Source organism: Halomonas sp. AOP22-C1-8, from assembly GCF_052378905.1.
Lineage (GTDB): Bacteria > Pseudomonadota > Gammaproteobacteria > Pseudomonadales > Halomonadaceae > Vreelandella > Vreelandella citrativorans.
The window spans coordinates 55,656-113,326 of record NZ_JBQSYD010000007.1; the positions used below are offsets into that span (position 1 = coordinate 55,656).

Consider the following 57,671-nt stretch of genomic DNA (forward strand, 5'->3'; position numbering starts at 1 on the left):
CATGCGTCACTTCTGTCGAGAAGCGGAAGTTGAATACTGCTTCTACTTCGCCGGGGATGACGTTAGTCGCCCCAGTGCCCGCTCGCAGGTTGGAAATCTGAAAGCTGGTGGCCGGGAAAAAATCATTGCCTGCGTCCCAGTGCTCATTGACGAGCGCATCCAGCGCGGGCATCGCCTGATGAATGGGATTGCGCGCCAGGTGAGGGTAGGCCACGTGCCCCTGAATCCCCTGAATACGTAAAACGCCGCCCAGCGAGCCGCGGCGGCCATTCTTGATCACGTCGCCAAGGTGTTCGGTAGAGGAGGGTTCACCGACGATACAGTAATCAAGCCGCTCATTGCGTTCGCGCAGCTGCTCGACCACGGCGCGAGTGCCATCCACCGCAGGGCCTTCCTCATCGGAGGTGATTAAAAACGCAATACGCCCATCGTGGTCGGGGTAGCGAGCCACGAAACGCTCCACAGCGGTTAGCATAGCGGCCAGACTGCCCTTCATATCGGCGGCGCCACGGGCACAAAGCATGCCGTGATCGTCAATACAGGGAGCAAACGGCGGGAATTCCCAGCCATTTGGTGGCCCGCTGGGCACGACATCGGTATGACCCGCAAGGGCAATTACTGGGCCGTGGTGGCCCCGCACTGCCCAGAAGTTCTGTACATCGCCAAACGGCATGCGCTCAATATGAAAACCGAGCGCCGTTAAGCGCTCGATCATTACGTCCTGGCAGCCTTCATCATCCGGCGTCACTGACGGGCGGCTGAGCAGCTCAAAGGCAAGCTGTAGCGTGGGCGACAGCGTGTCAGGCTCAGTTATGGGCATGCAGCGCCTCATTTAGCGCGATGGCGCTTTTATTGGTCAGGCACTCGACGCGGCCATTTTTAGAGTTGCGGCGTAGCAGCAGGTCGTTTTGGCCCGCCAGTTCACGCGCCGCCAGGGTTTTCACTTCGTTGCCCTGGTCGTCCAGCAAGGCCACTTTGGTGCCTGCGGTGATATACAAACCGGACTCCACCGTGCAGCGGTCGCCCAGCGGAATGCCGATACCGGCATTGGCGCCGATCAAGCAGCCTTCGCCCACCTTGATAACAATATTGCCACCGCCTGACAGCGTGCCCATGGTGGAGCAACCACCGCCCAGGTCAGACCCTTTGCCGACCATCACGCCGGCTGAAATACGGCCTTCAATCATGCCGGGGCCTTCGGTGCCGGCATTGAAGTTAACAAAACCTTCATGCATTACCGTGGTGCCTTCACCCAAATGAGCGCCCAGGCGTACCCGAGCCGTGTCGGCAATGCGTACACCGGCCGGCACAACGTAATCGGTCATTTTGGGGAATTTATCGACACAGTCGACAGACAGCGCACGACCGGCGAGACGGGCTTTCAGGCGACGCGCTGGCAGCTCTTCGATATCGATGGCGCCTTCGTTGGTCCAGGCAATATTGCGCAGCAGGCCAAACATGCCGGTCAGATCAAGACCATGCGGCTTGACCAGGCGATGCGATAGCAGGTGCAGCTTAAGATAGACCTCTGGCGCCGTTTGCGGAGCCTGATCCGTTTCCAGGAACATGGCCACTAATGGGCGCTGGCTGGTGGCCAGCGCCTCAGCAAGCTCAGCCTGTTCAGGATGCCCGGCTGCCTCAAGCGCCTTGGCTAAGCGGGTGCAGTCTTCTGGCAAAAAGCTAACGGCGACATTGCCCTGCGGCGCATCAAGCGCTTGTTTGGCCGCATTTATCAGGCTTTCCTGCGGGCTAAAGAGCGGTGCCGGGTAGTAAATTTCCAGCCAATCGCCTTGAGTGTTTTGCGTGCCAATTCCAAGCGCAAAGCTCAGCATAAAAGTTCATCCTGTTGTTGATAACGTTGTTAACCGGGTCATTAGCTAACGTAAAAGCGTCGGTATAACAAAGTGTTGATTCAAAAATAAGCAAAATAGTGGCGTTGGATCAGCCACTGATTTTATCGTAATCGCCGTCGCGATAGCCTACTTTTAAGGCGTCACTGCCGGTATCCAGCAGTGGTCGTTTAAGCAGTGTTGGGTGTTGGAGCAACAGTTGGCGCGCAGAGTTGGCATCCAGGCTGTCTTTGTCTTCCTGGGGAAGGTCGCGCCATGTCTTGCTGCGCTTATTGACGACTTCCAACAGCGGTGCCCGCTCTAAAAGATGCTCAAGCAGGCTCGCCGAAAGACCATCTTTACGCAAATCATGGGTTTTAAAAGGCACGCCGTTCGCTTCCAGCGCTTTGCGCGCCTTACGACACGTATCACAGGTATCAATGACATAGAGTGTAAACATGGTATCTCCTTTCGAGCTGTTGGTGCCGTAAAAGGTGAATTAACCGCGCTCAATAAGCTGGCGGATACGCTGCGCTGCTTCCAGGGTGGGCGCAAGCTCCGCCACCAGGGCTAGGCGCAGCCGCCCCGTGCCTGGGTTAATGCCCTGAGCATCAGGGCGGCCCATCAAGCTGCCGGGCAGCACGCTCACGTGTTGCTCGGTGTAAAGCCGCTGGGTGAAGCCAATGTCATCCCCCCCTGGTACTGCGGGCCACAGGTAAAAGCTTGCCTCTGGCGTTGGGAAGTCCATCACTGGGGCCAGCACCTCCACCACGGCGCTGAATTTTTCACGGTACGCATCGCGATTGGCGCGTACGTGCGCTTCATCCTGCCAGGCTGCTATTGAAGCATGTTGAACCGGCAGCGACATGGCGCAGCCATGATAGGTACGGTAGCGCTTGAACGGCGTAAGAATGTCCGCATCGCCTGCCACAAAGCCTGAGCGCAAGCCCGGCAGATTGGAGCGCTTGGAGAGCGAGTGGAAGACGACGCAGCGCCGGTAATCGTTACGGCCCAGCTCAGCGCAAGCCTGTAATAGCCCCGGCGGTGGCGCGTTTTCATCCAGGTAAAGCTCGGAATAGCACTCATCAGAAGCAATGATGAAATCGTGCTCGTCAGCTAGCGCAATCAGCTGTTTAAACTCATCCATTGACGTAACCGCGCCGGTCGGGTTGCCTGGTGAGCAGATAAATACGATTTGCACATCACGCCAGGTCTCGGGGCTGACACTGGCAAAATCTGGCCGAAAGCCGTTCTCGGCCGTGCCGTTTAAATACACCGGTTGACCGCCAGCCAACAGCGTCGCACCTTCATAAATCTGGTAAAACGGGTTGGGCACTATCACCCTGGCTGGCCGAGTACGATCCAGTGCGGCCTGTACAAACGCAAAAATGGCTTCACGCGTGCCATTAACCGGCAGTACCTGGCGTTCGGCATCAAGACCGGCAAGCTTAAAACGCTTGGTCGCCCACTCAGCGAGTGCTTCACGCAAGCTTGGCAGGCCGTTGGTGGCCGGATAACGTGCCATATCAAGCTGATGCTTTACCAGTGCATCAAGCGCTGCTGGGTAGGGCGCGTGCTGCGGCTCGCCGATGGTTAAGGGAATATGCGCCAAATGGGCAGGCGGCGTAAGGTCAGCTTTGAGGCCGGCCAGTTTCTCAAACGGATAAGGGTGTAGGGCGGCGAGATCAGAATTCATGGCGTATCCGTTGAGAGCGTTCTATTGAGAGCATGCCCTGCAGGCGTATTAAACGGCAGGCTAAGCGCCGATTATAAGCAAGCCTCGGGGTTGGGCTCAAATTTAACCACGGGGCACGGCGTCTTTACGTGTTTACACGCCCAGCACCTCAATTAATCGCTCGCGCAACTCTTGCTGGCGTACCGGGTCGGTTAAGGGTTCGCCTGCTTTCGTAGTGATAAAGAAAACGTCCTCAACACGCTCGCCCAGCGTGGCGATTTTGGCCGCCGAGAGGGCGATGCCCTGCTCCATAAAAATACGCCCTACGCGGGCCAGCAGCCCTGGTCGGTCAGGGGCCGTTAGCTCAAGGAGTGTGCGCTCGTTAGCCGGGTCCTGCTCAATCAGCACTTCGGTGGGTACCTTGAAGTGTTTTAACTGACGCGGCGTATGGCGGGTCACAATTTCTGGGTAGTCGTCTGGGTCATCCAGCTCTTCGATTAAGTGTTGGCGCATCTCTTCAATACGCGCCGTGTCGCGAATCGGTTGGCCGTGGCTATCCAGCACAATAAAGGTGTTTAGCGTCCAGTTATTGCGCGAGGTAGCAATGCGGGCATCATGAATGGAAAGCCCGAGCTGCTCCATGGCGGCGGCGGTGGCGGCAAACAGGTCATCCACCGAGCGTGTGTGGATAAACACTTTAGTGCCGCCCTCTGCCATATCAAGCGTCGGTGCGCTGATTAATACCAGCGGCAAGGGAGAGGCGTTATGCGCCAGGATGCCTTGGGTTTGCCAGACAATTTCGCTGGGCGCGTACTGGAGGAAATAGTCCTCCCCAAGCGGTTCCCATAGTGCATCAATCTGCGTGCGCCCAAGCCCCATGATTTGAAGTAGCGAACGCGCTTCAGAGCGCGTTTCCCGCACCCAGTCATCACGGTCCGGTGGATTTTTTAACCCGCGGCGTAAGGCGCGCTTGGTTTCAGCATATAGTTGGCGCAAAAGCGATGCCCGCCAGCCGTTCCAAAGCGTGGGGTTGGTGGCGTTAATATCGGCCACGGTGAGTACGTACAGATAATCCAGACGCATTTCGTTACGCACGATCAGTGCAAAGTCGCGGATCACGTCAGGGTCGCTAATGTCGCGCTTCTGAGCGGTCATCGACATGAGTAAATGGTGCTCGACCAGCCAACTGGCAAGCTTTGTATCGTGGGCTGAAACATGGTGATGCTGGCAAAAATGCGTAACGTCTTTGGCGCCGATTTCCGAGTGGTCGCCCCCGCGACCCTTGCCGATATCGTGAAACAGGCCCGCTATCCACAAAATGTCCAGCCTGGGAAGCTGGTGGATGAGCGCAGCCGCCACGGGAAAGTCGTCTTTGGCATCGGGTTTGCGAAAGCCGTGTAAAAACTTCAGCAGGCGCAGCGTATGCGCATCCACGGTGTAGATATGGAACAGATCATGCTGCATCAATCCTACGGCTCGGCCAAATTCGGGCAGGTACTTGCCCAGTATGCCGTAGCGGTTCATGCGCCGTAGCTGGCGCGGCACGTTGCCGGGGGCGCGCAGTATTTCCATAAACAGCCGCTGATGGTGAGGATCATCGCGGTAGTGATCATCAATCTGATGGCGGTGGTCGCGAATCAAGCGAATGGTGTCCGCCCGTACGCCTTCGATTTCCGGGTGCCTGGCCATGAGCAGAAATAGCTCCAGCATGGCTTCAGGCTGCTCGCGAAACAGCGTGCGTGAGCGTGCTTGAATATAGCCGCCCTTGGTTTCAAAGCGCTCGTTGAGCTGGATGGTTTCCAGCGCCTCTTTGCCGCGCAAAATCACTTCGTCGAAGTGCTGAAGCAGCATGTCGTTAAGCCCGGCCAGTGCCGTTACGTGGCGATAGTAGCGCTTCATGAACTGCTCAACGGCTAACCGCTCGGGCGTATCTTTAAAGCCAAACAGCTCAGCAATCGTGCGTTGATGATCAAACAGCAGGCGGTCTTCGGCGCGGCCGGTCAACATATGCAGCGCATAACGCACCTGCCACAAAAATGCCTGGCCTTGGCTTAAGATACGCAATTCGGCATCGTTCATAAAACCGTTGGCGACAATGTCGGTGTACTGTTCCGTACCGAAGTGGCGCTTAGCGACCCAGCCAATCATCTGAATATCGCGTAGGCCGCCAGGTGAGCTCTTCAGGTTCGGCTCAAGGTGGTATTCGGAATTGTTGTAACGGTAGTGGCGAGCAATCTGCTCTTGCCATTTGGCTTCAAAAAAACGGTCGGCCGGCCAAATGTGCTCGGCGCTTAAGCGCTCGCGCATTTTTTCGCGCAGTGGTGCAGGGCCTGCAATCAGGCGGGACTCAAGCAGGTTGGTGATGACGGTGACATCCGCCTTGGCTTCACGCTCGCAGTCGTTTAATGAGCGTACGCTGTGGCCAATTTCCAGGCCGATATCCCATAAAAAAGTGATAAAGGCAGTGAGCGGTTCGCGGTAAGCGGTGTCGTCGTCATCTTCAAGCAGCAGCAGAAGGTCGATATCCGAATGGGGGTGTAGCTCCCCTCGGCCATAGCCGCCAACAGCAATCAGTGCGACGCCGTCATCTGGCCAGGCGTGCTGCGCCCAGGCAATGGCGAGCAGTTGATCCAAGTACCAGGCCCGCCCCCGCACCAGGTCGCGTATATCGGCGCCCGCACGAAACCGGTCATCCAGCTTGGCCTGGAGCTCACGAAGCGCCGTTTTAAACGGCGCTATGGGTGAGCGCGAGCCGGATAGCTCTGTACGAAAAGCCTCAAGGTCGTAAAGCGACGTATCCGGCTCGAACCGGTGGTGGTGGAGGAGCATTAGTTATCTAAAAAACTAAAGTCTTCATCGCTACGCGCGGTCAGTACTTCAACCCCGGTCTCGGTGACCAGCAAGGTGTGCTCCCATTGCGCTGAAAGGCTCTTGTCCTTGGTAACGGCGGTCCAGCCATCGCGCAAGACTTTGGTTTTGTAGCCACCCACGTTGATCATGGGTTCGATGGTAAAGCACATGCCAGCCTCTAAGGCGATATCAGCGTCTGGTGCGTAACCATCGTAATGCAGGAACTGGGGGTCTTCATGGAAGCCTGCCCCAATACCGTGGCCGCAGAAATCGCGAACGACCGAGTAGCCATGGCCTTCGGCGTGCTTTTGAATTACTCGCGCAAGCTCTGAAAGGCGTACGCCTGGTTTTACCAGCGCGATGCTTTTATACAAGCACTCCTGGGTAATCCGGCACAAGCGCTCGCCCTGTATGGTTTCGCCGATGATAAACATGGCACTGGAGTCACCGTGATAGCCATCAGGGGTTTTAACGGTAATGTCCAGGTTCAGAATGTCACCTTTCTTGAGCTTTTTATTAAAATCCGGAAAGCCATGACACACCACATGGTTGAGCGAGATGCACGTGGCGTGGGTATACCCGTGATAGTTGAGCGGAGCGGGAACCGAGCCCAATTCGTTAACAATATAGTCGTGACAACGCTTATCAATATCGCCGGTGCTTACGCCTTCTTGTATGTAAGGAGTAATCATTTCCAGCACGCTGGCGGCTTGGCGCCCGGCTTCGCGCATTTTCTCGATTTCTGAAGGTGTCTTGATAGGAACGTTCATGAATTCTCGATATGGGTTCAGGCTGAGGTAGTAAGTAACAGCATTAAATGACAGCGTTAAAGCGACAGTATTAAGTGACAAATAAACATCGTAACACGGGCTGTGACTTCATCTTGGTAATGATCTATGGTATAAAGCCGCGCGCTTTCCTGCAATCGCTCGCTCGCTTCTTTGTGGTGAGTCGGCGATCATGGCAAGGCGAACAACCCGCAGCGGGTTCACTTTGAAGACGCTGCTTAAATAGCAAGCCTTGAAAACACACATGCACCGACACATGGTCCCGGGTGCCGCTGATAACGTTTTATACGTGGTCAATGGTCGGATCCATGGGGTGCGTGGAGGCCTAACCCGAGTTTCAGGAGTTTTACCATGTCTCACGTTAATATGCGTGACCTGCTCAAAGCAGGTGCTCACTTCGGTCACCAGACTAAGTACTGGAATCCGAAGATGAACAAATTCATCTTCGGCGCACGCAACAAGATTCACATCATCAACCTTGAGCACACTCTTCCGGCGCTGAACGAAGCCGTTGATGTGGTTGAGAAGATGTCGGCATCCAACAACAAAATTTTGTTTGTTGGCACCAAGCGTAGCGCTAGCAAGATCATCAAAGAAGAAGCGAATCGCGTTAGTCAGCCGTTCGTCAACCATCGCTGGTTGGGCGGTATGCTGACTAACTTCAAGACTATTCGTCAGTCTATCAAGCGTCTGCGCGAACTTGAAACCATGCGCGAAGACGGCACGTTCGACAAGCTGACCAAGAAAGAAGTCCTGATGGCAACGCGTGAGCAAGATAAGCTTGAGCGTTCTATCGGTGGTATCAAGAACATGGGCGGCCTGCCGGACGCACTGTTCGTTATCGACGTTGACCACGAGCGCATCGCGATCAACGAAGCCAACAAGCTGGGTATCCCGGTTATTGGCGTGGTTGATACCAACTCTAACCCTGATGGCGTTGATTACGTTATCCCGGGTAACGATGACTCCATTCGCGCTATTCAGATCTACGTGAAAGCGATTGCTGACGCGTGTGGTCGTGCGAAAGAAGGTCGTCCGGACGAGTTCGTTGAAGTGACCGAAGAAGCGGCTTCAACCGACACTGACGCTGCTGCTGAGTAAAATAGTAGCGGTTGCGGCGGGTAGTTAAGCCGCATCGTGTTGAAGAGGGGGCCTATGCCCCCTTTTTCCCGCTTTGGATGGACATCCGGGTGGGCCGATTACGCCGGACACCAAGCGCCGGCAAGCGACCTTCAAAGTGATATATGATAGTCATTTATCGTGGCTACACTCTGTAGGGCGTTTAACTCTCATAGAACCATTTCCGAGGTGAATTCTCATGGCAGCTATCAGCGCCTCTCAGGTCAAGGAACTGCGCGAACGTACTGGTCTCGGCATGATGGAGTGTAAAAAAGCACTCACCGAAACCGACGGTGATATTGAAGTCGCGATCGAAAACCTGCGTAAAAATTCAGGCTTAAAAGCCGCGAAGAAAGCCGATCGTATTGCTGCAGAGGGTGTTGTTGTTACCCGTGTAGCAGAAGACGGTAGCTACGGCGTAATGGTTGAAATTAACTCCGAGACTGACTTTGTTGCGCGTGATGACAACTTCATTGCGTTCGCTGACAAAATCGCCTCCGCTTTCTTTGCCGCGAAAAGCGAAGATGTTGCTGCCGTTATGGCGGGCGACCTTGAAGCTGCCCGCGAGCAGCTGGTTCAGAAAATCGGTGAGAACATCGGCGTACGTCGCGCGGTAGTTGTCAACGCCGTTGACGGTGGTCTGGTGGGCGAATACGTTCACGGTGGCCGCATTGGCGTTCTGACCGTACTTAATGGCGGTACTGCAGAAGCAGCGAAAGACGTTGCTATGCACGTGGCAGCTATTAACCCAGCCGTTGCTCACCCGGCCGATATGCCGCAAGAGCAGCTGGATCAAGAGAAAGCCATCATCCTGGGTCAGCCGGACATGGCAGGCAAGCCTGAGCAGATTGCTGAGAAAATGGTTCAAGGCCGTCTGAAGAAATACCTGGCAGAGAACAGCCTGACCGAGCAGCCGTTTGTTAAAGATCCGAACCAATCCGTTGCTGAGTTTGTTAAATCAGCCGGTGGCGAAGTGGTTAGCTTCACGCGCTTTGAAGTGGGTGAAGGTATCGAGAAAGAAGAAGTCGACTTCGCTAAAGAAGTTATGGAACAGGCTGGCCGTCGTTAAGGTCAGACGTTCTAGTCAGAAGATGGCGTGCGCGTAAGCGCACGCCTTCGTGTATCCGGCCCCTGCTAAATAGGGGGTTGCTTCGCCCACCTGTGTCCAAGTCTGCTTCAGGAGAGATGCCATGTCACGAGATGTTCAAGAGCCTACCCCGCTTGTTGTGCCCCATAAACTTGAAAAGTCGAAGTCAAAATACAAGCGTATTTTGCTGAAACTTTCAGGCGAGGCGCTAATGGGAGAGCACGATTTTGGTATTGACCCTAAAGTGTTAGACCGTATGGCGCTGGAAATCGGCCAGCTGGTGGGTATTGGTGTGCAGGTCGGGATCGTGATTGGAGGCGGCAACCTGTTTCGAGGTGCGGCGCTCAGCGAAGCCGGAATGGATCGGGTCACAGGCGACCACATGGGAATGCTGGCAACGGTCATGAACGCGTTGGCCATGCGCGATGCACTGGAGCGTTCAAATATTCGTTCGCGGGTAATGTCGGCGATTCCCATGAGTGGTGTGGTAGAGCATTATGACCGCCGCACTGCCATCCGTTATTTAACGTCAGGAGACGTGGTACTGTTTTCGGCAGGAACCGGTAATCCATTTTTCACAACCGACTCGGCCGCTTGTTTGCGCGGTATTGAAGTGGATGTGGATGTGGTCATTAAAGCGACCAAAGTGGACGGGGTGTATAACAAGGACCCCCTAAAACATGCTGATGCCGTAAAATATGATCAGCTCTCCTACGATGACGCTCTGGATCAAAAGCTAGGCGTTATGGATTTGACCGCTATCTGCCTGGTACGTGACCATGATATGCCGGTGCGGGTATTTGATATGAATAAGCCTGGTGCCCTGCTGAATTTGGTAGTAGGGGGCAAGGAAGGCACGCTGATAGATAGAGGGTAATAACGTGATCAACGATATTAAGAAAGACGCAGAGTCTCGTATGAAAAAAAGTGTTGATGCGCTGCATAGCAACTTCAACAAAATCCGTACCGGGCGTGCACACCCCAGTATTCTGGATGCCGTTACCGTTGATTATTACGGCAGCCAAGTGCCGCTTAACCAGGTAGCCTCGGTTAACGTTGAAGATGCGCGTACGCTGGCGGTATCTCCCTGGGAGCAGGGTATGGCGCCTAAGGTTGAAAAGGCCATCATGACCGCTGATCTGGGTCTGAACCCGTCAAGTGCAGGCAACGTTATCCGTGTGCCGATGCCGATGTTGACCGAAGAGACGCGTAAGGGCTATATCAAACAGGCACGTAGCGAAGCTGAAAATGCTCGCGTGGCTGTGCGTAACGTGCGTCGCGATGCCAACGGTGATTTCAAATCCTTGCTAAAGGACAAAGAGATTACCGAAGACGATCAGCGTCAGGGTGAAGATGAAATCCAAAAGCTGACCGACAAATATATTGCCGAAATCGATAAAGCGCTTGCCGCGAAAGAGCAGGACTTGATGCAGGTATAAGCACCTGCCTTTTATTTAGCTGCGGGTAGCCAGGCTGCCCGCTAGGCCTATGGCTTTACTATGACTGAGCTTTTGTGCGAGACCTCATGACGTCACCGCAGTTTCCTCAAGAACCGCCGGACGACGCAAGCACGCCACCCAAGTGCCTGGGTGAAGCACTGCCGTCGCATGTCGCGATCATAATGGACGGCAATAATCGCTGGGCAAAGGCCCGCGGCCTCTCTGGCGTACGTGGTCATCGTGCAGGCGTCGAAGCCGTCAGAGCGGTCATTCAGCGCGCAGCCGAGCGCCAGGTAAATACGCTGAGCCTGTTTGCCTTTTCAAGCGAGAACTGGAAACGTCCAGCGGCTGAAGTGAATGCGTTGATGGAGCTCTTTTTGATGGCGCTCAAGCGCGAAGTTAAAAAGCTTAATGAGCGCAATATTCGGCTAACGATTATTGGTGAGCGGCGTGGCTTCTCTCACGCCATTCAGAAGTATATACAGCGTGCAGAAGCGCTGACCGCGGATAATACCGGCATGCACCTGGTGATCGCTGCCAATTACGGCGGGCAGTGGGACATCGCACGTGCAGCGCGACATTTGGCTGAACAGGTGTCCACCGGTGAGTTACAGCCTGGCGATATCGATGAAGCCTGCTTTGACAGGGTAATGGAAGCAGACCATGTGCCTCCTGTTGACCTGTGTATCCGAACAAGTGGCGAACAGCGATTGTCGAATTTTATGCTGTGGCAGTTAGCGTATGCTGAACTGCATTTCTCGCCCTTACTCTGGCCCGATTTCGGTGCCGATGCGCTGGACAGCGCGCTGTACGACTTTTGTCAGCGGCGTCGACGTTTTGGCATGACCGACGAACAAATAGAGGCGCAAGGTGCTTAGACAGCGGATTATAACCGTAGCCTGGCTGGCGCCCTTGGTGCTGGTGGGTCTGTTTGGATTGCAAGGTGGCGCGTTTGCGCTTTTTACCGCTTTGATGGTGTTGCTTGGGGCCTGGGAGTGGACGAACCTGGCCGGCGTTATCCGGCAGCGTCAGCGTGTTCAGCTGGTCGCCGGGCTTGCGGTGTTGATGCTACTGATGTGGCTCATCGGTGCCGCGTTTGCAGTATGGCCTTTATGGTGCGCCGCCCTTGGCTGGCTGGTTAATCTTTACTGGGTGACCCATTACCCGGAGAAAGGGCAGCAGTGGCAGTCAACGCCACGCCGCTTGGCGATGGGGCTATGGGTGCTGCTGCCCTGCTGGGTCGGCTTTAATATTCTGCGCGATAGCGGCGGCGTATGGCTGTTATTTGTATTACTGCTGGTGTGGGCGGCGGATATCGGCGCCTATTTTGCCGGGCGTCGCTTTGGTAAGCGCAAACTCGCTCCAAGGGTCAGCCCCGGTAAGTCCTGGGAAGGCGTTATCGGTGGGCTGGTTGCCACCACGCTACTGGCGCTTGGCTTCGCCTTTTGGCAGTCGTTAACCCCGGGTGTAGCTGTTGGCTTGGTGGTAGTCACGATTATTGTCACGCTTATTTCAGTGCTGGGCGATCTGCTGGAAAGCATGCTCAAACGCTACCGAGACATCAAGGACTCAAGCCAGCTGCTACCGGGCCATGGCGGCGTGCTGGACCGGATTGATAGCTTGACGGCGGCGATTCCGCTCTTTGCGCTGCTCTATTTGCCCGTTCTTCAAGGGCAGGTGCCTGTCTTATGAGTCAACCGTCCTGCCAGTGGATTACCGTGCTGGGCTCAACCGGCTCTATCGGGGTGAGCACCCTGGATGTCATCGCCCGTCATCCCGAGCGTTATCGGGTGTATGCGTTGACGGCACATACCTCTAGGGAAGTGCTTCTGGAACAGTGCCTGACGCATCATCCCCGTATCGCGGTACTCGATCATAGTGACGATGCGCAATGGCTTCGCCAAGCGCTTGATGACGCTGACCAACCGACCGTCGTGCTGGCGGGTCGTGAAGCACTCTGCCAGGTTGCCCGTGAGGCGTGTGTCGATGCCGTTATGGCCGCCATCGTTGGGGCAGCGGGGCTGCTGCCTGCGCTGGCCGCTGCAGAAGCGGGCAAGCGCGTACTACTTGCGAATAAAGAAGCGCTGGTGATGAGCGGTGCGCTGTTCATGCAGGCGGTTGAGCGCTCTGGCGCCACGCTGTTGCCTATCGATTCTGAGCATAATGCTATCTATCAGTGCCTGCCGGTAAAACATCGCGGCGGGCTTGAGCGTCACGGCGTTCGACAGCTGCTACTAACAGCGTCTGGCGGGCCTTTTCGCACCTGGAGTGCGGACAAGGTTGCCAATGCGACGCCCGACCAGGCCTGCGCCCATCCTAACTGGTCGATGGGGCGCAAGATTTCGGTTGATAGCGCCACCATGATGAACAAAGGCCTTGAATTAATTGAAGCGTGCTGGCTGTTTGATGCAACGCCCGAGCAAATTCAGGTGGTAGTGCATCCGCAGAGTGTGATTCACTCCATGGCAGCTTACATTGATGGCTCTGTCATCGCCCAGCTGGGCAACCCGGATATGCGTATACCCATTGCCTATGGACTGGCATGGCCCGAGCGTATTGAGGCCGGTGTAGAAGCCCTGGATCTGTTCCAGATCGCGCAGCTGGATTTTGAAGCACCGGATGAAGCGCGCTTTCCCTGCCTACGCTTGGCCCGTGAAGCCATACAGAAGGGCGGTGCCGCGCCGGCGATTCTCAATGCAGCCAATGAAGTCGCTGTTGAGGCGTTCCTGGCGGAAAGGCTCAGCTTTGGTGAAATAGCCAACGTGGTTGAAGAGGTTGTATCGCAGCCCTATGCAGGCAGCGCCGATACGATTGAAAATATCTTGGCTGCAGACCACTGGGCGCGTCAGCAGGCAGCGCAAAGGGTCATGTTACAAGCAGGCTAGACACTGCCGTACCGAATATTGAGAAGCAAGTAGGTCACTTAAGCATCGGCTGATGTGCAGGGTGCCAGGGAGTTTATTGTGGGCCTGTTACAAAACATTTTAGCGATCATCGTCGTGCTGGGTTTGTTGATCACCTTTCACGAGTTTGGCCACTTTTGGGTGGCGCGCCGCTGTGGCGTCAAGGTGTTACGTTTTTCGGTGGGTTTTGGCAAACCGCTCTGGTCCACCGTCGACCGCCAGGGGACGGAGTACGCGATAGCGGCCATTCCGCTGGGCGGCTATGTCAAAATGTTGGACGAGCGTGAAGCGCCGGTACCGGAAGATCAGCTTGACCAGGCCTTTAATCGCAAAACGGTATGGCAGCGTATCGCCATTGTTGCCGCTGGGCCTTTGGCAAATTTCCTGTTGGCTATTGTTGCCTACTGGGCGCTCTTTGTATCCGGGACGACCGTGGTCGCTCCCATGGTGGGAGATGTGCTGCCTGATTCGCCGGCAGCTGAAGCAGGCCTTGCCCACGGCGACGAAATTATCGCTATTCAAAATGACGCCGTACGCTCCTGGGAGGAGGTCAACCTAAAGCTTATCTCTATGATTGGTTTTAGTGGCTCGCTAACCATCAATGTGTTGCCTGAGGGCAGTAGCAGTGAACGAGCTTACGCGCTAGAGGTCGATAACTACTTGGCCCGCCAGGACCCGCCCCAGCCACTGCAATCCTTGGGTATGACGCCTTGGCAGCCAGAATTCCCAGCAGTATTAGGCCAGGTGGTCGATGGCGAAGCTGCCGCCAACGCGGGGTTGCAAGCAGGCGATCATATTATTGCGATTGACGGCACACCGGTGGAAGATTGGATGCAGTTTGTCACGATGATCCGCCGTAGTGCGGGTGAAACGCTTAGCGTAGCCTATGAGCGAAATGGCGAGCAGGGCACACTAACACTAACGCCGGGTAGCAATCTGCTGGAGAGTGGCGGTGAGGTTGGGTACATTGGTGCAGGCGTTGAGTCGGTAACGTGGCCTGAGTCGCTACAGCGTGAAATTCGTTATGGGCCTATCGAAGCGGTTGGACAAGCGCTATCGCGTACCGGTGATATGATTTTATTAACCGTTGATGCGATTCGTAAAATGTTGGTAGGTTTGATTTCACCTTCCAACCTTTCCGGTCCTATTACGATTGCGCAAATTTCGGGTGATTCGGCCCGTGCCGGAATGGAAGCCTTTGTAGGCTTTTTAGCGTATTTGTCCATCAGCCTTGGCGTGCTTAATTTATTGCCTATTCCGGTGCTCGATGGTGGACACTTGCTTTACTATTTTTTGGAAATCTTACGTGGGCGGCCGGTCTCTGAACAAACCCAAGCCATTGGATTACGCATTGGGCTTGCCATGGTTGGCGGCCTGATGGTGATGGCTCTGTATTTTGATCTGATGCGCCTTTGGTAATGACGCGTGTAGCGCGCAGGATGCCTTGTCATCTGCCTGCACAAATGTATATGGTGCTTATCTAACGTGATAGGCAGACCAACGCGAGCGAACTGACAGCATGAAAATCAAGACCCTTGGAATGGCAGCACTCTTGCTGGTAGGCGCTAGCGGCGCCCAGGCACAATCCTTTGATGTTTCGGACATTCGAGTGGAAGGACTACAGCGGGTATCCGCTGCATCGGTCTTTAATGCGTTTCCTGTCAGTACGAATGATCGGGTTAGCGAGCAGCAGCTAGCGTCAGCCGCACGCGATTTGTTTGCCACTGGTTTATTTGAAGATGTTTCGCTAGCTCGCGAAGGCGATGTATTGGTTATTCAGGTAGTTGAACGACCGACCATCGCGCGCTTGAACCTCACTGGCAATAAGCAGATTTCAGAAGAGGACCTGCGTAACGGCTTACGTCAATCAGGGTTGTCGGAAGGGCAAGTGCTGCAACTCTCGACCCTTGAAGAGATTCAGCGTGAGCTTGAAGGTGTTTACCAGGCTCAGGGACGCTACAGTGCTCGCATTACGACCGAGGTTGAACAGGTTGATGAAGGGCGTGTACAGGTCAATATCAATATTAATGAAGGCGAAGTCGCCAAGATCCGTCAAATCAATATTGTCGGTAATCAGGATTTTGACGATGAAACGCTGCGCGATGTTTTTGAGCTGAACGACAAGCCGGGGCGCTTCTTTGGCTGGTTTTCAAGTGATGAGTACTCGCGTGAAGCTTTATCGGGCGATATCGAGCGCCTTCGCACCTTCTATCTTGATCGTGGCTATGTAAATTTTGATGTTACCTCCACGCAAGTCTCTATTGGGCCTGAAAAGTCCGAAATATTTGTTACGCTTAATGTTGATGAGGGTAACCAGTATCGAGTAGGTGATGTCCGTTTTGTGGGTGATATGCAAATCAGCGAAAGCGAAGCACGCCAACTCATGGAGATCCATAGCGGAGACATTTTCTCTCGTGGTCAGGTGAACGCATCGACCGAAGCGCTACGCCAGCGTTTGGGCGCTGAAGGTTTTGCTTTCGCCGATATTCAGGGTATTCCTGAAATGGCGGATAACGGTGAAACGGTTGACCTGGTCATCGCGGTTGAACCTGGCCAGCGCACTTATGTTCGACGTATTGAGTTTTATGGTAATACCACCACCCAGGACGAAGTGCTGCGTCGGGAAATGATTCAAATGGAAGGCGCCCCCGCATCGACCGACTCAATTGCTCAGTCGCGCCAGCGCCTTGAACGGCTTGGCTTCTTTAGCCAGGTAGAAGTGGATACCCAGCCGGTACCAGGTCAGCCTGATCAGTTGGACGTCACCTACAGTGTGGAAGAGCAGCCCTCAGGCTCGGTGTCTGCCAGCGTGGGCTTTTCGCAAAGTGCCGGGGTAATCTACGGGGTTGGACTGGCACAAAACAATTTCCTGGGTACGGGTAACCGGGTCAATGTTGGCGCGCAGCGCAGCGACACCTTCACCAGCGTCAACTTTGCCTTCACGGATCCTTACTGGACACTTGACGGTATTTCTCGCGGCTACAACATATTTTACCGTGAAACGGACTACGCCGACTCGGATATCTCTACCTACTCGACCGATGCGTACGGCGCGGGTATCAACTTCGGCTATCCGGTAAGTGAGCTGTCTCGCCTCAACTTCGGGGCGAGCATTGAAGAACTTAAAATTAAAACCTACAACGATACGGCGTCAGAAATTCATCGCTATGTGGATGACGAAGGGGAGCGCGCTCAAAGCCTTAAACTCACGGCGAGCTGGACGCGTAACAACCTTAACCGAGGCGTGATGCCGACAGCCGGTAACTATCAGCGCCTGTCGCTTGAAACCGGCGTGCCGGGCGGCGATGCAGAGTACTATAAGCTGCGCGCTCGGGCTCAGCAGCTATATCCGCTCAATAACGATGAGAGTTGGGCGCTTAAGTTTAGCGGTAACCTTGGCTATGCCAATACGTTTGATTCAAACGATCCTTTTCCCTTCTATGAGAATTTTTACGCAGGTGGTTTAGGATCGGTACGAGGCTTTACATCCAATACATTGGGGCAACCTACCACGCCGGGAGTTGAAGGAGGGCGTGATCGCACAATGGGCGGTAATGTGTTGGTGGAAGGTAGTGCTGAAGTGATCTTCCCCATGCCCTTTGTAGAAAATCAGCGTTCTGTGCAGCCTTCGCTGTTCCTGGATGCCGGTAATACGTTCTTGAGCTCCTGCTACAAGGTATTAGAAGCTGATGTGGGTCGTCAGCAGTGTAGTTCTGGCGTCGACCTGGGCGATTTGCGCTATAGTGTGGGCGTTGGCCTTTCCTGGTTAACACCGGTTGGTCCGCTGACCTTTAGCATCGCGGAGCCGCTTAAAGACAAAAGCGGTGATGACACACAGTTCTTCCAGTTCTCGCTGGGACAAACATTCTAACTTTGCTAAAGGGGCGCGCCCTTGGTAGCGCCCCCGCTTGATGATAAGGAAGTGACTCGATGCGTAAACTGACAGCGGCCGTGTGCTTATTTGGTGCGATTGTTTTACCGGTTCATGCAGCAGAAGCTGCAGAGGTTGCCGTGCTGGATTGGCGAGCTGCGCTGATGAATACCCAGTCGGCTCAAACCTCGCTAAATCAGCTGGAAAACCAGATTGGCAGTCAGCAGAGTGAAGCCCAAAGCCTGGGAAATGAGTTACAGCAGTTGCAAGAACGCTTGCAGCGCGAAGGCGAAACGATGTCTCAGTCGCAGCGCGAAACACTGATCGCTGAGCTGCAGCAGAAAGGTTCGCGTTTTGAGCAGTTACGTCGTGATGTTATGGAGGCTCAGCAGCGTTCAGAGCAGCAGTTTCTGGAAGGTGCGGAACTCAAGCTTGAGCAAGCGGTGGAGCAAGTGCTGAACCGTCACAATATTGATGTATTGGTTGAGCCTCAAGGAGTGCTTCATTCCTCGGTTGATTTGCCTAATGTGACTGATGAAGTTACGCAAATATTTGATTCGATGTAATTAATTTTTTAATGACTGTTGGTGTAGCTGTGCTGCACTATTGCTTTATTGGGCTCCCATGACGCACGCATCTCACCATCTTACACTTGCGGACATTGCTCGCCATTTAGGGGTCACCTTTGAAGGTGATGCCGCGCTACCCATTCGTGGTTTAGCAACACTTAAAGAGGCCACATCTGATCAAGTGGCCTTTTTAACAAATCGCGCTTACCTCAAGGATTTGGCCACCACTCAGGCGGCAGCCGTGCTGCTTCACCCTGAGCATGGCAAGAGTTGCCCGGTGCCAAAGCTTGAGATGGAAAACCCCTACCTGGGGTATGCCAAACTCTCTCAGCTATTTGACCCATTGCCTGCACGTGATAAGGCCGGTATCCATCCCACCGCGGTCGTTGCCAACAGCGTAACGCTGGGTGAAGGCGTCTCGATCCAGGCCCACGCCGTAGTAGAAGCGGGCGTAACACTGGGTGACCACGTTGTGGTGGGCGCTGGGAGTGTCGTTGGGGCTGATAGCGTTATCGGCGAAAATACTCGGCTGCATGCCAATGTGACCGTGTGTCATGGCGTGATTATTGGCAAGCGGGTCATTTTACAAAGTGGCTGTGTGATTGGTGGAGACGGTTTTGGATTTGCCCACGACGGTGAAGGTTGGCACAAAATTGCCCAGTTAGGTGGCGTTGTGCTGGGTGATAATGTCGAAGTTGGCAGTTGCTCAAGCATTGACCGTGGTGCGCTAGGCGATACCCTGATTGGCGATGACGTTAAAATCGATAGTCAGGTACAAATCGCTCATAACGTCACTATTGGTGCCCATAGCGCTTTGGCAGGCTGTGTCGGTATTGCAGGGTCCACCAAAGTAGGCAAGCACTGCATGTTGGGTGGGGGGGTTGGATTATCAGGCCACCTAACGATTTGTGATGGCGTTCAGGTCACCGGAATGAGCCTTGTGACCAATTCGATTCATACTCCCGGTGTCTACTCGTCAGGTACGGGGGCAATGAGTAATTCGCAGTGGCGTAAAAATGCGGTGCGGTTTAAGCAGTTGGATGATATAGCCAAGCGGTTGTCTCGGCTGGAAAAAACGACGCGTGACACCTAAAAGCCATATTGTTTACTAAGTAAGTAGCTTGAGACGAGAGGGCGGCAGGGTATAATTCCTTGCCCTTTAACCAGACGAAGTGCTGGTATTTGCCTGATGCCTATCAGGCGTTTTTCATTTTGAGGTCGTTACGATGGTCATGGATATTAACGAAATTCGCGAATACTTGCCCCACCGCTATCCGTTTTTATTGGTGGATCGAGTGACAGCATTAACTGTGGGCGAATCCATCGTTGCGTTCAAAAACGTTAGTATTAACGAGCCATTTTTCAACGGCCACTTTCCACATCATCCGATTATGCCGGGTGTGCTGGTAGTCGAAGCACTGGCCCAGGTTTGCGGTATTTTAGGCTTTAAAACAGTTAACAAGCTGCCAGCGGATGGCTACGTGTACTACCTGGTGGGTAGCGACAATGTACGTTTCAAGCGCCCGGTTATGCCTGGTGACCAGCTTCAACTGGAGGCTAACGTAATTCGTGGCAAGCGAGGCATTTGGAAATTTGCGTGTCGCGCCACGGTTGACGGAGAGCTTGCCTGTGAAGCAGAAATTATTTGTGCTGAGAGGAAGGTTGCTTGATACATCCTACTGCACTGGTTGACCCAACGGCAACGCTCGCAGATGACGTTGAGGTTGGCCCTTTTAGTGTTATTGGGCCTAACGTCACGATCGGCGAAGGCTCCATAATCGGCCCGCACGTCGTGGTCAAAGGACCCACTGTGTTGGGGAAGCGCACGCGTATTTTTCAGTTCGCCTCGGTAGGTGAGGATTGTCAGGACAAAAAGTACGCTGGTGAACCTACTCGTCTGGTCATGGGCGACGATAACGTTATCCGTGAAGGCGTGACGCTTCACCGTGGTACGGTACAAGACCGTGGTGAAACGACGATTGGTTCCCGCAATCTGTTTATGGCCTACGTACACGTGGGCCATGACTGTGTCATTGGCAATGACTGTATCCTTGCCAACCAGGTAACGCTCGCCGGGCACGTAACGCTGGGTGATTACGCTATCCTGGGTGGCCTGTCTGCCGTGCACCAATTTTGTCACTTTGGTGAGCATGCCATGGCGGGTGGTGGCTCTATTATCACTAAAGACACGCCTGCCTATGTCATGATTAACGGCAACCCGGCAGAAGCGCGTGGTCTGAATCTGGTCGGCTTAAAACGCCGCGGCTTTAGCCGTGAGGCAATTAATGCACTGAGCGTTGCTTATAAGATGGTCTATCGCCAGGGGCTTACCGTCGAGCAAGCGCTTGAAGAGATGCGTGCGCGCTTTGATATAGAGGAAGTGACGGAGTTCGCTGACTCTATCGAGCGTTCGACCCGCGGCATTACGCGCTAACCATGTCCATTCGCTTATGACCTTGCAGCGTGTTTATCTGGTGGCTGGCGAGCTTTCGGGGGATATCCTTGGGGCTGGTCTGATGCGTGCGCTTAAGTCGCGTCATCCAGAGGTTGAGTTTCGTGGGATTGGCGGGCCTCGCATGATCGCTGAGGGGATGCAAAGCCGCTTTCCGTTGGAAACGCTTTCTGTGATGGGGCTGGTTGAGGTCATCAAACACCTGCCTGAGCTGGTAGGTGTGCGCCGCACGCTGCGTCGCGAAGCGCTCGCCTGGCAGCCGGATATCATGGTGGGTATCGACGCGCCTGATTTTACGCTCGGCCTGGAAAAGCAGCTGCGTAATGCCGGAATCAAAACGGCCCACTACGTCAGCCCTTCTGTTTGGGCGTGGCGGCAGGGGCGTGTGAAAGGCATTGCCAAATCCGTTGATGGCATGCTCACTCTGCTGCCCTTTGAGGCCGATTTTTACCGGCACCACAGTGTTCCTGTTGTGTTCGTGGGTCATCCGCTTGCCGATGAGCTGCCGCTTGAAAATGACCGCATCGCAACGCGACAGGCACTAGGTCTTGATGAAGATGCGCCGGTGCTTGCTTTGTTGCCAGGCTCGCGCAGCAGCGAAATACGTTTCCTGGGTCATACGTTTTTAGCCGCCGCTGAGCTGCTGTGCCAGCGCCATGCCACGCTAAAGGTTTTGATTCCGGCTGCCTCAGCGCTGCGTCATGACGAAATTCAGGCGCTCTTGTCTCACTATCCAACGCTTGCCGAGCGTGTGCAGCTGTTAAATGGCCAGGCGCGAGAGGCAATGGTCGCCAGCGATGTCGTGCTCCTGGCATCCGGGACCGCCGCGCTTGAAGCCATGCTGTGTCACCGGGCGATGCTGGTTGCGTACAAGATGGCACCGGCCACCCATTGGCTCGCCAAGCGTATGGTGAAAACCCAGTGGATATCGCTACCCAATCTGATCGCGCAGCAAAGCGTGGTGCCTGAGCTTATTCAGGACGCGGCGACACCGGAAGCTATCGCAGACCAGCTTTATGAGTTGCTTAGCGATCACGAAGCACGATTGGCGTTAGAGGCACGCTTTGCAACGATGCACGCCGACTTGCAGCGCAACGCCAGTCGCCGCGCCGCTGAGGCAATCACCGCTATCGCCTTAGGCCAGTCACTGGAGCTGCACAATGCCCGCTAAATCAGGCGATTTTCCGCCGCTTGAGATCGCCTATGTGGGCGAGCGCTTGGCGGGGGTCGACGAGGTTGGGCGTGGGCCGTTAATCGGTAGCGTCGTGGCCGCGGCGGTGATCCTGGATCCAGCACGCCCTATTGACGGTCTGACTGACTCTAAAAAGCTCACCGCCCGTAAGCGTGAAGCGTTAGACGTGCTGATACGCGAACAGGCGTTAGCCTTTGTGGTCGCTGAGGCAAGCGCTGCCGAAGTTGATCAGTTCAATATTTACCACGCCACGCACTTGGCAATGCGTCGTGCGATTGATGGTTTAGCCCCTGCGGCCGAGTATTTGCTGGTGGACGGTAACCGTTTGCCGGGACATAGTTTGCCGGGGCAAGCCGTAGTCAAAGGCGATGCGCGCCATCCCGCCATTGCTGCGGCGTCGATTCTTGCCAAGGTCGCGCGCGATGCCCAGATGGTTACGCTGGATATGCGCTATCCTGAGTACGGCTTTGCACGTCACAAAGGCTACCCAACGAAAGAGCATCTTGAGGCGCTATCCGCTCACGGGCCGCTTGAGGAGCACCGCCGAAGCTTCGCCCCCGTTCAGCGCCAATTAGCCCTCATTTAAGTGCTGTCGCTACGTTAAATTAACGTTATTTCATTTCTTTTTACCGAGATTCTGCCGAGAGTGTCATGACGGTACCGTTTGTTCATCTACGTTTGCACAGTGAATACTCCCTGGTCGACGGCTTGGTAAAACTTAAGTCGTTGGTCAGCACTACCTTTGATCGCGGTATGCCGGCATTGGCGCTAACCGACGAAACAAATCTGTTCGGCCTAGTGAAGTTTTACAAGGCCGCTCAAGGGGCTGCACTCAAGCCCATTATTGGCAGCGACTTATGGCTCTTTAATCCCCACGATGAGTCACATCCTTACCGTATAACGCTGCTGGCGATGAACGATGTCGGCTATCGCAACCTGACCGAGCTGATCTCCAAGGGTTGGACCCACGGCCAGCGTCAGGGGCGGGCCATTTTGGATAAGCGCTGGGTGCTTGAACAAAGTGAAGGCCTGATTGCGCTTTCCGGTGCGCGGGAGGGCGAAATTGGCCGCCATCTGCTTTCCGATCATGAGCGTGAAGCGCGCCAGTTGCTTGAAGAGTGGCAGGTTGCCTTTCCGGATCGTTTCTATCTGGAGCTGATTCGTACCGGGCGTCCGCTTGAAGAGGCGTGCGTGCATGCCAGCGTCAAGCTTGCCATCGATACCGGCACGCCAGTGGTGGCTACCAATGACGTACGCTTTCTTGAGCGGGAGGATTTCTGGGCGCATGAAACGCGTGTCGCCATTGGTGAAGGCAAGGCGCTGGACGACCCGCGCCGTGAACGCCGCTACACCGAAGAGCAGTATTTAAAAAGCCCGGACGAGATGGCAGCACTGTTCTCGGATATCCCCGAGGCGCTGGAAAACAGCGTGATGATTGCCGAGCGCTGCAGCGTGGATGTACGTCTGGGTGAGATATTTTTGCCTGAGTTCGAAATCCCTGAGGGAATGACCCTGGATGAGTTTTTCCGCAAGGTCTCCCACGACGGCCTGACGGATCGTCTGAACTTCCTGTTTCCTGTCGAGCGCTACCCGCGCGACAGTGACGAATACAAGGAAATTGATCAGCGTTACCGCGACCGGCTGGAGTTTGAACTCAACGTTATTATTCAGATGGGCTTCCCCGGTTACTTTCTGATCGTCATGGACTTTATCCAGTGGGCCAAGGATAACAACGTACCGGTAGGGCCCGGGCGAGGTTCCGGTGCGGGCTCTCTGGTTGCCTACGCGCAAAAGATCACCGACCTTGATCCCATCGGCTACGACCTGCTGTTTGAGCGCTTTTTGAACCCTGAGCGTGTTTCCATGCCCGACTTTGACGTCGATTTCTGCATGGAAAAACGCGACAAGGTGATCGAGTACGTGGCCGAGCGCTACGGGCGTGACGCGGTATCGCAGATTGTTACCTTCGGCACCATGGCGGCCAAAGCCGTGGTACGCGATGTGGCACGCGCTCAGGGGCGACCGTACTCACTGGGCGACAAGCTCTCCAAGTTGATCCCGTTTGAAGTGGGCATGACGCTTGGCAAGGCGATCGAGCAGGAGGCCGCGCTTAAAGAGTTCATTGCTAACGACGAAGAAGCTGAAGAGATCTGGGAAATGGCCCTCAAGCTTGAGGGTACGACCCGCGGCACCGGCAAGCACGCGGGCGGCGTGGTCATCGCACCCACCAAGCTGACCGATTTCTCGCCCTTACTGTGCGATGAAAGCGGCAATGGGCTGGTGGTTCAGTTCGATAAAAACGATATCGAAGACGCCGGGCTGGTCAAGTTCGACTTTTTGGGACTGCGTACGCTGACCATTATCGACTGGGCGCTTGAGATGGTCGATAAGGTTCGCGGCGTGAACGGCCAGGAACCGCTGAACATCGATGCGATTCCGTTGGATGATGGCAAAACGTTTGAAATGCTCAAGCGTGCTGAAACTACCGCCGTTTTCCAGCTCGAATCCCGCGGCATGAAGGAGCTGATCAAGCGCCTGCTACCGGATTCGCTGGACGACATGATCGCTCTGGTGGCGCTGTTCCGCCCCGGCCCGCTGCAGTCAGGCATGGTCGATGACTTTATCAACCGTAAACATGGCCGTGCCGAAGTATCTTATCCACACCCGGATTACCAGCACGAGCTGTTAAAACCGGTGCTGTCGCCTACCTACGGTATTATCCTTTACCAAGAGCAGGTCATGCAGATCGCTCAGGTAATGGCCGGTTATTCGCTGGGCCAGGCCGATATGCTGCGCCGGGCGATGGGTAAGAAAAAGCCCGAAGAGATGGCCAAGCAGCGTTCAGGCTTTATGGAAGGCTGCGCGGCCAATGGTATCGATAAGGATCTTGCCGGTAATATCTTCGACCTGGTGGAAAAGTTCGCCGGTTACGGGTTTAACAAGTCGCACTCTGCCGCCTACGCGCTGGTGTCTTATCAGACCGCATGGCTGAAGGCCCATTATCCAGGGCCATTTATGGCTGCGGTTATGTCTACCGAGATGGACAACCTGGATAAGGTAGTGCCGTTAATCGAGGAGTGCCGTAACCTCAAGCTGACCGTTACTCCGCCGGACGTTAACGTAGGCGGCTACAAATTTACCGTGGATACCGAAGGGCGCGTGGTTTACGGCCTGGGGGCGATTCGTGGGGTGGGCGAGGGGCCCATCGGGGCAATTGTCGAGGCGCGCCAGACGGGTGGGCCGTTCACCGACCTGTTCGATTTCTGTCGTCGGCTTGACCCTAAGCGTATGAACAAACGCACCCTGGAAGCGCTGATTCGCTCAGGGGCGCTGGATAATCTTGGTCCTAACCGGGCCGTGCTGGCGGCTTCTATGGAAGATGCCCTGAAGGCCGCCGCCCAGAACCACACCAACCAGAGCCTGGGCATGCTGGACATGTTCGGCGAGGCTTTTGCTGATGCCGAAGACGAAGCGCTCGATGTCTACACTGAGTACCTCGGTGCGCGAGAATGGACCGACCGCGAGCGCCTTTCAGGTGAAAAAGATACCCTCGGGCTTTATCTTACCGGGCATCCGATTGATGAATATGAGCGTGAATTAAAACGCTTTGTATCAACACGTATTAGCGATTTAAAACCCTCCCGCGAACCTCAGCGGGTGGCCGGGCTGGTGGTTGCGATGCGTACCATGAAGTCCAAACGTGGCGATACCATGGCGTTTATCACCCTGGATGATCGCACCGGGCGTATTGAAGCATCGTTGTTTGGTGAGCTATTCGACCAGTTACGTGGTCAGATAGAGGCTGATCAGGTATTGATTGTTGAAGGCGAAGTTTCCAGTGACGATTTCTCGGGTGGGCTGAGACTGCGTGGAAAAGATGTAACGCCTATGGTCACTGCCCGTATTCGCTATGGCGATGCCGTTGAGCTTGCACTGGACGCCGAGCGTATCAATGGCCGCTTGGTCGAGAGTCTGCGCGATAGTTTAGCGCCCTACCGGGATAATGGCGGTTTGCCGGTGCGGTTGCAGTATCGCCATGCCCAAGCCGTCGGCTGGCTGGAGCTTGCCGGTGAATGGAAAGTCGCGCCCAGTGATGACTTGCTGCTTGCGTTGCGCGATGTGGAAGGGCAAGCGGGGGTTCAGCTACGTTACCGCTAAACCTGACCGTATGACGGTTGGGTAGTGTCGTTGAGCAGACCCTGCCTTGCGTGGCAGGGTCAGGATGCGATAATACGTCTATTAGATACTCGTTTCGACAAGGCCTTTTTATAGGCAGCTTACAGGCAGAGCCGATGAATCCCAATTATCTCGATTTTGAACAGCCCATTGCCGAGCTTCAGGCAAAAATTGAGGAGCTACGTTTGGTTAGCTCCGACAGCGTTAATCTCTCCGATGAGATATCCCGGCTGGAGGAGAAAAGTCGTAAGCTGACCGAATCGATCTTCAAGGACTTGACGCCCTGGCAGGTCTCTCAGCTATCGCGTCATCCTCAGCGCCCTTATACGCTCGACTATCTTGAGCATATGTTTAGCGACTTTGACGAGCTACATGGCGACCGTAACTTCGCTGATGACGCTGCTCTGGTAGGCGGCGTTGCGCGCTTGAATGATAAGCCGGTCATGGTGATCGGCCACCAGAAAGGGCGCGATGTTAAAGAGAAGGTGCGCCGTAACTTCGGTATGCCTCGCCCCGAAGGTTATCGTAAAGCGTGTCGTCTGATGGAAATGGCCGAACGCTTCAAAATGCCGATTTTAACCTTTATCGATACCCCCGGTGCTTACCCAGGCATTGACGCGGAAGAGCGTGGTCAGAGTGAAGCGATTGCCTACAACCTGGCGGTCATGTCGCGCCTGAAAACACCGATTATATCAACGGTTGTTGGCGAAGGCGGCTCCGGTGGGGCATTGGCGATCGGCGTATGTGATGAGCTGTACATGCTTCAGTACTCCACCTACTCGGTTATTTCGCCAGAAGGCTGTGCGTCTATTCTCTGGAAAAGTGCCGAAAGAGCCTCTGATGCGGCCCAGGCAATGGGGATCACCGCAGAGCGCTTAAAAGTGCTTGGCTTTGTAGATGGGCTGATTAAAGAGCCGCTAGGCGGTGCGCATCGTCATCCGATGACGACGGCGGAGCGTGTGAAAGAGACCATCACCGAGGGCCTTGAGCGCCTCCAGGCACTGGATGCCGATGCCCTGCTGGAGCGCCGTTATAAGCGCTTAATGAGCTATGGCGCCCCAACTGCCTAAGCAGCTTGAACGCCTGTTAAACGACGCCCTGGTGGAAACCCCACCGGGGCGCTCTATTTGGGTCGCGCTCTCCGGGGGGCTTGATTCCGCATTGCTGCTGACGCTGGCAGCTTCTGTTTGCCGCCAGGCCAATCGCCCGCTGCGCGCCATCCATATTCATCATGGCTTGCAGGCCGCCGCCGATGACTTTGAACAGCACTGCCAAGCGCTTTGCAAGCAGCTTGGCGTGCCGCTTAGTGTGGTGCGCGTTACGGTCGACGCCGCTGGCGGTATTGAAGCGGCAGCGCGTCAGGCGCGCTATGCTGCGTTTCATGAGCATGTTCCCACGGGAGACACCGTTTGGCTGGCCCAGCATCAGGATGATCAAGCGGAAACCTTTCTGCTGGCTGCACTGCGGGGAAGCGGTATTCGTGGGTTAGCGGGAATGCCACACTGCCGTCATGCACACGGCCTTACCTTCGTTCGGCCCTGGCTCTCGATTGCCCGGCGCTGCCTGGAGGGGCGAGCCTACCAAATCGGCCTTGAATGGCGCGAAGACCCTACTAATAGCGATGTTACGCTTGATCGTAACCGCCTGCGTCATGACGTGTTGCCTCTTCTCAAAGCGCGCTGGCCCGACATGGCTGGCGCGTTTTTCCATAGCGCTAAGCATGCCGGGGAAGCGGATGCGCTGCTTAGTGAGTATGCCCAAGCGGAGTTGGAGGCGCTTCGCACAGATGCTAACAGCGCCGACTTGGAGTGTATTGATGCCCTCGCGTTGGCCACGCGCTCACGGCCTCGCCAGCGATTGCTGATACGCTCCTGGTGCCAGCAGCGATTATTGCCGACCCCGCCTCAGCGTCGTCTGGAGACGCTACTTGATCAATTAACGGCCGCACCGGACGCGAGTGTGCACGTCACGTGGCCAGGAGCGGAGGCCCGGGTGTGGCAACAGCGGCTTTATCTAATGGCGCCGCTTGAGCCGCTACCGGCCTGGCAGTGTGCCTGGGATGGCAGGGCAGGGCAGGCAACACCGTTAGGTGCGCTGGAACTCTCGTTGAAGTCCGATACGCCGCTAACGTTGCGCTGGCGCCAGGGAGGAGAAGTGATTGCGCTTGCCGAGCGAGGGCGCCGAGACGTTAAAAGGCTGCTTCAGGAGGCCCAAATTCCCCCATGGGAGCGCGAGCGGCTGGTGATGGTCATGGCGGAAGACACTTGCCTTGGCGTGGTTCAGCCGCCAGCCAGAGTGCTCTGGAAAGCGGCTAACGTAAGGTTTGTCTCGTAGGCGGTGTGCCCGTCTGTCTCTTAGTCTTCCTGTATGACGTTCAGCGTGAAGCCTGCGGCGTCCATATACGCCTGCTCCTGCTCAATATCGGTGCTGAGTAGCGTTGGTTCATCGCTGGCGGGCAGTGCCAGCGTTAAGCTGTCGGTATCAACACTAATATTCGGCAAGGGTGGGGCGTTTTCGGGGCGTGAGTGGTTAATCAGTACCGCCAGGCGCAGCAATAGGGCAAGCCGTATGCTGTGCGCGTGCTGCGCCTTGGGGAGCGCCTGCCACTCCTTGAGCGGGAATTTACGCCGATGGGCACGCACTAGAAAGGCCAGCTGATGCTGCTCCGGGCGTGAAAAGCCCGCCAGGTCAGAGTTTTCCAGCAGGTAAGCGCCATGGCGATGAAACTGGCTATGGGAAATAGCCAAGCCAATTTCGTGTACATGGCTGGCCCACTGAAGGTAGTAACGATGCTCATGGGTGAGCGACCAGGTGCCTTGCACCTGCTTAAACAGACGCAGTGCGGTCTCGGCCACGTTATCGGCCTGTCGGGTATCCACGTCGTAAATGCGCTGGAGTACGTCAAGGCTTTTGGAGCGCGTGTCTTCTGCGCTATTGCGTCCAGCCATATCATAGAGCACACCCTCGCGCAGGGCGCCGTCGGCAAAACGCATTTGGTGCAGGTCAAATGCCTCGAAGATAGCGCTTAAAATGGCCACCCCAGCAGGGAAAACTCGTGCGCGGTCAGGCTTTAACCCGTCGAGTTCGACTTTGTCCAGCTGTTTGCACTTGAGCAGGCGCTCACGCAGTTTTTTGAGCCCGCTGCGCGTAATCACACCTTCAGAGGGTGTGTCACCATAGGCGAGAAGAACGCTAGCCACTGCTTTAATAGTGCCACTGGAGCCTACTGGGTCTTCCCAGCCAAGGCGCAGGTAGGGGCGCTGGATATGGGCAAGTTCTGATAACGCGGCCAGTTCGGCGCGGCGCATGCGCTTTTCACTCATCTCGCCGTCAGGAAAGTAGCGGCTGGTAAAGGTCACACAGCCCATGCGCAGGCTTTCCAGCGCCTTGGGTTCAAACTCTTCACCAATGATAAATTCTGTTGAGCCGCCACCAATATCGACAATCAAGCGGCGCCCGTTTTCGGCCAAGGCATGAGCCGCCCCTAGATAGATAAGCCGGGCCTCTTCACGGCCCGCAATAATTTCGATGGGGTGACCAAGTTGTGTTTCAGCCCGTTCAATAAACGCCTGGCTATTATGGGCGTCACGCAGGGCGTTAGTGCCCACGATACGCAGGTTTGCGCTCTCAATATCACTTAAAAACGGCGCGAAGCGGCCCAGGCAATCCAGGGCGCGCTGAATGGCTGCTTCGTTAAGCTTGCCCTCTTCATCCAGGCCAGCCGCCAGTTGGACTTTTTCACCCAATCGTGCAACGACTTGAAGACGCTCATTTTGATAGTTGGCTACCAGAAGGTGAAAACTGTTGGAGCCGAGGTCAATGGCGGCTAGCCGCTGTGGTGCTGCGTTTTCCAGGTCGCTAACAGGAGCGCTAACGGGGGGTGAAATGTCCTTGGGCATGAGCTATCCTTCGTATTGGCTTTGCCAAGGTTGCGGTGCGCTTGGGCTATTGTCAATTGGCAAAGACTTGCGTTTATCGCGGGCCTTGACTACCATCGAACGACAGGTCTGACTCGACCTTGCCTGCTACAAGGCTGATTGCTAGAAATTACCCAAAAAATTACTAGTAATAGCTCTGCTGACAAGAGATCGTTGATAGCGTGTCGATTCAGTTGTCTTGGTTGCCAAGCCTTTCTGGTGCTAGGCTTTCCTAGTTAAGCTTTCCTGGTACTAGGCTTTCTTGGTATTATCGGGACTTATTGAACGTCGTATTTATTTAATGCTGTACTTACCTTGGCTAAGCACGCGATGATTGTGCTACGTATATTGACTAACTAACGCTTATCCAGCATGTTAACAAGATACTGCTTATCCAGATAGCATCAGCCATATTTCCAAGTCGTCAGATGACCCGCTGATTGGTTCTTTCCTTATGCCAATCAGAACAAACAACTGCATGTACCCTCGAACTGAGCAATAACTCATTGCCTCATTGCACCAATGCCATGAGTTTTCACATGCCCAGCGGCTTACCATCGAGTACGTGCTTTATCGGGACCTGAACGCATCACACGGCGCCTAGCCATATCAGTACGTGCTACGCCTCCTGTCTTATTCTGGCGCCTTGCGCCTAGCTTCCAGAGCAACTTTCTAACACGCCGATGAATCTCACTGAACTCAAGCAAAAAACCGTTCCCGAGCTGCTCGATATCGCCCGCGAAATGGGTATCGATAACCTGGCCCGTTCGCGCAAGCAGGACATCATTTTCGCCATCCTCAAACGACACGCTAAAAGCGGTGAGGACATTTATGGCGACGGTGTACTGGAAATTCTTCAGGATGGCTTTGGCTTCCTGCGCAGCGCCGACAGCTCCTATCTTGCCGGACCGGACGATATCTACGTATCGCCCTCGCAGATTCGCCGTTTTAACCTGCGTAAAGGCGACTCCATTTCCGGCAAAATTCGCCCGCCCAAAGAAGGCGAGCGCTACTTTGCTCTGCTCAAGGTTAGCCAGATCAACTTTGACCGTCCGGAAAATGCCAAGCACAAGATTCTCTTCGAGAACTTAACGCCGCTATTCCCGAATGACCGTTTGCGGATGGAAATCGGTAACGGTTCTACCGAAGATCTAACGGCCCGTATCATCGACCTGACTGCGCCGATTGGTAAAGGTCAGCGTGGCCTGCTGGTGTCTCCGCCTAAAGCGGGTAAGACACTGATGCTGCAGAACATCGCCACCTCGATTACGCGCAACAACCCTGAGTGCCATCTGATCGTACTGCTGATCGATGAGCGCCCGGAGGAAGTGACCGAAATGTCGCGTACCGTACGCGGTGAAGTGGTGGCTTCCACCTTTGATGAACCGCCAGCGCGCCACGTTCAGGTCGCTGAAATGGTCATCGAAAAAGCCAAGCGTTTGGTTGAGCACAAAAAAGACGTGGTTATCCTGCTGGACTCGATTACCCGCTTAGCGCGTGCCTACAACACCGTCGTGCCGAGCTCCGGTAAAGTGCTTACCGGTGGTGTCGATGCGCATGCGCTTGAGAAGCCTAAGCGTTTCTTCGGTGCGGCGCGTAATATCGAAGAGGGCGGCAGCTTGACCATTATCGCTACGGCCCTGGTGGATACAGGTTCGAAGATGGATGAAGTCATCTTCGAAGAGTTCAAGGGTACCGGTAATATGGAAGCGCACCTTGATCGCAAGCTGGCGGAAAGGCGCGTCTTCCCGGCAATCAACATTCGTCGCAGCGGCACGCGGCGTGAAGATCTGCTGGCGTCTGAGGAAGAGATGCAGCGCATGTGGATTTTGCGCAAGCTGCTCAACCCGATGGAAGACACGGCTGCCACGGAATTCCTGATTGATCGTCTGAAGGATACCAAGACGAATCTTGAGTTCTTTGAAGCGATGAAACGCCGCTAGGATTGATGAGAATCACTATAGCGGCGCAAGCCTAGCGGGGAGTGTGTCTTGAAGTATAACGACTTGCGCGACTTCATCGCGGCGCTGGAAGCGCGCGGTGAACTCAAGCGTATCCAAGCCGAAGTCGATCCTTACCTGGAAATCACCGAGATTTGCGACCGCACGCTGCGTGCCGGTGGCCCGGCACTCTTGTTTGAGAATGTGAAGGGCCATGATATGCCGCTGCTGGGCAATCTTTTCGGTACACCAAAGCGCGTGGCACTAGGAATGGGGCAGGAGTCGGTCGAAGCGCTGCGCGAAGTGGGTAAGCTGTTGGCCTTTTTAAAAGAGCCTGATCCGCCCAAGGGGTTGAAAGACGCCTGGGATAAGCTGCCTATCTTCAAACAAGTGCTTAGCATGGGGCCTAAAACCGTTAAGCGGGCGCCAGTGCAGGAAGTCGTTTTTGAAGGTGACGAGGTTGATCTTGATCGTCTGCCTATCCAGCACTGCTGGCCGGGCGATGCGGCGCCTTTGGTCACCTGGCCGCTGGTCATTACCCGTGGCCCGCATAAAAAGCGTCAGAATCTGGGGATTTACCGGCAGCAGAAGATTGGCAAGAACCGCCTGATCATGCGCTGGCTCTCCCACCGCGGCGGGGCACTGGATTTCCAGGAGTTTCAGCAAGCGCACCCTGGCGAGCCTTTCCCGGTTGCCGTAGCGTTGGGTGCTGATCCGGCTACGATCCTGGCGGCCGTGACCCCCGTCCCTGACTCACTCTCCGAATATGCGTTTGCCGGGCTTCTGCGCGGCTCGCGTACCGAGCTTGTTAAGTGCGGCCATTATGACCTTGAGGTGCCTGCCTCCAGTGAGATTATTCTGGAAGGGGTTATCTATCCTGATGATATGGCGCCTGAAGGCCCGTACGGTGATCACACCGGCTATTACAACGAGGTGGATCACTTCCCGGTCTTTACGGTAACGCGCATGACCATGCGCCGTGATGCCATTTATCACTCCACCTATACCGGGCGGCCGCCGGATGAGCCTGCCGTTCTCGGGTTGGCGCTTAACGAAGTGTTTGTGCCGATACTCTGCAAGCAGTTTCCTGAAATTGTCGACTTTTACCTGCCGCCTGAAGGCTGCTCGTATCGCATGGCGGTTGTTACCATGAAAAAGCAGTACCCAGGTCACGCCAAGCGCGTGATGATGGGGGTATGGAGCTTTTTACGTCAGTTCATGTACACCAAGTTCGTGATTGTGCTGGATGACGACGTTGATGCGCGCAACTGGGAAGACGTGATCTGGGCGATTACCACACGTATGGATCCGGCGCGAGATACCGTGATGGTTGAGAATACGCCTATCGATTATCTGGATTTCGCCTCGCCTGTCTCTGGCCTGGGTTCCAAACTGGGGCTCGATGCGACCAACAAATGGCCAGGCGAAACAGACCGCGAGTGGGGCACGCCCATCGTGATGGACGAGACAGTCAAAAATCGCGTTGACGAGCGGTGGGAAGAGCTGGGGATTGGTATTCCTCTGCCAGCACCGCGGCATGGCGGTTAAGAAGGCAGTTAAGTTTAGCGGCGCACGTTGATCGATTTTTCACATAGAGGTTTTCATGAGCGCAAGGACGTTAACCTGCCAGGTAACGGCCGTTGAGGATTTAAATCCTGACGTATTTGGCGTGACGCTAAAAGGGCGTGCAGAATCAATGCAGCATGCGCCTGGGCAATATCTAGAACTTAAATTGGATGACAACACTTGGGTGCCCTTTTCAATTGCCAGTGCCGAGCAGGGCGATGGCGTCATTGAACTGCATATTCAGCACTGGCCTGAGCGCGATAATTCAGTACGACTTCGAAATTTGCTCCAGGTGGCTAATCAGCTAACGCTGCGCTTGCCCGGCGGTGAATGTGTGGTTGACGCGCAAAGCGAGCGTCCGCTGCTGCTGATTGCTGCTGGCACAGGGTTTTCACAAATGAAAGCGATTGTTGAGGCCACCCTGCGTGACCAGCCTGAGCGGCCAATCTCACTCTGGTGGGCTGCCCGTGAGCATCGCGACCTTTACGCTGAAAGCCTGGCGACTGAGTGGGCGCAGCGCTATCCCAATGTAACGTTTAAAGCGGTCACCGAATTTCCGCTAACTGAGCCTTTGGCAAGCGGCGAGCGTATTCATCACCATCAGGGCCGGGTTGATCTTGTACTGGAGAAAGCGGCGCTGACGTTCAGCGATTATGACGTGTATCTCTCCGGCTCGCCCGGCATGGTATACGCCTGCCTGGATGTGTTGGAAACCAAAGGCGTGGTGAGTGAGCGGGTTTTTTCCGACGTATTTGCTTATGCGCCGCGTGGGTGATTGACCCACAGCGTTAGTCTGTCACTTTTTGGCTATGGCGCTGTTTGTTAATCAACAGTTGCCATTTGCCAAGCTTAAGGGCAGGATAAAGATATACCTTTTTTAAAACGATTTTTTGCGGCCCCTTAGCTTGCCAGTCATCAGGAAAAATATGCACACACAAGCGCCTTTCCACACTGCTAACCGCCTGCCTTTTATGGCGGTTAGTGTGTGCATGAGCGTTGTGGCCTATTTTGGATATTGGTTTAGCCACGGTGTGCCCGCGGCCGACGGTTAACGTCGCGCTACTAGGCACACCTTCCAGGTTGCCTGCCGAATCTTCAAGCCCCGGTTGGTAACCCCACCGGGGCTTTTTGCGTTTAACGGCTTTTGCCATAGGAATTTCATTAAGGAGCTGCACCATGATGTATCGCGCTTATAACGTCACTATCGCTACCGGCTATGTGGGCTATGGCTGGCGATTTAGCGACGCGCGGTCGGTGCAAGCTGCCACCTCCGACCGTGCCCGTTTGGGTGGTAACGCCAATCAACGATGTCATGTGATACCGGAGAGTTAATGATGAATGCCCAGGCAAGCCTAGCCCCGATCAAGAATGCTAACGCCAAACTCCTTGGCGACAGTACGCCCAGCCCTGTTAATCACTTACCGACACCCGCCGAGTTACGCCAAAGCGTTGCCGTTGATGCTCGGTTAGGCCAGCAAATTTCTCAACAGCGAGAAGCAGTTCAGAAAATATTAAGTGGCCAGGATAAAAGATTATTGGTGGTGGTAGGCCCCTGTTCTATCCATGACCCGGACGCAGCGCTTGAGTACGCTGACCGTTTGGCGGTGCTAAGTGAGCAGGTGGATGAGCAGATTTTACCGGTAATGCGGGTTTACGTTGAAAAGCCGCGTACGACGGTTGGCTGGAAAGGGCTGGCCTATGACCCTGATTTAGACGGTCGTGGCGATATGCCCAAGGGCATTACCCTCTCTCGTGAATTGATGCATGCCGTTGCCGCCCGAGGCCTACCGGTGGCCACCGAGCTGCTTCAGCCCATGCTCGCGCCTTACCTGGATGACCTTTTAAGCTGGGTCGCGATTGGCGCGCGTACTACAGAGTCGCAGCTGCACCGTGAGCTGGCCAGTGACCTGGCCGCGGCGGTCGGGTTCAAAAATGCCACCAGCGGAGATGTGCAGGTCGCGATTGACGCCATACAAGCTGCCGCTCATGGGCACCAGCGCTTTGCTCAAGACAGTCATGGACGCCCCATCATGCAGCAAACAGCCGGTAACCCGCATACGCATGTTGTGCTTCGCGGCGGGCATGGCGAGCCGAACTATCAGGCAGCGCATGTTCAGGCAGCTATCAAGGCGCTGCATGAGGCAGGTCAGAACCCACGTTTAATGGTCGACTGTAGCCACGCCAATGCACGTAAAGATCATCGTCGTCAGAATGAAGTAATGCTGGATGTACTGGCCCAGCGGCAGGCGGGCAACGCCAATCTGGTCGCCTTGATGCTTGAAAGCCACCTGTTTGAGGGCAAACAGCCGTTAAACCCTAGTGCACTGCGTTACGGTGTTTCGGTAACCGATGCCTGTGTTGGCTGGGAGGCAACCGAGCGGTTGTTAAAAATGGCTGCAGAGCGATTAAGCGCACATTAAGCGACTCAGGCTTGTTTGCGTTGGTCAGCCCCGTATTATAGAGCTCTCATTTGGATTGCGAGGTTGGCCATGGTGTTTACCCTTGAGCCGCATGATGTACAACGCTACCGTCGTAAGGCGCGCATGATTAGCTTTGCGATGGCGGGACAACTGGTCATTTTTGGAATGCTGTTTTCCATGCTGCTGACCTCTGCCTTGGGCAGCAGCTTATGGCTCTACGCGCTAGGTATCTTCCTGGGACTTCTAGCCACCAGCGCACTCTTTGCGGTGCTGCGCGAACGGCCCTGGATGACCGAGATGCGCTACGTATGGCAGTTAAAGCAACACCTGTCGCAAATCAGGGGGTATTTACCTACGCTTAGGCGTGCACTTGAAGATGATAATCAAGCCGCGCTTAATATCGTGACCTTTTACCATCAAGGGATAACGCAGCTAGCCGAGCTAAATGGTCGTGAGCCCTCTCAAGACCCCACGTGGCTGGCCGAGAAGCATCACTTGGCGGAAAAGCGGGCAGCATTGGGGTTGCCGCCCAAGTTTGATACCTTTGATCCACAGGATCTACACGCCTTTAAGCGAAGCTAGTGCATTACACAATAAATCACGCGCGCAGGGAGCCTTGATAGATGACGTTTTTTACCCCCCTTCGATTAGCCGCTGTGGGTGCTTGTTTGATGGCACTCACCGGCTGTGCCTCTACGTCTTCACCAGCAGACGAGTCTGGCACAATGACCGTTAACAGCAGTGCCCCGTTGTTGCCCTCGGTACTTTTTGCTGGAAACGCCGAGCAGTACCAGGGCTGGCACTGCCAGCCCGCTGACCAGAATTTAGTGACAGCGACAAATACTAATGACCTACGGCTTTGGTCGCTGCACGGCGCCTGGCTGCTGCCTCAAGCGGTCGTCGCTAACGGGGCTCGCTACCAGGATGGCAGTATCAGTTTTTGGAACCGAGGTAACCAGGCCATGGTGGAAACACCGCGTGGCCAACTGCAGTGCACCCTTGGCGAAGAGCGTAAAGTCCTTACTCGTGCAGAGCGGCCAGGCGTTATGTTTTTTGGACATGGCAATGAGCCAGGCTGGGTGGTCGCGCTCGCACACGATTCCCCCACGTTAACCCTGGAGCTTAACTACGGCGAGGAGCGTATTGAGCTACCCTATATGGTGAGCGTGATGGACAACGAAGCGGGCCGGGTGGTGCTTGAAAACGCCCGCGTTGAGCCTTTCTTTCGGGTGCGTATTGAAGCGGGCGCTTGCTTTGACAATATGAGCGGTTTTCCCTTCCCTGCGCGGGTAACGCTCAGCTACGGAGGTGAGCAGTTCAGTGGTTGTGGGCAGGGAATCGCCCCCTAAGCTTTTATTTCAGCGCCTATCAGCCATCACTGCTAGCGGTGCGGTGGCCACCGCTTAGCAGTGGTATTGACGCGGGGCAGCGCGCCACTCAGGCGAGATAAAGTCGCTTGCACAAAGCGCCATGGCATCTCCAGCGGCCCTTGCTGCGAGACGCGACAGCATATTTAGCTGCAGCCCACGTGCAGTCTCGATCTGCTCGCTGACATCCACAGGTATCCATGTGTCATCCTGCAGCGCTGCGAGGGTGAAGCTGAACGGGTGAAAGCCGGGATAGCCCAGCCGAAGATCGGTAGCAATTAATGTTTCATGTCCCTCAATATTGATGGTGTCATAGCGCAAAAAAGGGCCAGTAAACCACATTAGCCGCTGGCCAAGCGGGCCCGCCAACGCACTCTCTTCAAGCGCTATATTGCGGTATAACGGCTCCAAACGTGGCTGACGCTTGCCATCAAATACGCTAATCAGACCTTCATAGTAGTGATCCTCATTGACCACGGTAGCCCGCCATAGCACCGTGTTAAAAGGGGTTGGTTGAACCAGTAAAGGCGCCTCCTCTAGCCCCATCTCGGCAAGAACCGTTGCCAGCCGGTGCTCAATGTTCAGCTTCGCTCCGGCTGCTAGTAATAAGTAAACGCTTGAGACAGCCAGCGCGGCCGTAGCGTACTTTTGTACCTGTTTTGACGCGATGCCTACGATTAAACCAATTAGAAGAGGCAGGGTGTAGAGCGGGTCAATGATAAATACAATCGGCCAAGCGACCGGTGATGTTTCTAGCGGCCAGAAGAGCTGCGTGCCATAGGTGGTCAGAGCATCAAGCAGTGGATGCGTGATTAGCGTGAGTGTAAAAAACCACCACCAGTGGATGAAGGAAATATCGCGTGCAGGGGCAAAACGGCGGCTAAGCAGGGCTAGTAACGTCGCGAGTCCGGTCAGTACAAATAACGAGTGGCTAAATCCACGGTGCTCGGTCACATTAGCGATAGCATCGCCATAGTCCAGCGCTACGTCCAGGTCGGGCAGTGTGCCCATTAGTGCCCCTATGAGAATGGCTTTACGGCCCAAGCGCCGACCCAGCACCGCACCGCCAATCGCAGCGCCCAACGCCGCCTGTGTGATTGAGTCCACTAACGTCTCCTTTGAGATAGCCCTCAAATAGCACTATACAGATTTTTCTTTGAATTCGACCTTGTATACTAAATCTGTCTAATGGTTGGTTAAAGCAGGCCGTCATTTAAACCGATAGTGGTGTAGGTCGGGCTGAATAATGAGCTTTGATGAGCATTTGGGCATAAGCCATCTGATATGCACAAGATTTGCTGGTTAAGGCCTATTCTGTTTCCATCCACATAATGGATATCCGCGTTAACATTCATTCACCGGTCTTAATGAAAAGGAAATAACATGCAGTTTTTACACACGATGGTACGTATCAGCGATCTGGATGCATCGCTTTACTTTTACTGTGACCTGCTGGGTCTTAAAGAAGTACGCCGTAAAGAGAACGAAAAAGGCCGCTTTACGCTGATCTTTCTTGCCGCCCCCGAAGATGAAGAGCGCTCTGCGCAGCTCTCCGCTCCCGAGCTTGAATTGACGTATAACTGGGACCCTGAAACCTATACTGGCGGCCGTAATTTTGGTCACCTGGCCTATCGGGTAGACGATATTTACGCGCTTTGTCAGAAGCTCCAGGACGCCGGTGTTACTATTAACCGCCCCCCACGGGATGGGCACATGGCATTTGTAAAATCGCCTGACGGTATCTCAATCGAGCTACTGCAAAAGGGTGACACGCTAGCACCTCAAGAGCCATGGGCTTCCATGGAAAACAGCGGTAACTGGTAAAACCTATAAGGTGACGATTATGTCCATGAAGACGTTAACGCTGCGTCATTGCTTGCTGCCCTTGTGTGTATCGGCGGCTTTGCTTTTGAGCGCATGCAGCAGTTCGCCCGCGCCTCAAGAGGGGCATGAAGCACCGAGCAGTGCGGAGCTTTCAGGAGCGATAGTAGATCAGCGCTGGGATCTTTTGTTGATCGGAACAGATGAGAAATTAGCGTTTAACGAAACGCCGTTTTTTGAAATCTCTCGCGATGGAACGATTGCCGGTTATGACGGCTGTAACCGCTTTACGGGGCAGATAAGCTTGGGCGAAGGGCACCGCTTCGATGTAAAAGAGCTGGCGAGCACGCGTATGGCGTGCCCCGATATGGAAAACGCCGCGCAGGTAACGAACATGCTGGAAGGCGCCTATCGTTATCTCATTGACCATGACCGGTTGGTCTTGTTCGGCCCGGATAGCCGAGTGCTTGGCGGCTGGCGTGAAGGTAAATAAGCATCCCTCCATGGTTGGGCTACTGGTATTTCGTGATCCGGAATATCAGTAGTCCACTCTTCAACCGTTGAGGGGGCTTGTCCAGTAGGCCCGAGCGAACGTTTTAAAAGCTTACTTGAACGATGGCGTTTCCGTCGCGCTGTGCGTTATTTGTTGTTCTGCTCCGCCGATGTGACCGCGCGGGGCGCTGAATGGATAGCAGGTTTCAGTGACGCTAATTGCTGAGCGGTTGTGATAAACTGCCTGTTAGTATGAGATATTTCTAATGCAGCGATGGTCAGTGCCAAATCGTCTGCCAGTACTCGCGCCATACGAGCCTCGTAGGTAAGCCAGCAGCTCAGTGCTCGATGGATGGCACTATCGACATGCTTATTGGTAAAGGGTTGGTCTCTAAACAAGAGCAACCATCCGTGATGCGTGCCAGCTAGGCTCAACTTGACCGCGAGACTTCCCTGATGGCTGCCCTCGAATTCGATGACATCCGTTTGCTCAGCGTCATTACTTAACCATGACAGCTGCTGCAACAGCTGATGGTCAGAAGGGCAGTGACCAAAGCGATGGAGCGCGCCCTGAGAGGCTAGACAAATACCGCATGCATGGAAAATATCACGCCATCTTTGGTGATGCCGATCGAGAATTTCCTCAATGTTTGTGAAGAGATGGATATCCTTGCTGAGTAGTCTTCGCGATGTTTTTAGCTTTGCCTGCTGCCTGTCGATACATTTAGCACTTAATAAACCCAATTGATGCATTGCTATATCTACCAGCGAGCTGATCCAGTGTGTAGAGCCTATGTACGAGGATGGCGGGTGAGCAACGTAGCCCCAGGTTTCATGCTCTCCGTTTAATGCATAATACGTCAGCTGTGAATGGGATAGGGCTTCAAAGGACCGGATCGAGCTTATTTCATCTTCGTACTCAATATTACTGCCAAAGGAAAAATAGTAGATCAAACGCAACTGCCCGGTAGGGAGATAGTGATATAAAGCGACAGGTGTGTTTTTGGTCACTAACATATGGTGAAGCGTTTTCGTTAACTGCCTAGAAAGTTCGATGTGATTAGACGCAGACAAGAGTAAAAAGCATTTATCGTGAAATTCTGCAAAATGCTGGTCCCGCAGATAAATTATCTCACCCATCTTGAAGCCTCCTGTAACGTCAAGTCTTGCCGCTTACAGCTCCGCGAAGCAGCCGGAATGATCCAAAACTCAAAATTGAATTAATGATTCAATCAAAAGGTGAACTGCTATTCAACCATTATTGAATAATCAATTCACATTGTGGGCATGAATGAAAAGCTAATGTTTGCGGAGCGTTTAAAAATAGCGATGGTTTCGGCGGGATATGATGTTCGGCCGTCGACTCTAGAACGCGAGTTCAATTTGCGCTACTGGGGAAGACCCATCACTTTCCAGGCAGTTAGGCGCTGGTTGCGTGGTGATTCGATTCCCAATCAGGACAAACTGCAACTTTTAGCGAAGTGGCTGTGTATTGATCCGCACTATCTGCGCTATGGAGAAGGAAGTGCCCATCGCGTCAGTGAGCCGCATGCTGCTTGGGAGGTATCTTTCAGTAACGAGGAGCGTCACGTGCTGTCGCTGTATCGTAATCTACCGGCTGCTCAGCGTAAGGTAGTACGTGACGTGTTGGAGACATTCGTAAAAGCTTATTCAACCGACCCGGACGGAAAAGAGTAACAAGTCGTTTTATCCCGGTTCAAAGAGCGCATACGGTGAACACGCCGAGCATAAAAAACGCCCGGCTCCAGAAAGGAGCCGGGCGTTTTTTGAAAGGCCGGTGGGGGAGAGCTTACAATGCCTTGATCTTGGCCCGTTGCTCTTCCAGCAATTTCTTGGCCGCTTGGAACTCGGCTAGCTTGCCGCGCTCTTTTTCGACGACGGCATCGGGGGCTTTAGACATAAACCCGGGGTTGCCCAGCTTTTTCTCAATGCCAACCATCAGCTTGTCCTGCTTTTCGATCTCTTTATTCAATCGGGCAAGCTCGGTGTCTTTGTCGATCAAATCGGCCATCGGCACCAGAACTTCCATATCGCCCACTAATTGCGTTGCTGAAAGCGGGGCATCGTTTGGGTTTTCAAGCCAGGTCGCGCTTTCCAACTTGGCCAGCTTGGCCAGGAAATGGCGGTTACTTTCCAGGCGCTTGGCATCTTCCGGTTTGCCCTTGGTTAACAGAACGTCCAGCGGCTTGCCGGGGGAAATATTCATCTCGGCGCGAATGTTACGCACGGCGATAATGACGCCTTTGAGCCATTCGATATCGCGGGTGGCCTGCTCGTCGATCCTGTTCTCATCGGCTTCCGGCCATGCCTGAAGCATCAACGAAGCGCCTTCACCCATAAACGTGCCCGCCAAGGGGGAGACGCGCTGCCAAATCTCTTCCGTAATATACGGCATCATCGGATGCGCCAAGCGTAGAATGGTTTCCAGCACGCGCACCAAGGTACGCCGTGTGCCGCGCTTGGCTTCAGCGGAGGCATTTTCGTCCCACAGCACTGGTTTGGAAAGCTCGAGATACCAGTCGCAATACTCATTCCAGACAAACTCGTAGAGCGCTTGCGAGGCGTGGTCAAAGCGGTATTCGTCCATCGCCTTGGTCACCTGGGCTTCGGTCTTCTGCAGCTCGGAAATGATCCAGCGGTCAGCCAGCGACAGTTCCACCTCGCTGCCCTGACCTTGAGAAGCGATGCCGCAATCTTCGCCTTCGGCATTCATGAGCACGTAGCGCGAGGCGTTCCACAGCTTGTTGCAGAAGTTGCGGTACCCTTCCAAGCGGTTCATATCAAATTTAATATCGCGCCCAGTGGTGGCCTGCGAGAGGAACGTAAAGCGCAGCGCATCGGTGCCATGGGCTTCAATGCCGTCTTTAAATTCGTCTTTGGTCGCTTTGGCAATCGCCTTGGCTTTTTGCGGCTGCATCATATTGCCGGTGCGCTTTTCAAGCAGTGCATCCAGCGTAATGCCGTCGATAAGATCAATTGGATCGAGTACGTTGCCCTTGGATTTGGACATCTTCTGGCCCTGCCCATCACGTACTAGACCGTGGACATACACGGTTTTGAAGGGCACCTGGCCGGTGAACTTTAGGGTCATCATAATCATCCGGGCTACCCAGAAGAAGATGATGTCAAAGCCTGTCACCAACACGCTGGTGGGGTGGAAGGTTTCAAGTTCCGGGGTTTTTTCTGGCCAGCCAAGTGTGCCAAAGGTCCATAAGCCTGAGCTGAACCAGGTGTCCAGCACGTCTTCGTCCTGAGTCAGCGCTATATCAGCGCTCAGGCCGTGCTTCTCTCGGGCTTCGGCCTCGGTGCGGGCAACGTAGACGTTACCTTCGGCGTCATACCATGCCGGAATACGGTGGCCCCACCATAGCTGGCGGGAAATACACCAATCCTGCAGGTCGCGCATCCATGCAAAATACATGTTTTCGTAGTTCTTGGGCACGAACTGGATGTCGCCTTTTTCCACCGCCTCGATAGCGGGCTTGGCAAGGTCTTCGACTGCCACGAACCACTGGTCAGTCAGCAGCGGCTCAATCACATCACCCGAGCGGTCGCCATAGGGCAGGGTGTTGTTGACGGCTTCCACTTGCTCCAGTAGGCCAAGTGCGTCCATATCGGCAACAATTTGCTTACGTGCTTCAAAGCGGTCAAGGCCTGAGTACTTGGCGGGCAGGCTAGCGTCTTCTTCCGGCTGGGGCTGGCCTTTAAGGTTGAAGATTTCCGCCTGCTCAAGAATCGTGGCGTCTTTGGAAAAGACGTTGATCAGCAGGTGGTTTTGGCGCTTGCCGACTTCATAGTCATTGAAGTCGTGGGCCGGGGTGATTTTCACACAACCCGAACCTTTCTCCATATCGGCGTGTTCGTCGGTCACTACAGGGATGCGGCGGCCCACCAGCGGTAGCTCAATAAATTTGCCCACCAGCGAGGCGTATCGCGCATCTTCTGGATTAACCGCAACGCCGGTATCGCCCAGCAGAGTTTCGGGGCGAGTAGTGGCCACCACGACATAATCCTTGCCATCGGCGGTTTTAACGCCGTCGGCCAGCGGATAACGGAAGTGCCAGAAGCTGCCTTGCTGCTCCTTGTTCTCCACTTCCAGGTCGGAAATCGCCGTGTGCAGCGTCGGGTCCCAGTTGACCAGCCGCTTACCACGATAAACCAGTTTCTCTTCATGCAGGCGCACGAAGACTTCCTGAACGGCTTTATAGAAGCCGTCATCCATGGTGAAGCGCTCGCGACTCCAATCAACGCTGGCGCCCATGCGGCGCAGCTGGCGGGTAATGTGCCCGCCAGACTCTTCCTTCCACTCCCAAACTTTATCAATAAACGCATCGCGGCCCAGGTCGTGGCGCGTTTTGCCCTCTTCTGCCGCGATCTTGCGTTCAACCAGCATTTGCGTGGCGATACCGGCGTGGTCGGTACCTACCTGCCACAGCGTATTGTTACCCTGCATTCGCTTCCAGCGCGTCAGGGTGTCCATGATGGTGTCCTGGAACGCGTGGCCCATGTGCAGGCTGCCGGTGACGTTGGGCGGCGGAATCATGATGGAGAAAGGCGCGCCCTTACCCGAAGGGGCAAAGCGGTTATCGGCTTCCCAGCGCTGATACCAGTGGGTTTCAATCTGTTCGGGTTGGTAGGTCTTTTCCATGGGGAGTCGGCTCACAACGTGCAAAAAATGGTGACAAGTATAGCGCGATAAGAGGCAGAGCGTCAGGCCTTTGCCGAGGGGAGATGTAACCCACGCATCGCGATTAAACCCAACACAGGGCCTGGCAACAACCACCAGATAACCGCCACGCTCTGGCTTGCCCAAAGGGCGGTTACCAAGGCAATGGAGGGAATGGTCAAACCAAAGCCGATAGCGTTCATCATGGCCAGGGCCGCGCCCAGCCGTTCGGCGGGCGCGTGGGCCGATGCCAGCGCCGAAAACTGCGCTGAATCGGCTATCACGCTAACGCCCCAAACGCCCAGCAGCGCCAGCAGTAACCAGGGTGAAAGGCTGCCCAATAGCGGGTAAACTAGGCAAAGTACGCCCGATGTTAATAGCGCCACAAACGCAACGTGGGCGCTACCCGCTTTCCGGCTCCAGCGGCCTGCCCACACGCAGCCAGGCAGGCCAAGGGCAATAACGGCAAAGCTTAGCCACGGCTGCAGGCTTGCTGATGCATTGAGCCGCTCAAGCTCGCGGCTAACCAAAAAGGGCACCAACGCCCAGAATGCATAAAGCTCCCAACAGTGGCCGAAGTAGCCCAGCGCGGCCTTGCGAAACGGACGCTGCTTGAACGCACCAAGCCCGGCCCAGGGGCGCCCGCTTCCGGCTTTGGCGGGTAGGTGGGGGCCAACACCTAGCCGGAAAACCATCAACGCTGCGACCAGTGCCAACAGCGATGCCAATAGCAGTGGCCATTGCCAGGGCAGATGCAACGTTAATCCGCGCAGTAAATGGGGCGAGGCGATGCCTAGCGTTAACATGCCGACAAGCCAACCCAGGGCCGCGCCCGCATGCGAAGGTGTCCAACTCACCACCAGCTTCATGCCCAGCGGGTAGATGCCTGCCAGGCATAGGCCGGTGGCAAAGCGTGCCACTGCCGCCAGCGTTATGCTGTCGGCAACGCCAATAAATGCCGCGTTGATAAGCGCACCGAGCACCGCTGACAGCGCAAACAGATGGCTTGCCCGCATGCGGTCGGCAAGGCCGGTAATGGCGATTAGTAGCGTACCGGTGATAAACCCGGCCTGCACCGCGATGGTCAGTAAACCGAGATCACCTTCACTAAGACCCACCGCCTCCTGCAATGCCAAGCCAACGCCATTAACGCTAAACCACAGCGAGGTGCCAAACAGCTGAGCGAGGACGATAACTGCCAGTGGGTAGCGGGTTAGCCTAGAGGAGGTCTGCATTAGTACTCTCGTGCGTTGAGTTATTGTTGTTAAAACTGAGTATCCAAAGAGAACTACTCCTGTTCGCTCGATAAGCGAGCTCGAGCGCTTTCAATAGATTGATGCAGTTTGGCCTGCAAGGCCTCGCGGGATGGTAGGACGGTCAGGTATTCCGCCACGTGAATACCGCTGTTATCTAGCTCCAGCAGTTCAATCTGTTCCTGTTGCTTACCGGCACAGAGAATGATTCCTAGCGGCGGATTTTCATCAGCTTCTTGCTCATGTTTAGCCAGCCAGCGCAGATAAAGCTCCATCTGGCCTTTAAATTCAGCCTTGAAGCGCCCCAGTTTAAGGTCGATCGCTACCAACCGCTTAAGCTTGCGGTTGTAAAACAGCAAATCAATGTAGAAATCCTCGTCATCAATCTGAATGCGCTTTTGGCGCGCCACAAACGTAAATCCTGCGCCCAGCTCCAGAAGAAACTGCTCAATCTCGCGAAGAATAGCGTCTTCCAGATCTCGCTCCAGGTAACGATCATTTAAGCCGAGAAAATCCAGCACATAAGGATCTTTCAACAGTAGCTGTGGTGAGGGTTGGCCAGCGTTGCGCAGGTTTTGTAACTCATGATGAATGGTTTCATCCGGCTTGCGGGAAATAGCGGTTCGCTCAAATAACATTGATTGGATGCGCTGCTGTAACTGACGGGACGACCAGCCTTCAAGCTGAGATAGCTCGATATAAAAATCGCGCTTGAGCGAATCGTCGAGATAAATCAGGCTTTTTATATGGGTCCAGCTTAACTGTCTCCGCAGTGCGGAGACTTTCTTCTCTTCAGGAAATGTCTCGGCGAAGCGGATCATATGGCGTAGATTCTTTGCCGAAAATCCACGGCCGTACTCACTCGTTAATTGTCTCCCCAGTGAAGAGACAATTTGCTCACCATAACCGGCCCGCTCTTGCCTCAGAATTTCCCGATGAATGCGGTTGCCTAATTGCCAATAGAGAAGCGTTAATTCAGCATTGACGGATATTGCTGCCCGCTCTCTTGCTATGTCGATTAATTGGCGAAGCTCAGGCAGGAGTATTGAATCCTGAGTTGAGGGCTGGCTCATACCGTTTGATCCTTTCGATCAACAAGACCTGAATTATGTTCTTCGGGGGTTGATTGGGCGCTTTCGCTGAGCTCTGGCATTACCCAAGCTTATGCGGCACCACTTCGTGGCCCAGTTCTTTATAGCGCTGCCAGCAGGCGCGTTTGGCGACCAGAACGTGTTGATGCTGGTTGATAATTTCGGCAACGCGCGCATAGCGCTCAACGCCATCAGGAATATCGGGATGCAGATTGAGGAGCGCAGTTTCTTCTTTGGGCGTGGGCAGTGTCTGCCAACCCAGCGTTATCGGTACGCTGGCCGCCATCTCGCTGTCTTCAAGCGCGTGGGGCAGGTAGGCGTCTTCGCGAAAATTCCACAGGGCTGCGTCAGCCTGCTCGGCCAAGGCCTTGTCTTCGCAGTGAAGGTGTAGCCGGTAACCCTTACGCCAAATGGTTTCGGCCAGCTTACAGGCGAATGCCAAACGCGCTTCCAGGGTGGTATCCGGGAGGATATAAAAATCGATGCGCGCCATAGCGGCTCCAGCTCTTTCAAAACGCGTTTAAAACAGTGCCGCCGCCAGGGCTGGCGGCGGAGGGAGGCATTACACCAACCGGGTGAGCCAGCCGTGTTTGTCTTCACTGCGCCCGTACTGCACGTCGAGCAGCTTTTTACGAATGCGCATGGCCACTTCGTTGCCACCGTCGCCGTTCAGGCGAATACGCTCATTTTCCGTCACCAGCTCGCCCACCGGAGTGATAACCGCCGCGGTTCCGCAGGCGAACACTTCGCTAATCTCGCCGGACGCCGCGCCTTCGCGCCACTCGTCAATGCTGATGGGGCGCTCTTCGGGGGTTAAACCTTCGTCTTTCGCAAGCGTGAGCACTGAGTTGCGGGTAACGCCTTCCAGAATGGTGTCGGTTAAGCGTGGCGTCACCAAGCGTCCATCCTTGAAAACAAAGAACAGGTTCATGCCGCCCAGCTCTTCAACCCATTTGCTTTCCTCAGCGTCAAGGAAGGCCACTTGGCCACAGCCGTGAGCTTCGGCCTCTTTTTGCGCGGCCAACGAGGCTGCGTAGTTACCGCCGCACTTGGCAAAGCCGGTGCCGCCTGGGGCTGCCCGTTTGTAGTGCGAGGAGAGCCAAATGGAAACCGGGCTGATACCGCCCTTGAAGTAGGACGCCGCCGGAGATGCGATCACGTAGTAGTCCACTTCATGAGCCGGGCGCACGCCCAGGAAAGCTTCCGAGGCGATCATGAACGGGCGAAGGTAAAGGCTGCATTCGTCGGCATCGCTTGACGGCGTGGGCACCCAGGTCGTGTCCTGAGCCAGCAGCGCCTTGATGGAGCCAATGAAGTCTTCATCGGAGAGTTCCGGCAGTGCCAGGCGGCGGGCGCTGCGGCGAAAACGCTCGGCGTTTTTCTCCGGGCGGAAGGTCCAGACCGAGCCATCGGCATGGCGGTAGGCTTTGATGCCTTCAAAAATTTCCTGGCCGTAATGCAGGACCGATGCGGCCGGGTCGAGCGTCAGCGGGCCGTAAGGGCGCACCTGATGGCCGTGCCAGTCGGCATCGACCGTCCAGCGGATATTGACCATGTGGTCGGTGAAGTGCTTGCCAAAACCTGGGTTGGTCAGGATGTTGTCACGAATGCTGTCGGCCGTTGGCTGATTGGACGGCAGGATTTCAAAACGAGTCGTAGAGCTAGTGGGCACGGCGTGTTTTCTCCGCTAGAGCCAGGCCCCGAAGGGCGATATAAGCGTGTCGTTAGCGTAGCGCGTGCCATAAACGATAGAGCACACGCTAATACTTCCAGATTTAACGGTTGTGGCACTCAAAGGCAACCATTGAGCGCACGATCTGTGCGATTAGTTGGCGCTGATTTCTACCTGGCCGTCGGCTTCACGGTCTAGCAGGTACTGGGAAAGCAGGCCAACCGGGCGGCCGGTGGCGCCTTTCTGTTTGCCCGAGTGCCAAGCGGTACCGGCGATATCCAAGTGCGCCCATGGGAAATGGTCGGCAAAGCGCGATAAAAAGCACGCGGCGGTAATCGTACCTGCCGGGCGCCCGCCGATATTGGCCAGGTCCGCAAAGTTGGATTCCAACTGCTCCTGGTACTCATCCCACAAGGGTAAATGCCAGGCGCGGTCCCAGGAAGCTTCACCGGCCTCCAGCAAATCGAGCGCCAGGTCGTCATCGTTGGAGAGCAGGCCCGTCGCGTGGTGGCCCAGGCCAACAATTACCGCGCCTGTTAGCGTGGCGATATCGACAACGCTTGCTGGTTTAAAGCGCTCGGCGTAGGTCAGTGCGTCGCAAAGTACCAAGCGGCCCTCGGCATCAGTATTAAGCACTTCAACCGTTAGACCTTTCAGCGTTTTAATAATATCGCCAGGCTTGGTGGCAAGGCCATCGGGCATGTTTTCTGCGGCGGCGACAATAAAGACCAAATTGAGCCTGGGCTTGAGCGTAAGCATGGTCTTCACGGTGCCGAATACGCTGGCGGCGCCGCACATGTCGAATTTCATTTCGTCCATGCCTTCGCCGGGTTTCAGAGAAATGCCGCCGGTATCAAACGTGATCCCTTTGCCTACCAGGACGTGGGGGGCTTCTTCACGCTCCGTCGCACCGTTGTACTTCATGACAATCAAGCGCGTAGGTTCGTGGCTGCCTCGGCCAACCGACAGTAGTGAGCCAGCGCCGAGGGCATCCAGCGCCTCTTCGTCGAGAATATCCACCTCTAACGCGCCGTTGGATGTCTTGCCCAACTGCTCGGCCTGTTGGGCAAGGTAGCTTGGCGTGCACACATTGCCAGGTAAATTGCCCAACGTACGGGCGTAGTTGATGCCTTGGCCAATTGCTGCGCCAATCTGGGCGCCTTGCTGGGTAAGCGTCGCGTTTTCAGGCTCGCTAAAAAGCGTGAGTGCGTTAAGGCGCGCTAAAGGCGCTGGCTGCGACTTAAACTGGTCAAAGCGGTAAACCGCGCGCTCCGCGGCCTCCAGTACCTTGCGCGCTTTCCAGCTGCTGTCGCGGCTTTCAAGAGGAACATCATTAAATGCGATGCTTGCTTCATCTGCTGGCAGCTTGGTCAGCGCCACCATGGCCGCATCCAGCGCTTTTAAAAAGGCGCCTTCCTGGCACTTTTCGCGCTCTCCGAGGCCTACTAACAAAAGCCGTTCTGCGCAAAGCCCCGGCGCGAAAGGAATCATCTGTACGTTGCCAAGAGTAGGATCGAAATCGCCGCGCTCAAGCAACTGACCGATTAAACGTTCACTGGCGTCGTCCAGGCTGGCGGCCGTGGGCAACAAGTCGCTACCTTTAAACATGGGGATGACGAGACAAGCCGTTTCGGTTTTGGCCGGATTGGCGGTCTGAACGGAAAATTCCATAACGTCTCCAACAAGACAAGCATCGAGGGATTCGGGATAATGCCCCGTACTGGGTGTTGGGTTAGTGTACCCAAGCCATGGGCGCATTGCATGGCATCCTGCACGATTAGCCGGAGAGGGCATTGATTTTATTTCGGTACTTAACTCGCGAAGTGTTACTCACCATGTCGGCTGTGGCAGGTATCTTGCTGCTGGTCATTATGGGCAGTCGTTTTATTCGTTACTTCTCTGACGCGGCGGAGGGAGATATCCCCGTTACCATTCTGGGTAGCTTGATGGTGTTTCACCTACCTGGCTTTATGGAACTGGTGCTGCCGCTCGCGTTCTTTCTGGGCATCCTGCTGGCCTATGGCCAAATGTACATGAACAGCGAAATCACCGTGATGGTGGCCTGTGGCATGAGCCCTCTGCGGCTGTTGCGAGTAACGTTGCTGCCCGCCTCGGTAGTGGCGGTGCTGGTGGGCTTTTGTAGCTTGTGGCTAACCCCCGCTGGGGCGTTGCAAACGGCAGCGACGCTTGAAGAGCAGCGCAGCCGGTTGGATGTATCGGTACTGGCGCCCGGGCGATTCCAGGATTTCGGTGGTGGGCGTACCGCTTATATCAGCGATTTCAGCAGCGATGGCACCGAGATGCAGGAGGTGTTGGTTCATGAACGGCCTAATACAGAAAATCCACATAGCTTTGTTACTCGGGCCGGTTCGGGGTATCAGGAAACGCGCGTTGAAACGGGCAGCCGCTTTTTAATATTGGAAAATGGCGAGCGTTACGGTGTAGTGCCGGGTCAGCAGGATGCTCAACGGCTAACGTTTGAACGCTATACGATGCGCCTGGGGTTAAGTCGCGGCCTTCAGGAGTTTGATTCTATTGAGTACGCTACCACCGCGGCGCTTTGGGATGATCCTAACCCACGCGCCCAGGCGCAGTTTCAGTGGCGTACCGGCTTGCCGTTCATGGTCTTTGTATTAGCGCTCATCGCCCAGCCGCTTTCTCGGGTGAACCCACGCCAGGGCCGGTTTGCCAAGCTACTACCGGCGGTATTTTTGTATGTGGCTTATTTGAGCTTACTGCTTGCAGCGGTCGATGCGATTGGCAGTGGAAAGCTCTCGCCATTGGTTGGCGTTTGGCCCGTGCATCTCTTGTTTTTAGGCCTCGGCTTGCTGCTTTTGTGGCGCTCACAACGTAAGGGGATGCGCTAATGCTGGCTGATCGTCTGGATCGTTACATCGCTCGCAACGTGCTGGGGGCAATTATCGTTGTGCAGTTTGTCCTGCTGGGGCTGGATATCACCATTGCCTACATTGGCGACCTGAGCGACGTACAAGGGGATTTTACCGCGTTTGATGTGTTTCTCTATCTACTGATGCGCGTGCCTTGGCGGTTTTATCAATACGCGCCCGTAGCGGTACTGATAGGCGCGCTCATTGGCTTGGGAAGTATGGCTTCCAGCAACGAGTTGACCGTGATGCGTGCTTCAGGTCGTTCGCTGGCGCGCATCGTTTGGGGCGTGATGAAACCGGTGTTGCTGGTGGTTGTGGCCGTGCTACTGGTTGCTGAGTTTGTAAGCCCGCGCACCGAGCAGTTTGCCGAAGCGTGGCGGCTTGAGCAGCGCCAGGGGGAAAGCGCTCAACCCGCCAGCCGTAGCGGCTGGCAGTTTGAAGGCGACAGCGTTTACCGATTTGGTGCCATACGGGCCGATGAGGTCGTGCTTGATTTAACCCGTTACCGGTTTGATGGGCGCCGCCTGGTGGAAGCCACCCACGCTGACCGGGCGCACTGGGAAGAGGGCGCTTGGCGGCTTGCAAACATCACCACGACACGTATCTATGATGACCGCACTGAATCCGACTATCAGGCCAGTGCTGTTTGGGAAACACAGATTACGCCGGTGCAGTTAGAGCGGCTGCTGCGCTCGGTCGATAGTCAGGCACCCAGCGAGCTATGGGCGTATTCACGCTACCTTCAAGAGCAAGGCTTAACGGCGGATCAACCGCTGTTGTACTTTTGGCAAAAAGTCTTAATGCCCCTCACCATGGGATCGCTGGTATTGATAGCGGCGTCCTTTGTGTTTGGCCCGCTGCGTACTGTAGCGGCAGGGACTCGCGTCTTTTATGGCGTCGTGACCGGGCTGTCATTTAAATATATGCAGGATCTGCTTGCGCCTGCGTCGACGATCTTTGGGTTTTCGCCCGTATGGGCAGTGCTGGTGCCAACACTCGCCTGCGCTGCTGTTGGGGTTTACTTCCTGCGCCGTAATGGCTGACGTCATGGGCGCTGGTTTAGGTCGCCGCCTGGGCGCTCTGCTCTACGACAGCGTGTTGGTGGTGGCGCTTTGGCTGATTGTAACCATTGTCCATCTGGCTTTTTTTCGACTGGTGTTGGGGCAGCCCGTTGAAGCCGTGGGTGCTTCTGCGCTATCGGTTTGGAGCCTGCGCGCGCTGTTACTGGTCTCCGTCACTTTTTTCTTCTGCTTTTTCTGGTCTCGTAGCGGCATGACGCTGGGTATGCAGGCATGGCACCTGCGCGTGCAAGCACCGAACGGGCAAAAAATCACCCTTAAGCAAGGCCTTGTTCGCTGTGTCACGGCTTGGCTTTCGCTGGCGGCGCTGGGCACGGGCTATGGGTGGGTGCTTGTCGATAAGCAACGGCGCAGTTGGCCAGATATCGCCTCTCATACCTGCACGGTAATAGTACCGAAACGCCAGAAAACCTCTGACTAACGAGTGTGCTCATTACGTTAATCAGAGGTTTCCGTTGGCAAAAGTCGTATTAGGTTTTACACAACTAAATAACTAACAAGCTGAATTGAATAATAAAAGCTAGATGCTAAGGGCAATCACTGCTAAAGAGCATCTGTTTTTACTTGCAAAGATGTATGCGAATCATTTACATTCACCTCATGTGATTAATGAGGTGTCGCCATGTACGTTTGTGTGTGCAAGGGAGTAACCGATCATCAGATACGTCAGCAAGTGAGCGACGGAGCGCGCAGCTGGCGAGAAGTACGTGAAGCCACCGGCTGTGCGACCCAGTGCGGCAAGTGCGCTTGTATGGCTAAATCGCTAACGCGTGAAGCGGTACAAAATGCCCGTTTGGAAGCCGATATGAGTCTCGCTTACGCCGTATGACGCGAATCACTCTTGTTAGAGTTATCGTTAGCAAATAACTGATTTGTTTGAATTTTTTGATCTCTTCTTTATACTCTCAGAAAGCTGGGAGTATGCCTTTGCGTGGCCTATACTCCTTTGTTAACGTAACTGTTTGATTGCTTAGATGAACTCTCAGCATTACAACGAAAAGGTGACGTCATGAAAGGTGATCCCCAGGTAATTCAGCATCTCAACAAAGCGTTAGGCAACGAGCTTATCGCTATCAATCAGTACTTCTTGCACGCCAAGATGTACAAGGATTGGGGCCTAAAAGCACTCGCCAAATGGGAATATGACGAGTCCATTGAAGAGATGCAGCACGCCGATAAGCTAATTGAGCGCATCCTGTTCCTGGAAGGTATTCCTAACCTTCAGGACTTGGGCAAGCTGCACATTGGCGAAAACGTTAAAGAGATGCTCGAAAGCGATCTGCGTATTGAGCACGACGGCCGTAACGACTACATCGAAGCCATCACGTATTGTGAAAGCGTTAAAGACTACGTTTCACGTGATTTGCTGCGTGATCTGCTCGCCGATGAAGAAGAGCACATTGACCATATCGAAACCGAGTTGAAGTTGATTGAGCAGGTCGGTATTCAGAACTACATGCTGCGCCAAATGCAGCTGGCGGGCGACCACGAGTAAGCGCTAGCCCAGCACTTATTGACGACCGCTCACAAAAATGCCCCCGACAGTGTCGGGGGCATTTTTTTGCCTGTCATGAGTGCTATTGCCTAACGGGCGGGCTTGCTTGCCCCCACAAAACTTGAAAGCGATACCGCCAGTACCGAGAGCAGCACCAGCGCCAGCGCAGGAATCAGCACCGCCCAGGGCGCACGCTCAATGTACGGCATACCTTCTGCCAGCACTAACCCCCACTCTGGCGAAGGTGGCCGTGGCCCCAGACCCAAAAAGCCCAGTGCCGCAAGCGCCAGCGCAACCCCAGGCAAGCGCAGCATGGCGTGGCGAAATACCGGGCCAATCACCGCAGGAAGAATATAGCGGCCCATCAAGCGCAGTTGCCCCACTCCTAGAAGGGGCGTTATGCGCACGTGAGGCTGGGCTTTTGCCTCGGCGACCAGCGCTGCTGTATGCGCCGCCAAGGGTGCCCAGGCCACCGCGGTAACCGCAATAACGGCGCCGCTGGTGCTGGGTCCCATCAAACCGGCCACGATAAGACCCGCAATGGTGGGCGGCGTTGCCTTGGTAATCTCTATGGGGCCGGTGGCAAGCTTGGGTGCTAGGCCAATCAAGAGCCCCAGAATCAGCGTGAAAAATACTACCGCAACCGCCATGCCAATCGTGGAGAGCGCGCCATGGGCCACGCGGGCCAGAATATCGCGCCCAGTGCCGTCCGCGCCTAGCGGCAAGCCAAGGCTGGGTGTTTCCAGGCGCATAAAGGCCGAACTAAACGGATCTCGAGTAATGCCTGCAATCACTAGCACACACAGCAGAAGAACCGCGACGCTCGGGACGATCCACGCTCGCCGCGATACGCTTTGCTCGGTGTGGGTCACGGGCAGAGCGCCCAGCCGAAATGTCCGGCCGAGCAGCAGCGCGCGGCCAATATTGGCAAGGCTGCCCAGCACAATCGCAATCACCAGCAGAATAAGAATGCCGGTTTGCAGTGCAGGCATGTCCTGGGCTGATGCCGCTCCCAGCGTTGCCCGGCCAAGGCCCGGAATCGAAAACACCTGCTCGACGGCTATCGCACCGCCGGTTAGGCCGACCATGACCATACCCACTTGGGGCATAAGGCTTGGCAGCGTACGGCGCAGAACGGAGAGCGTAATACGGCGATGAGAGAAGCCCGCCACACTCCAGGTGGCCACCCAACGCTCGGTAAAGGTGGCCGAGAGGCCATCGCTGAACAAGCGGCCCAGCAGCCCGCCTGCGGGAAGCCCCAGCGCCAATGCGGGAAGCACCGCGTAGCTCAAACCGCGCCAACCATAGGGCGGCAACCAGTTAAGCCAGGCGGCAAACACCACCAGCAGCAGCGAGGCGAGGAGAAACTCCGGCAGGGCCGTTAATGCCGCGCCCACGGTGCCAGGCGAGCGGCTAATCTGGCCACGCAAACCCTGCCGCACCACTGGCAGGCAAATAAGCGTTGCGGTGACCACCGCCACCAGCATGGCAAAGCTCATTAGCAGCAAGGATACCTGTGCGCTTTTTAGCAGGCCGGGCAGCACCGGCGCGCCTGAAATCCATGAGTTACCTGCATCACCCTGCAAAAGCCCCAGCAGCCAGTGCTTCAGCATCTCCAGCGGCCCGGATTCCAGACCCAGCTGAGCACGAATGGCCGCCAGTGCTTCTGGTGTTGCCTCCTGTTCGGCAGAACGCGCCCGCAAGATGCTGAGCGCCGGGTCGCGGCCTGAAAGCCAAGGCAGTAGCCCCATCAGAACCACAACGCCTGCCAGCGTCACTAGGCGTGACAACAGGGGAATAAACGGCTCGATGCGTAAGCGGCGCCACAGGGGCTGTGATGTTGCGTTAATCATGCGTGGCGCGCCTTCAGGACTCACTATCAGTATCGATAGCGGTTTTTTCGGTGATCAGCATGCGCTCACGTGGGTCGCGTTCGGCGTTGCTAACCCGTGCCGATTCCCCCTGAATGACCCGCTCGTGGAGCATCGGGATCGCCGCATCGGTGCGCAGAATAGCGGCTTCAGCGTCGATAATCGCTTGGCGGCGTGCTTCACCGGTGGGCTGCTGTGAAGCGTTGGCAAGCGCCTCATCAACGGCCGGGTCGCAAAGCTGGGCGATATTGAAAGAGCCTTCGCAGGCGAAGTCGCTGTACATGTAGGCCACCGGGTCGCCCGAATCCAGCACGGTGGCACGCGACAGGATAAAGGCGTCAAACTCACCGGCTAACGCGTCGGACTCAATATGCGCGTACTCGCGTACTTCCTGCGTCACCTTGAAGCCAGCCTGGGTCAACTGCTGCTCAAGCAGGACGGCGACTTCCGGCAGCTCAGCGCGATCAGTAAAGGTCGCCAGAGTGATTTCGACGCCCTCTGGTGCGGTAGGCGTGGCACGGTCACCTATTGAGGTGCGGTGTTCGCTTGCCCAGGCCAGTGCCGGACCCAGTAGACCTTCGGCAATATCGGCACGACCTTCGTAAACGGTCTTCACAATGGCGGCACGATCAATCGCTTCACGCGCGGCCGCTCGCAAGCCGGGGTCCGCCATGGGGCCTGATTGGGTATTCAGATACAGCGTGTTGGTGCGCGGCATGGGCACTTCGTGCACCAGCGCCTGGTCCAGCAGCGCCACTTGCGATACCGGAATGGCTTCTACCACATCGGCGGTGCCGGTTCTCAGGGCAGCGGCGCGCGCCGTACCGTCGGAGACATAATCCGCATCAATACCAGCAATGGCGGCGGGCTCGCCCCAGTAATCATCAAACCGGTCGAGCGTGGCGCTGGTGGTGCCATTGATCTCTTTCAAAACAAAAGGGCCGGTGCCTACTTCGATGGGATTCACTCGGCCATCGTCGCCATAGGCGCTAGCGGCTAGAATCGCCAGCTGCGGGCTGGAAAGCCGGTTGGCAATTAGTGGGTCGGCTTTCTCGGTACGCACCAGCACGGCATTGTCGCCATCGGCTTCAATGGTCATGTTAACGCCGTCCAGAATACGCGGCTTGGGGGCCGCTTGAGTGGCGGCTGTCAGGGAATTCACGACGTCGTTGGCGGTCAGCTCGGTGCCGTCGTGGAAAACCACACCGTCACGAATCACAAAGCGCCACGTTTGATCGTCCACTTGCTCCCACTCGGTCGCCAGGAACGGCTGCGGGTCACTGTTGGTATCCAGACGAACCAGAGTTTCAGCGTTACTCCAGCGCGATAGTTTAAACGCGTCGTCGGATAACGGACTCAACCCTGAACGCGGCGGCTGAAGCATCGCGACGCTAATTCGCTCGTCGGCGTCTGGTGAGGCAGAGGTTTCATCACGCTGGTTATCAAAGCAGCCAGCGAGTAGAAAAGGCGCGGCCAGGACAGCGGGTAACGATAGGCGAAGTGTGTGGCGTAGCATTGGGGAGTCTCCATGTCAGGAACAGAAGTAGACGTTAAAAACAGCCGCCAAACGTTCGTAAGCAAACGCTTAGACGCCATGTTGGCGAAACGGGTTTTAGTCGCGGATAGGTTGTTTATAAGCCCGCTATAAAAGCGCCCCCACGTCCGCCGGATGACAGTGCGGGTAAGCGCAGGTAGGCAGTTGAGAGACGGCCTTGATCAAATCAAGCGTGATGGGGTGGCGAGGTGTGCGCCAAAGCTCAGAGGTAGGACGGTCTTCAACAACCCTGCCGTTATCCATTACCAGGGTGCGCTTGCAAAGGCTGGCGACCACGGATAAATCGTGGGACACCATCAGCAGGCCTGTACCGTTCTCATCGCAAAGCCGCTTCAGAACGTTAATCACCTGGGCGCGCACTGGCAGGTCAAGCCCGCTAAGCGGCTCGTCGGCCAGTAAAAAACGCGGGCGGGGAGCGATGGCTCGGGCAATGGCTACCCGCTGCGCCTGGCCGCCGGAAAGCTCATGGGGTTTGCGGTCCAGAAATGCAGTGCCCAACCCCACGTGCTCAAGCGCTTCCTGGGCGCGCTCAATCGGGTCGCACTTCACCTGAAGGCGAATCAGCGGCTCAGCAACCAGTGCGCGCACGCTCATTCGCGGGTCAAGC

General features: G+C 55.3%; 52 protein-coding genes (2 of these 52 cut by a window edge). 33 read left to right on the plus strand and 19 right to left on the minus strand.

Features of this window, described 5'->3' with window-relative positions; translation table 11 throughout:
* The 6 genes from dapE to map form a co-directional block, all read right to left on the minus strand.
* A protein-coding gene (dapE, locus tag ACT3TY_RS05705) for a succinyl-diaminopimelate desuccinylase (protein WP_193055200.1) crosses the window boundary here: on the minus strand, nt 1–820 show its 5' portion. 353 nt of this gene lie to the left of the window's left edge; 820 of the gene's 1,173 nt are visible here — the first part of the coding sequence; the start codon lies at nt 818–820; its stop codon lies beyond the left edge, outside the window.
* Nucleotides 807–1,832, minus strand: a complete 1,026-nt coding sequence (gene dapD / locus ACT3TY_RS05710; protein ID WP_172118502.1) for a 2,3,4,5-tetrahydropyridine-2,6-dicarboxylate N-succinyltransferase — start codon at nt 1,830–1,832, stop codon at nt 807–809. The genes dapE and dapD overlap by 14 nt, the downstream gene beginning before the upstream one ends.
* Nucleotides 1,833–1,941: 109 nt before the next feature.
* The gene (locus ACT3TY_RS05715; RefSeq protein ID WP_087110012.1) at nt 1,942–2,289 is read right to left on the minus strand and encodes a Spx/MgsR family RNA polymerase-binding regulatory protein; all 348 of its coding nucleotides are present in this window, start codon (nt 2,287–2,289) and stop codon (nt 1,942–1,944) included.
* 39 nt (nt 2,290–2,328) lie between these two features.
* Nucleotides 2,329–3,525 (minus strand): succinyldiaminopimelate transaminase, encoded by a 1,197-nt coding sequence (dapC, locus tag ACT3TY_RS05720; RefSeq protein ID WP_444627606.1) that lies wholly within the window; start codon nt 3,523–3,525, stop codon nt 2,329–2,331.
* A gap of 132 nt (nt 3,526–3,657) precedes the next feature.
* A complete protein-coding gene (locus ACT3TY_RS05725) occupies nt 3,658–6,333 on the minus strand; it encodes a [protein-PII] uridylyltransferase (RefSeq protein ID WP_444627608.1) in 2,676 nt (891 codons plus the stop codon).
* On the minus strand, nt 6,333–7,124 hold the full coding sequence (gene map / locus ACT3TY_RS05730) for a type I methionyl aminopeptidase (RefSeq protein WP_444627609.1): 792 nt from the start codon (nt 7,122–7,124) through the stop codon (nt 6,333–6,335). Before map ends, ACT3TY_RS05725 begins: the two co-directional genes overlap by 1 nt.
* Nucleotides 7,125–7,493: 369 nt before the next feature.
* On the opposite strand from map, the gene rpsB reads away from it, so the two are divergent.
* The 18 genes from rpsB (at nt 7,494) to tilS (ending at nt 28,284) form a co-directional block, all read left to right on the plus strand.
* A complete protein-coding gene (gene rpsB / locus ACT3TY_RS05735) occupies nt 7,494–8,243 on the plus strand; it encodes a 30S ribosomal protein S2 (protein WP_172118498.1) in 750 nt (249 codons plus the stop codon).
* A gap of 217 nt (nt 8,244–8,460) precedes the next feature.
* Nucleotides 8,461–9,330 (plus strand): translation elongation factor Ts, encoded by an 870-nt coding sequence (gene tsf, locus ACT3TY_RS05740; RefSeq protein ID WP_172118497.1) that lies wholly within the window; start codon nt 8,461–8,463, stop codon nt 9,328–9,330.
* Nucleotides 9,331–9,451: 121 nt separating this feature from the next.
* The gene (gene pyrH / locus ACT3TY_RS05745) at nt 9,452–10,225 is read left to right on the plus strand and encodes a UMP kinase (RefSeq protein ID WP_172118496.1); all 774 of its coding nucleotides are present in this window, start codon (nt 9,452–9,454) and stop codon (nt 10,223–10,225) included.
* Nucleotides 10,226–10,229: 4 nt separating this feature from the next.
* A complete protein-coding gene (frr, locus tag ACT3TY_RS05750) occupies nt 10,230–10,787 on the plus strand; it encodes a ribosome recycling factor (protein ID WP_193055206.1) in 558 nt (185 codons plus the stop codon).
* Between the two features lie 86 nt (nt 10,788–10,873).
* On the plus strand, nt 10,874–11,665 hold the full coding sequence (uppS, locus tag ACT3TY_RS05755; RefSeq protein ID WP_444627610.1) for a polyprenyl diphosphate synthase: 792 nt from the start codon (nt 10,874–10,876) through the stop codon (nt 11,663–11,665).
* Entirely contained in the window at nt 11,658–12,479 is an 822-nt protein-coding gene (locus ACT3TY_RS05760) for a phosphatidate cytidylyltransferase (protein ID WP_444627612.1), read from the plus strand. Before uppS ends, ACT3TY_RS05760 begins: the two co-directional genes overlap by 8 nt.
* Nucleotides 12,476–13,672 (plus strand): 1-deoxy-D-xylulose-5-phosphate reductoisomerase, encoded by a 1,197-nt coding sequence (ispC, locus tag ACT3TY_RS05765; protein WP_444627613.1) that lies wholly within the window; start codon nt 12,476–12,478, stop codon nt 13,670–13,672. The genes ACT3TY_RS05760 and ispC overlap by 4 nt, the downstream gene beginning before the upstream one ends.
* Before the next feature lie 78 nt (nt 13,673–13,750).
* The gene (gene rseP / locus ACT3TY_RS05770) at nt 13,751–15,109 is read left to right on the plus strand and encodes an RIP metalloprotease RseP (protein WP_444627614.1); all 1,359 of its coding nucleotides are present in this window, start codon (nt 13,751–13,753) and stop codon (nt 15,107–15,109) included.
* Nucleotides 15,110–15,209: 100 nt separating this feature from the next.
* On the plus strand, nt 15,210–17,561 hold the full coding sequence (gene bamA / locus ACT3TY_RS05775; protein ID WP_407647871.1) for an outer membrane protein assembly factor BamA: 2,352 nt from the start codon (nt 15,210–15,212) through the stop codon (nt 17,559–17,561).
* Between the two features lie 59 nt (nt 17,562–17,620).
* Nucleotides 17,621–18,127 carry an OmpH family outer membrane protein gene (locus tag ACT3TY_RS05780; protein ID WP_087109986.1) on the plus strand — a complete coding sequence of 169 codons (507 nt, stop codon included), beginning with the start codon at nt 17,621–17,623 and terminating at the stop codon, nt 18,125–18,127.
* Nucleotides 18,128–18,185: 58 nt separating this feature from the next.
* Nucleotides 18,186–19,223 carry a UDP-3-O-(3-hydroxymyristoyl)glucosamine N-acyltransferase gene (gene lpxD / locus ACT3TY_RS05785; protein WP_441677871.1) on the plus strand — a complete coding sequence of 346 codons (1,038 nt, stop codon included), beginning with the start codon at nt 18,186–18,188 and terminating at the stop codon, nt 19,221–19,223.
* Between the two features lie 133 nt (nt 19,224–19,356).
* On the plus strand, nt 19,357–19,800 hold the full coding sequence (gene fabZ, locus ACT3TY_RS05790; protein WP_087109982.1) for a 3-hydroxyacyl-ACP dehydratase FabZ: 444 nt from the start codon (nt 19,357–19,359) through the stop codon (nt 19,798–19,800).
* Nucleotides 19,797–20,564 (plus strand): acyl-ACP--UDP-N-acetylglucosamine O-acyltransferase, encoded by a 768-nt coding sequence (gene lpxA / locus ACT3TY_RS05795; RefSeq protein ID WP_193055211.1) that lies wholly within the window; start codon nt 19,797–19,799, stop codon nt 20,562–20,564. The genes fabZ and lpxA overlap by 4 nt, the downstream gene beginning before the upstream one ends.
* 16 nt (nt 20,565–20,580) lie before the next feature.
* Nucleotides 20,581–21,753: a lipid-A-disaccharide synthase gene (gene lpxB / locus ACT3TY_RS05800; RefSeq protein ID WP_444627615.1), complete on the plus strand. Its 1,173-nt coding sequence runs from the start codon at nt 20,581–20,583 to the stop codon at nt 21,751–21,753.
* Nucleotides 21,743–22,360: a ribonuclease HII gene (gene rnhB, locus ACT3TY_RS05805; RefSeq protein ID WP_172118488.1), complete on the plus strand. Its 618-nt coding sequence runs from the start codon at nt 21,743–21,745 to the stop codon at nt 22,358–22,360. The genes lpxB and rnhB overlap by 11 nt, the downstream gene beginning before the upstream one ends.
* 65 nt (nt 22,361–22,425) lie before the next feature.
* A complete protein-coding gene (gene dnaE / locus ACT3TY_RS05810; protein WP_172118487.1) occupies nt 22,426–25,932 on the plus strand; it encodes a DNA polymerase III subunit alpha in 3,507 nt (1,168 codons plus the stop codon).
* A 134-nt stretch (nt 25,933–26,066) separates the two neighbouring features.
* Entirely contained in the window at nt 26,067–27,020 is a 954-nt protein-coding gene (locus tag ACT3TY_RS05815) for an acetyl-CoA carboxylase carboxyltransferase subunit alpha (RefSeq protein WP_441677877.1), read from the plus strand.
* Nucleotides 27,001–28,284, plus strand: coding sequence for a tRNA lysidine(34) synthetase TilS (gene tilS, locus ACT3TY_RS05820; RefSeq protein WP_441677879.1), 1,284 nt, complete (start codon nt 27,001–27,003; stop codon nt 28,282–28,284). Before ACT3TY_RS05815 ends, tilS begins: the two co-directional genes overlap by 20 nt.
* Before the next feature lie 20 nt (nt 28,285–28,304).
* Here the strand turns inward: tilS and ppx are convergent, their stop codons facing one another.
* Nucleotides 28,305–29,849 carry an exopolyphosphatase gene (gene ppx, locus ACT3TY_RS05825; protein WP_444621805.1) on the minus strand — a complete coding sequence of 515 codons (1,545 nt, stop codon included), beginning with the start codon at nt 29,847–29,849 and terminating at the stop codon, nt 28,305–28,307.
* 701 nt (nt 29,850–30,550) lie between these two features.
* On the opposite strand from ppx, the gene rho reads away from it, so the two are divergent.
* The 3 genes from rho to ACT3TY_RS05840 are packed head-to-tail and all read left to right on the plus strand — an operon-like array spanning nt 30,551 to nt 34,148.
* Nucleotides 30,551–31,810: a transcription termination factor Rho gene (gene rho / locus ACT3TY_RS05830; protein WP_172118483.1), complete on the plus strand. Its 1,260-nt coding sequence runs from the start codon at nt 30,551–30,553 to the stop codon at nt 31,808–31,810.
* Between the two features lie 48 nt (nt 31,811–31,858).
* Nucleotides 31,859–33,355 carry a 4-hydroxy-3-polyprenylbenzoate decarboxylase gene (ubiD, locus tag ACT3TY_RS05835; RefSeq protein WP_172118482.1) on the plus strand — a complete coding sequence of 499 codons (1,497 nt, stop codon included), beginning with the start codon at nt 31,859–31,861 and terminating at the stop codon, nt 33,353–33,355.
* Nucleotides 33,356–33,410: 55 nt separating this feature from the next.
* The gene (locus ACT3TY_RS05840) at nt 33,411–34,148 is read left to right on the plus strand and encodes an NAD(P)H-flavin reductase (protein ID WP_172118481.1); all 738 of its coding nucleotides are present in this window, start codon (nt 33,411–33,413) and stop codon (nt 34,146–34,148) included.
* 13 nt (nt 34,149–34,161) lie between these two features.
* Here the strand turns inward: ACT3TY_RS05840 and ACT3TY_RS05845 are convergent, their stop codons facing one another.
* On the minus strand, nt 34,162–34,305 hold the full coding sequence (locus ACT3TY_RS05845; RefSeq protein WP_444627617.1) for a hypothetical protein: 144 nt from the start codon (nt 34,303–34,305) through the stop codon (nt 34,162–34,164).
* Between the two features lie 244 nt (nt 34,306–34,549).
* Here ACT3TY_RS05845 and ACT3TY_RS05850 point away from each other — a divergent pair, with 244 nt between their 5' ends.
* From ACT3TY_RS05850 to ACT3TY_RS05865, 4 genes are all read left to right on the plus strand, one after another.
* The gene (locus ACT3TY_RS05850) at nt 34,550–34,705 is read left to right on the plus strand and encodes a hypothetical protein (RefSeq protein WP_172118479.1); all 156 of its coding nucleotides are present in this window, start codon (nt 34,550–34,552) and stop codon (nt 34,703–34,705) included.
* Between the two features lie 2 nt (nt 34,706–34,707).
* The gene (locus tag ACT3TY_RS05855) at nt 34,708–35,793 is read left to right on the plus strand and encodes a 3-deoxy-7-phosphoheptulonate synthase (protein WP_216658101.1); all 1,086 of its coding nucleotides are present in this window, start codon (nt 34,708–34,710) and stop codon (nt 35,791–35,793) included.
* 69 nt (nt 35,794–35,862) lie between these two features.
* Nucleotides 35,863–36,375: a DUF3087 family protein gene (locus ACT3TY_RS05860; RefSeq protein WP_172118478.1), complete on the plus strand. Its 513-nt coding sequence runs from the start codon at nt 35,863–35,865 to the stop codon at nt 36,373–36,375.
* A gap of 41 nt (nt 36,376–36,416) precedes the next feature.
* The gene (locus ACT3TY_RS05865; RefSeq protein ID WP_444627619.1) at nt 36,417–37,142 is read left to right on the plus strand and encodes an MliC family protein; all 726 of its coding nucleotides are present in this window, start codon (nt 36,417–36,419) and stop codon (nt 37,140–37,142) included.
* A 54-nt stretch (nt 37,143–37,196) separates the two neighbouring features.
* On the opposite strand, the gene ACT3TY_RS05870 is transcribed toward ACT3TY_RS05865, so the two are convergent.
* Entirely contained in the window at nt 37,197–38,267 is a 1,071-nt protein-coding gene (locus ACT3TY_RS05870) for a metal-dependent hydrolase (protein WP_441677889.1), read from the minus strand.
* 276 nt (nt 38,268–38,543) lie between these two features.
* Between ACT3TY_RS05870 and gloA the strand changes: the two genes are divergently transcribed.
* On the plus strand, nt 38,544–38,984 hold the full coding sequence (gene gloA / locus ACT3TY_RS05875) for a lactoylglutathione lyase (protein WP_441677891.1): 441 nt from the start codon (nt 38,544–38,546) through the stop codon (nt 38,982–38,984).
* Nucleotides 38,985–39,003: 19 nt separating this feature from the next.
* Nucleotides 39,004–39,474 (plus strand): META domain-containing protein, encoded by a 471-nt coding sequence (locus ACT3TY_RS05880; protein ID WP_441677893.1) that lies wholly within the window; start codon nt 39,004–39,006, stop codon nt 39,472–39,474.
* A 146-nt stretch (nt 39,475–39,620) separates the two neighbouring features.
* Here ACT3TY_RS05880 and ACT3TY_RS05885 read toward each other — a convergent pair whose 3' ends face one another.
* Nucleotides 39,621–40,613 (minus strand): hypothetical protein, encoded by a 993-nt coding sequence (locus ACT3TY_RS05885; protein ID WP_444621808.1) that lies wholly within the window; start codon nt 40,611–40,613, stop codon nt 39,621–39,623.
* Nucleotides 40,614–40,775: 162 nt separating this feature from the next.
* Here ACT3TY_RS05885 and ACT3TY_RS05890 point away from each other — a divergent pair, with 162 nt between their 5' ends.
* Nucleotides 40,776–41,171, plus strand: a complete 396-nt coding sequence (locus ACT3TY_RS05890; protein ID WP_441677897.1) for a transcriptional regulator — start codon at nt 40,776–40,778, stop codon at nt 41,169–41,171.
* Nucleotides 41,172–41,283: 112 nt separating this feature from the next.
* Here ACT3TY_RS05890 and ACT3TY_RS05895 read toward each other — a convergent pair whose 3' ends face one another.
* From ACT3TY_RS05895 to ACT3TY_RS05920, 6 genes are all read right to left on the minus strand, one after another.
* Nucleotides 41,284–44,142, minus strand: coding sequence for a valine--tRNA ligase (locus ACT3TY_RS05895; RefSeq protein WP_444627620.1), 2,859 nt, complete (start codon nt 44,140–44,142; stop codon nt 41,284–41,286).
* A gap of 62 nt (nt 44,143–44,204) precedes the next feature.
* Nucleotides 44,205–45,395, minus strand: coding sequence for an MFS transporter (locus ACT3TY_RS05900; RefSeq protein ID WP_441677901.1), 1,191 nt, complete (start codon nt 45,393–45,395; stop codon nt 44,205–44,207).
* Between the two features lie 53 nt (nt 45,396–45,448).
* The gene (locus tag ACT3TY_RS05905; RefSeq protein ID WP_172118565.1) at nt 45,449–46,486 is read right to left on the minus strand and encodes a PDDEXK nuclease domain-containing protein; all 1,038 of its coding nucleotides are present in this window, start codon (nt 46,484–46,486) and stop codon (nt 45,449–45,451) included.
* A gap of 79 nt (nt 46,487–46,565) precedes the next feature.
* Nucleotides 46,566–46,997, minus strand: coding sequence for a DNA polymerase III subunit chi (locus tag ACT3TY_RS05910; RefSeq protein ID WP_087109941.1), 432 nt, complete (start codon nt 46,995–46,997; stop codon nt 46,566–46,568).
* Between the two features lie 69 nt (nt 46,998–47,066).
* The gene (locus tag ACT3TY_RS05915; protein ID WP_172118567.1) at nt 47,067–48,176 is read right to left on the minus strand and encodes a branched-chain amino acid aminotransferase; all 1,110 of its coding nucleotides are present in this window, start codon (nt 48,174–48,176) and stop codon (nt 47,067–47,069) included.
* Nucleotides 48,177–48,329: 153 nt separating this feature from the next.
* Nucleotides 48,330–49,847, minus strand: coding sequence for a leucyl aminopeptidase (locus ACT3TY_RS05920; protein WP_444627622.1), 1,518 nt, complete (start codon nt 49,845–49,847; stop codon nt 48,330–48,332).
* Between the two features lie 122 nt (nt 49,848–49,969).
* Between ACT3TY_RS05920 and lptF the strand changes: the two genes are divergently transcribed.
* The 5 genes from lptF to bfr all read left to right on the plus strand — a co-directional run bounded on the left by lptF (nt 49,970) and on the right by bfr (nt 53,638).
* Complete coding sequence (lptF, locus tag ACT3TY_RS05925) at nt 49,970–51,043, plus strand: LPS export ABC transporter permease LptF (protein ID WP_087109935.1); 1,074 nt, start codon at nt 49,970–49,972, stop codon at nt 51,041–51,043.
* On the plus strand, nt 51,043–52,107 hold the full coding sequence (lptG, locus tag ACT3TY_RS05930) for an LPS export ABC transporter permease LptG (RefSeq protein WP_444627623.1): 1,065 nt from the start codon (nt 51,043–51,045) through the stop codon (nt 52,105–52,107). The genes lptF and lptG overlap by 1 nt, the downstream gene beginning before the upstream one ends.
* A 4-nt stretch (nt 52,108–52,111) precedes the next feature.
* Complete coding sequence (locus tag ACT3TY_RS05935; protein ID WP_444627625.1) at nt 52,112–52,564, plus strand: RDD family protein; 453 nt, start codon at nt 52,112–52,114, stop codon at nt 52,562–52,564.
* A gap of 201 nt (nt 52,565–52,765) precedes the next feature.
* Nucleotides 52,766–52,972: a bacterioferritin-associated ferredoxin gene (locus ACT3TY_RS05940; protein ID WP_087109929.1), complete on the plus strand. Its 207-nt coding sequence runs from the start codon at nt 52,766–52,768 to the stop codon at nt 52,970–52,972.
* 180 nt (nt 52,973–53,152) lie between these two features.
* Nucleotides 53,153–53,638 carry a bacterioferritin gene (gene bfr / locus ACT3TY_RS05945; protein WP_172118571.1) on the plus strand — a complete coding sequence of 162 codons (486 nt, stop codon included), beginning with the start codon at nt 53,153–53,155 and terminating at the stop codon, nt 53,636–53,638.
* 89 nt (nt 53,639–53,727) lie between these two features.
* On the opposite strand, the gene ACT3TY_RS05950 is transcribed toward bfr, so the two are convergent.
* The 3 genes from ACT3TY_RS05950 to ACT3TY_RS05960 form a co-directional block, all read right to left on the minus strand.
* The gene (locus tag ACT3TY_RS05950; protein WP_444627626.1) at nt 53,728–55,491 is read right to left on the minus strand and encodes an ABC transporter permease subunit; all 1,764 of its coding nucleotides are present in this window, start codon (nt 55,489–55,491) and stop codon (nt 53,728–53,730) included.
* A gap of 13 nt (nt 55,492–55,504) precedes the next feature.
* Nucleotides 55,505–57,025, minus strand: a complete 1,521-nt coding sequence (locus ACT3TY_RS05955) for an ABC transporter substrate-binding protein (RefSeq protein WP_444627627.1) — start codon at nt 57,023–57,025, stop codon at nt 55,505–55,507.
* A gap of 126 nt (nt 57,026–57,151) precedes the next feature.
* Nucleotides 57,152–57,671 carry the 3' portion of an ABC transporter ATP-binding protein gene (locus ACT3TY_RS05960; protein WP_444627629.1) on the minus strand. The gene runs 356 nt beyond the window's last position, so 520 of the gene's 876 nt are visible here — the last part of the coding sequence; its start codon lies off the right edge, out of view — the gene reads right to left on this strand; the stop codon is at nt 57,152–57,154.

Bases quoted from the DNA above. Each gene is read 5' to 3' on its own strand.
- dapD (WP_172118502.1), bottom strand. From the start codon at position 1,832: ATGCTGAGCTTTGCGCTTGGAATTGGCACGCAAAACACTCAAGGCGAT.
- ACT3TY_RS05715 (WP_087110012.1), bottom strand. From the start codon at position 2,289: ATGTTTACACTCTATGTCATTGATACCTGTGATACGTGTCGTAAGGCG.
- dapC (WP_444627606.1), bottom strand. From the start codon at position 3,525: ATGAATTCTGATCTCGCCGCCCTACACCCTTATCCGTTTGAGAAACTG.
- ACT3TY_RS05725 (WP_444627608.1), bottom strand. From the start codon at position 6,333: ATGCTCCTCCACCACCACCGGTTCGAGCCGGATACGTCGCTTTACGAC.
- map (WP_444627609.1), bottom strand. From the start codon at position 7,124: ATGAACGTTCCTATCAAGACACCTTCAGAAATCGAGAAAATGCGCGAA.
- rpsB (WP_172118498.1), top strand. From the start codon at position 7,494: ATGTCTCACGTTAATATGCGTGACCTGCTCAAAGCAGGTGCTCACTTC.
- tsf (WP_172118497.1), top strand. From the start codon at position 8,461: ATGGCAGCTATCAGCGCCTCTCAGGTCAAGGAACTGCGCGAACGTACT.
- pyrH (WP_172118496.1), top strand. From the start codon at position 9,452: ATGTCACGAGATGTTCAAGAGCCTACCCCGCTTGTTGTGCCCCATAAA.
- uppS (WP_444627610.1), top strand. From the start codon at position 10,874: ATGACGTCACCGCAGTTTCCTCAAGAACCGCCGGACGACGCAAGCACG.
- ispC (WP_444627613.1), top strand. From the start codon at position 12,476: ATGAGTCAACCGTCCTGCCAGTGGATTACCGTGCTGGGCTCAACCGGC.
- bamA (WP_407647871.1), top strand. From the start codon at position 15,210: ATGAAAATCAAGACCCTTGGAATGGCAGCACTCTTGCTGGTAGGCGCT.
- ACT3TY_RS05780 (WP_087109986.1), top strand. From the start codon at position 17,621: ATGCGTAAACTGACAGCGGCCGTGTGCTTATTTGGTGCGATTGTTTTA.
- lpxD (WP_441677871.1), top strand. From the start codon at position 18,186: ATGACGCACGCATCTCACCATCTTACACTTGCGGACATTGCTCGCCAT.
- fabZ (WP_087109982.1), top strand. From the start codon at position 19,357: ATGGTCATGGATATTAACGAAATTCGCGAATACTTGCCCCACCGCTAT.
- lpxB (WP_444627615.1), top strand. From the start codon at position 20,581: ATGACCTTGCAGCGTGTTTATCTGGTGGCTGGCGAGCTTTCGGGGGAT.
- rnhB (WP_172118488.1), top strand. From the start codon at position 21,743: ATGCCCGCTAAATCAGGCGATTTTCCGCCGCTTGAGATCGCCTATGTG.
- dnaE (WP_172118487.1), top strand. From the start codon at position 22,426: ATGACGGTACCGTTTGTTCATCTACGTTTGCACAGTGAATACTCCCTG.
- ACT3TY_RS05815 (WP_441677877.1), top strand. From the start codon at position 26,067: ATGAATCCCAATTATCTCGATTTTGAACAGCCCATTGCCGAGCTTCAG.
- tilS (WP_441677879.1), top strand. From the start codon at position 27,001: ATGGCGCCCCAACTGCCTAAGCAGCTTGAACGCCTGTTAAACGACGCC.
- ppx (WP_444621805.1), bottom strand. From the start codon at position 29,849: ATGCCCAAGGACATTTCACCCCCCGTTAGCGCTCCTGTTAGCGACCTG.
- rho (WP_172118483.1), top strand. From the start codon at position 30,551: ATGAATCTCACTGAACTCAAGCAAAAAACCGTTCCCGAGCTGCTCGAT.
- ACT3TY_RS05840 (WP_172118481.1), top strand. From the start codon at position 33,411: ATGAGCGCAAGGACGTTAACCTGCCAGGTAACGGCCGTTGAGGATTTA.
- ACT3TY_RS05850 (WP_172118479.1), top strand. From the start codon at position 34,550: ATGATGTATCGCGCTTATAACGTCACTATCGCTACCGGCTATGTGGGC.
- ACT3TY_RS05855 (WP_216658101.1), top strand. From the start codon at position 34,708: ATGAATGCCCAGGCAAGCCTAGCCCCGATCAAGAATGCTAACGCCAAA.
- ACT3TY_RS05860 (WP_172118478.1), top strand. From the start codon at position 35,863: ATGGTGTTTACCCTTGAGCCGCATGATGTACAACGCTACCGTCGTAAG.
- ACT3TY_RS05865 (WP_444627619.1), top strand. From the start codon at position 36,417: ATGACGTTTTTTACCCCCCTTCGATTAGCCGCTGTGGGTGCTTGTTTG.
- gloA (WP_441677891.1), top strand. From the start codon at position 38,544: ATGCAGTTTTTACACACGATGGTACGTATCAGCGATCTGGATGCATCG.
- ACT3TY_RS05880 (WP_441677893.1), top strand. From the start codon at position 39,004: ATGTCCATGAAGACGTTAACGCTGCGTCATTGCTTGCTGCCCTTGTGT.
- ACT3TY_RS05885 (WP_444621808.1), bottom strand. From the start codon at position 40,613: ATGGGTGAGATAATTTATCTGCGGGACCAGCATTTTGCAGAATTTCAC.
- ACT3TY_RS05890 (WP_441677897.1), top strand. From the start codon at position 40,776: ATGTTTGCGGAGCGTTTAAAAATAGCGATGGTTTCGGCGGGATATGAT.
- ACT3TY_RS05895 (WP_444627620.1), bottom strand. From the start codon at position 44,142: ATGGAAAAGACCTACCAACCCGAACAGATTGAAACCCACTGGTATCAG.
- ACT3TY_RS05900 (WP_441677901.1), bottom strand. From the start codon at position 45,395: ATGCAGACCTCCTCTAGGCTAACCCGCTACCCACTGGCAGTTATCGTC.
- ACT3TY_RS05905 (WP_172118565.1), bottom strand. From the start codon at position 46,486: ATGAGCCAGCCCTCAACTCAGGATTCAATACTCCTGCCTGAGCTTCGC.
- ACT3TY_RS05910 (WP_087109941.1), bottom strand. From the start codon at position 46,997: ATGGCGCGCATCGATTTTTATATCCTCCCGGATACCACCCTGGAAGCG.
- ACT3TY_RS05920 (WP_444627622.1), bottom strand. From the start codon at position 49,847: ATGGAATTTTCCGTTCAGACCGCCAATCCGGCCAAAACCGAAACGGCT.
- lptG (WP_444627623.1), top strand. From the start codon at position 51,043: ATGCTGGCTGATCGTCTGGATCGTTACATCGCTCGCAACGTGCTGGGG.
- ACT3TY_RS05935 (WP_444627625.1), top strand. From the start codon at position 52,112: ATGGGCGCTGGTTTAGGTCGCCGCCTGGGCGCTCTGCTCTACGACAGC.
- ACT3TY_RS05940 (WP_087109929.1), top strand. From the start codon at position 52,766: ATGTACGTTTGTGTGTGCAAGGGAGTAACCGATCATCAGATACGTCAG.
- bfr (WP_172118571.1), top strand. From the start codon at position 53,153: ATGAAAGGTGATCCCCAGGTAATTCAGCATCTCAACAAAGCGTTAGGC.
- ACT3TY_RS05950 (WP_444627626.1), bottom strand. From the start codon at position 55,491: ATGATTAACGCAACATCACAGCCCCTGTGGCGCCGCTTACGCATCGAG.
- ACT3TY_RS05955 (WP_444627627.1), bottom strand. From the start codon at position 57,025: ATGCTACGCCACACACTTCGCCTATCGTTACCCGCTGTCCTGGCCGCG.